At 53.1% G+C, this 57671-nt stretch carries 39 protein-coding genes, 1 other RNA gene and 1 pseudogene (1 of these 41 running past the window's edge); 14 read left to right on the top strand and 27 right to left on the bottom strand.

The genetic code is table 11. The features are described from left to right. The 7 genes from gabT to ACLJRS_RS07890 all read right to left on the bottom strand — a co-directional run. Window positions 1-770 carry the 5' portion of a 4-aminobutyrate--2-oxoglutarate transaminase gene (gene gabT / locus ACLJRS_RS07920; RefSeq protein WP_001095560.1) on the bottom strand. Its footprint begins 514 nt before the window's first position, so 770 of the gene's 1284 nt are visible here — the first part of the coding sequence; it begins with the start codon at window positions 768-770; the stop codon falls past the left edge of the window. Window positions 771-784: 14 nt separating this feature from the next. Beyond that, complete coding sequence (gene gabD, locus ACLJRS_RS07915; RefSeq protein WP_001176523.1) at window positions 785-2233, bottom strand: NADP-dependent succinate-semialdehyde dehydrogenase; 1449 nt, start codon at window positions 2231-2233, stop codon at window positions 785-787. A gap of 21 nt (window positions 2234-2254) precedes the next feature. After that, window positions 2255-3523 (bottom strand): L-2-hydroxyglutarate oxidase, encoded by a 1269-nt coding sequence (gene lhgO / locus ACLJRS_RS07910; protein ID WP_410957775.1) that lies wholly within the window; start codon window positions 3521-3523, stop codon window positions 2255-2257. Between the two features lie 25 nt (window positions 3524-3548). After that, on the bottom strand, window positions 3549-4526 hold the full coding sequence (gene glaH / locus ACLJRS_RS07905; protein WP_000993100.1) for a glutarate dioxygenase GlaH: 978 nt from the start codon (window positions 4524-4526) through the stop codon (window positions 3549-3551). A gap of 303 nt (window positions 4527-4829) precedes the next feature. Then, on the bottom strand, window positions 4830-6344 hold the full coding sequence (locus ACLJRS_RS07900) for a tripartite tricarboxylate transporter permease (protein ID WP_000382035.1): 1515 nt from the start codon (window positions 6342-6344) through the stop codon (window positions 4830-4832). Window positions 6345-6354: 10 nt separating this feature from the next. Next, complete coding sequence (locus ACLJRS_RS07895) at window positions 6355-6789, bottom strand: tripartite tricarboxylate transporter TctB family protein (protein ID WP_001574835.1); 435 nt, start codon at window positions 6787-6789, stop codon at window positions 6355-6357. 11 nt (window positions 6790-6800) lie between these two features. Continuing rightward, complete coding sequence (locus tag ACLJRS_RS07890; RefSeq protein ID WP_000744416.1) at window positions 6801-7778, bottom strand: Bug family tripartite tricarboxylate transporter substrate binding protein; 978 nt, start codon at window positions 7776-7778, stop codon at window positions 6801-6803. A gap of 154 nt (window positions 7779-7932) precedes the next feature. Between ACLJRS_RS07890 and tctD the strand changes: the two genes are divergently transcribed. The 3 genes from tctD (at window position 7933) to ACLJRS_RS07875 (ending at window position 11155) form a co-directional block, all read left to right on the top strand. Then, a complete protein-coding gene (gene tctD, locus ACLJRS_RS07885; RefSeq protein ID WP_001237933.1) occupies window positions 7933-8607 on the top strand; it encodes a transcriptional regulator TctD in 675 nt (224 codons plus the stop codon). Beyond that, a complete protein-coding gene (locus ACLJRS_RS07880; RefSeq protein WP_000872338.1) occupies window positions 8594-10009 on the top strand; it encodes a sensor histidine kinase in 1416 nt (471 codons plus the stop codon). The genes tctD and ACLJRS_RS07880 overlap by 14 nt, the downstream gene beginning before the upstream one ends. Window positions 10010-10141: 132 nt before the next feature. Continuing rightward, window positions 10142-11155 carry a HoxN/HupN/NixA family nickel/cobalt transporter gene (locus tag ACLJRS_RS07875; protein WP_001059351.1) on the top strand — a complete coding sequence of 338 codons (1014 nt, stop codon included), beginning with the start codon at window positions 10142-10144 and terminating at the stop codon, window positions 11153-11155. Between the two features lie 721 nt (window positions 11156-11876). Here the strand turns inward: ACLJRS_RS07875 and ACLJRS_RS07870 are convergent. Next, entirely contained in the window at window positions 11877-12773 is an 897-nt protein-coding gene (locus tag ACLJRS_RS07870) for an antimicrobial resistance protein Mig-14 (protein WP_000701511.1), read from the bottom strand. Between the two features lie 293 nt (window positions 12774-13066). Continuing rightward, entirely contained in the window at window positions 13067-13996 is a 930-nt protein-coding gene (locus ACLJRS_RS07865; protein ID WP_000178737.1) for a VirK family antimicrobial peptide resistance protein, read from the bottom strand. Window positions 13997-14513: 517 nt separating this feature from the next. Here ACLJRS_RS07865 and pipB2 point away from each other — a divergent pair. From pipB2 to ACLJRS_RS07850, 3 genes are all read left to right on the top strand, one after another. Then, window positions 14514-15566: an SPI-2 type III secretion system effector PipB2 gene (pipB2, locus tag ACLJRS_RS07860; protein WP_001670212.1), complete on the top strand. Its 1053-nt coding sequence runs from the start codon at window positions 14514-14516 to the stop codon at window positions 15564-15566. Between the two features lie 174 nt (window positions 15567-15740). Then, window positions 15741-16073, top strand: a complete 333-nt coding sequence (locus ACLJRS_RS07855; RefSeq protein WP_077463764.1) for a hypothetical protein — start codon at window positions 15741-15743, stop codon at window positions 16071-16073. A gap of 531 nt (window positions 16074-16604) precedes the next feature. Continuing rightward, window positions 16605-18779 (top strand): TonB-dependent siderophore receptor, encoded by a 2175-nt coding sequence (locus ACLJRS_RS07850; protein WP_001264107.1) that lies wholly within the window; start codon window positions 16605-16607, stop codon window positions 18777-18779. A gap of 41 nt (window positions 18780-18820) precedes the next feature. Here ACLJRS_RS07850 and ACLJRS_RS07845 read toward each other — a convergent pair whose 3' ends face one another. The 5 genes from ACLJRS_RS07845 to hin all read right to left on the bottom strand — a co-directional run bounded on the left by ACLJRS_RS07845 (window position 18821) and on the right by hin (window position 27528). After that, the gene (locus ACLJRS_RS07845; protein WP_000274363.1) at window positions 18821-19756 is read right to left on the bottom strand and encodes an alpha/beta hydrolase; all 936 of its coding nucleotides are present in this window, start codon (window positions 19754-19756) and stop codon (window positions 18821-18823) included. A 31-nt stretch (window positions 19757-19787) separates the two neighbouring features. Beyond that, complete coding sequence (locus ACLJRS_RS07840; protein ID WP_001239924.1) at window positions 19788-21032, bottom strand: esterase family protein; 1245 nt, start codon at window positions 21030-21032, stop codon at window positions 19788-19790. Between the two features lie 109 nt (window positions 21033-21141). Then, window positions 21142-24798, bottom strand: a complete 3657-nt coding sequence (iroC, locus tag ACLJRS_RS07835) for a salmochelin/enterobactin export ABC transporter IroC (protein WP_001111799.1) — start codon at window positions 24796-24798, stop codon at window positions 21142-21144. Between the two features lie 80 nt (window positions 24799-24878). Further along, entirely contained in the window at window positions 24879-25994 is a 1116-nt protein-coding gene (iroB, locus tag ACLJRS_RS07830) for a salmochelin biosynthesis C-glycosyltransferase IroB (protein ID WP_001221103.1), read from the bottom strand. Between the two features lie 961 nt (window positions 25995-26955). Next, window positions 26956-27528 carry a flagellar phase variation DNA invertase Hin gene (hin, locus tag ACLJRS_RS07825; RefSeq protein WP_000190914.1) on the bottom strand — a complete coding sequence of 191 codons (573 nt, stop codon included), beginning with the start codon at window positions 27526-27528 and terminating at the stop codon, window positions 26956-26958. 91 nt (window positions 27529-27619) lie between these two features. On the opposite strand from hin, the gene ACLJRS_RS07820 reads away from it, so the two are divergent. The 3 genes and pseudogenes from ACLJRS_RS07820 to ACLJRS_RS07810 form a co-directional block, all read left to right on the top strand. Further along, on the top strand, window positions 27620-29140 hold the full coding sequence (locus ACLJRS_RS07820) for a FliC/FljB family flagellin (protein ID WP_000079794.1): 1521 nt from the start codon (window positions 27620-27622) through the stop codon (window positions 29138-29140). Window positions 29141-29207: 67 nt separating this feature from the next. After that, window positions 29208-29747 carry a phase 1 flagellin gene repressor FljA gene (gene fljA, locus ACLJRS_RS07815; RefSeq protein WP_000388995.1) on the top strand — a complete coding sequence of 180 codons (540 nt, stop codon included), beginning with the start codon at window positions 29208-29210 and terminating at the stop codon, window positions 29745-29747. A 27-nt stretch (window positions 29748-29774) separates the two neighbouring features. Further along, a pseudogene (locus ACLJRS_RS07810) lies at window positions 29775-29997 on the top strand (helix-turn-helix domain-containing protein); the annotation flags it as partial. A gap of 600 nt (window positions 29998-30597) precedes the next feature. Here the strand turns inward: ACLJRS_RS07810 and ACLJRS_RS07805 are convergent. From ACLJRS_RS07805 to ACLJRS_RS07775, 7 genes are all read right to left on the bottom strand, one after another. Beyond that, window positions 30598-32931 (bottom strand): primase-helicase zinc-binding domain-containing protein, encoded by a 2334-nt coding sequence (locus tag ACLJRS_RS07805; RefSeq protein WP_023198743.1) that lies wholly within the window; start codon window positions 32929-32931, stop codon window positions 30598-30600. 14 nt (window positions 32932-32945) lie between these two features. Further along, on the bottom strand, window positions 32946-33266 hold the full coding sequence (locus tag ACLJRS_RS07800) for a DUF5375 domain-containing protein (protein ID WP_410957774.1): 321 nt from the start codon (window positions 33264-33266) through the stop codon (window positions 32946-32948). Continuing rightward, window positions 33263-33523, bottom strand: coding sequence for a hypothetical protein (locus tag ACLJRS_RS07795; RefSeq protein WP_001145746.1), 261 nt, complete (start codon window positions 33521-33523; stop codon window positions 33263-33265). The genes ACLJRS_RS07800 and ACLJRS_RS07795 overlap by 4 nt, the downstream gene beginning before the upstream one ends. A gap of 73 nt (window positions 33524-33596) precedes the next feature. After that, window positions 33597-34046, bottom strand: coding sequence for a hypothetical protein (locus tag ACLJRS_RS07790; RefSeq protein ID WP_000459283.1), 450 nt, complete (start codon window positions 34044-34046; stop codon window positions 33597-33599). Then, entirely contained in the window at window positions 34039-34338 is a 300-nt protein-coding gene (locus tag ACLJRS_RS07785; RefSeq protein WP_000556707.1) for a hypothetical protein, read from the bottom strand. The genes ACLJRS_RS07790 and ACLJRS_RS07785 overlap by 8 nt, the downstream gene beginning before the upstream one ends. Beyond that, complete coding sequence (locus ACLJRS_RS07780) at window positions 34328-34930, bottom strand: host cell division inhibitor Icd-like protein (RefSeq protein ID WP_000986181.1); 603 nt, start codon at window positions 34928-34930, stop codon at window positions 34328-34330. Before ACLJRS_RS07780 ends, ACLJRS_RS07785 begins: the two co-directional genes overlap by 11 nt. Continuing rightward, entirely contained in the window at window positions 34927-35193 is a 267-nt protein-coding gene (locus tag ACLJRS_RS07775) for a helix-turn-helix transcriptional regulator (protein ID WP_001750322.1), read from the bottom strand. The genes ACLJRS_RS07780 and ACLJRS_RS07775 overlap by 4 nt, the downstream gene beginning before the upstream one ends. Before the next feature lie 547 nt (window positions 35194-35740). Here ACLJRS_RS07775 and ACLJRS_RS07770 point away from each other — a divergent pair. The 5 genes from ACLJRS_RS07770 (at window position 35741) to ACLJRS_RS07750 (ending at window position 39167) form a co-directional block, all read left to right on the top strand. Beyond that, the gene (locus tag ACLJRS_RS07770; protein ID WP_000149859.1) at window positions 35741-36478 is read left to right on the top strand and encodes a hypothetical protein; all 738 of its coding nucleotides are present in this window, start codon (window positions 35741-35743) and stop codon (window positions 36476-36478) included. Next, window positions 36475-36720 (top strand): ogr/Delta-like zinc finger family protein, encoded by a 246-nt coding sequence (locus ACLJRS_RS07765; RefSeq protein ID WP_000984203.1) that lies wholly within the window; start codon window positions 36475-36477, stop codon window positions 36718-36720. The genes ACLJRS_RS07770 and ACLJRS_RS07765 overlap by 4 nt, the downstream gene beginning before the upstream one ends. A gap of 16 nt (window positions 36721-36736) precedes the next feature. Continuing rightward, window positions 36737-37303, top strand: coding sequence for a phage polarity suppression protein (locus tag ACLJRS_RS07760; RefSeq protein WP_000210076.1), 567 nt, complete (start codon window positions 36737-36739; stop codon window positions 37301-37303). A gap of 347 nt (window positions 37304-37650) precedes the next feature. Then, on the top strand, window positions 37651-38508 hold the full coding sequence (locus ACLJRS_RS07755) for a hypothetical protein (RefSeq protein ID WP_001018882.1): 858 nt from the start codon (window positions 37651-37653) through the stop codon (window positions 38506-38508). Beyond that, window positions 38508-39167 carry a hypothetical protein gene (locus tag ACLJRS_RS07750; RefSeq protein ID WP_023198740.1) on the top strand — a complete coding sequence of 220 codons (660 nt, stop codon included), beginning with the start codon at window positions 38508-38510 and terminating at the stop codon, window positions 39165-39167. The genes ACLJRS_RS07755 and ACLJRS_RS07750 overlap by 1 nt, the downstream gene beginning before the upstream one ends. Window positions 39168-39201: 34 nt before the next feature. On the opposite strand, the gene ACLJRS_RS07745 is transcribed toward ACLJRS_RS07750, so the two are convergent. The 6 genes from ACLJRS_RS07745 to bapA form a co-directional block, all read right to left on the bottom strand. After that, a complete protein-coding gene (locus tag ACLJRS_RS07745; protein WP_000124725.1) occupies window positions 39202-40395 on the bottom strand; it encodes an integrase domain-containing protein in 1194 nt (397 codons plus the stop codon). Between the two features lie 184 nt (window positions 40396-40579). Then, window positions 40580-40942: a transfer-messenger RNA gene (ssrA, locus tag ACLJRS_RS07740) on the bottom strand. 71 nt (window positions 40943-41013) lie between these two features. Continuing rightward, the gene (locus ACLJRS_RS07735) at window positions 41014-42177 is read right to left on the bottom strand and encodes an HlyD family type I secretion periplasmic adaptor subunit (protein WP_000342601.1); all 1164 of its coding nucleotides are present in this window, start codon (window positions 42175-42177) and stop codon (window positions 41014-41016) included. A 7-nt stretch (window positions 42178-42184) separates the two neighbouring features. Then, window positions 42185-44365, bottom strand: a complete 2181-nt coding sequence (locus ACLJRS_RS07730) for a type I secretion system permease/ATPase (RefSeq protein ID WP_000196147.1) — start codon at window positions 44363-44365, stop codon at window positions 42185-42187. Then, window positions 44362-45771, bottom strand: a complete 1410-nt coding sequence (locus ACLJRS_RS07725; RefSeq protein WP_000533874.1) for a TolC family outer membrane protein — start codon at window positions 45769-45771, stop codon at window positions 44362-44364. The genes ACLJRS_RS07730 and ACLJRS_RS07725 overlap by 4 nt, the downstream gene beginning before the upstream one ends. Before the next feature lie 64 nt (window positions 45772-45835). Next, on the bottom strand, window positions 45836-57310 hold the full coding sequence (gene bapA / locus ACLJRS_RS07720; RefSeq protein WP_410957773.1) for a biofilm-associated protein BapA: 11475 nt from the start codon (window positions 57308-57310) through the stop codon (window positions 45836-45838). Window positions 57311-57671 lie beyond the last annotated feature (361 nt).

Raw genomic sequence — 57671 nt, 5'->3', positions numbered from 1 at the left:
ATCTGTTCCATGGCGAACAGCGTACCGGTCCGGCCCGCGCCGCTTTGCACTTCGTCGGCAATCAACATAATGCCGTGTTGGTCGCATAGCGCGCGCAGTCGCTGCATAAACGCGGGAGAGGCGGCGTAAAATCCGCCTTCGCCCTGTACCGGCTCAATAATAATGGCGGCGATATCTTCCGGCGCGGCATCATTTTTAAAGATGCGTTCAATGCTGGCGATCGCGTCGTCGTCGCTGATGTTGTGTAGCGGGCAAGGATAAAGCGCGCGGTAGACATGGCCTGGCATCAATCCCATACCAGCAGAGTACGGGTGTACTTTCCCGGTCAGAGAGAGCGTGTAGTGGGTACGACCGTGGTAAGCGCCGCTAAACGCGATAGCGCCGCTGCGTTTTGTCGCCGCGCGGGCGATTTTCACCGCGTTTTCAACCGCTTCTGAACCGGTCGTGACCAGCAACGTTTTTTTGGCGAAATCGCCCGGTACCTTCTGGTTCATGCGTTCGCACAACGCCAGGTACGGTTCATAGGCCAGCACCTGAAAACAGGTATGCGACAATTTCTTCAACTGCGCTTCGACCGCTGAAACAATGCCCGGATGTAAATGACCGGTGTTCAGGACGGCAATGCCGCCCGCGAAATCGAGATACTCACGGCCTTCGACATCCCAGACCCGACAATTTTCCGCCCGCTCGGCGAAAATTGGGTGAATCTGGCCCACGCCGCGAGGAACGGCGTTATGACGGCGCTGCATTAAAGCGTTATTGGTATTCATTAGCGACTCTCCTGTTAAAGGCCGATGCACATATATTTGATTTCTAAATAATCTTCGATGCCGTATTTGGAACCTTCACGGCCTAATCCGGAGGCCTTAATGCCGCCGAAAGGCGCGACTTCGTTGGAGATAATGCCGGTATTAATACCGACGATGCCGTATTCCAGCGCTTCGCCGACGCGGAAAACGCGGCTTAAATCGCGTGCATAAAAATAGGCTGCCAGGCCGAACTCGGTATCGTTAGCCTGCCTGATGACATCCGCCTCGTCGCTGAAGCGGAACAGAGGCGCGAGCGGCCCGAATGTCTCTTCTTTGGCGACTTTCGCGTTATCAGGAACATCCGCCAGAATGGTCGGTTGAAAGAAGTTGCCGCCCAATTTGTGCGCTTCACCACCCGTAATGACGCGGGCGCCTTTTTCCAGCGCATCGGCGATATGCTCCTGGACTTTCGCCACGGCTTTTTCATCAATCAGCGGTCCGATAGCAACGTCGGCTTGCAGACCGTCGCCGACCGCGAGCTTATTTACCGCCTGGTTGAGTTTTTCCGCAAAACGATCGTAAACGCCGTCCTGAACATACAATCTATTGGCGCAGACACAGGTCTGCCCGGCGTTGCGAAACTTCGAAGCCAGCGCACCCTCAACGGCTTTATCCAGATCGGCATCGTCAAAGACGATAAACGGCGCATTGCCGCCCAACTCCAGCGATACTTTTTTAATGTCTTTGGCGCATTGTTCCATTAGCTGGCGGCCAATCTCCGTCGAGCCGGTAAACGACAGTTTGCGTACCAGCGGGTTGCTGGTCAGCTCGCCGCCGATATCGCCAGCCGAACCGGTAACGACGTTAAATACGCCTGCGGGAATTCCGGCGCGCCGGGCCAGTTCCGCCAGCGCCAGCGCGGAAAACGGCGTCTGGCTGGCGGGTTTGAGTACCATCGTGCAGCCTGCGGCCAGCGCGGGGCCGGCTTTACGGGTGATCATTGCTGAGGGAAAGTTCCACGGGGTAATCGCGGCGGTGACGCCGATGGGCTGTTTAATCACCAGCAGCCGTTTATCGGCCTGATGACCTGGAATCGTGTCGCCATAGATACGCTTCCCCTCTTCGGCGAACCATTCAATAAACGAGGCGGCGTAGCTAATTTCGCCTTTCGCTTCCGCCAGCGGTTTACCCTGTTCCAGCGTCATCAGACGCGCCAAATCGTCCTGATGTTCCATCATCAGATTGAACCAGCGACGCAGGATATTGGCTCGCTCTTTGGCGGTGAGCGCGCGCCAGGCGGGCAGGGCGCGATTGGCGGCGTCGATGGCGTCGCGCGTCTCTTCCGCCCCCATTTTTGGCACATTGCCGAGCGGTTTCCCGTTGGCGGGGTTGCTAACGGGGATGACATCGCCGCCGCGCGCGTCGCGCCAGTCACCATCGATAAAGGCCTGCTGACGGAACAGGGTAGAGTCGTTAAGTTGCATAATTGCTTCCTGTCTGAAGGGTTAACGGGTAAATGCGGCGTGTAGTGCGTCCACGCTGCGTGCCGCACGCAGCGCACGTCCGGGGTTGCTCTGGCTTTCGCGTAGCGCCTGAACTTTGCTGACGATATGCGCGCCGATAGGTATCGCGGATGTCGCCGCCGGGGAGGGGGCGTTACAGGTGTGAATGGAACGCGGCGTCGTGACAAACAGAAAATCATCAATCAGTTTGCCGTCCGGTGAAACCGCCTGCGCCCGCACGCCTGCCGGCCAGGGCTGGAGATCGTTGACGGTCAGGCTGGGGCAATACTTTTGTACTCGCCGCAAATAGCCGCTTTTGCACAGCGAGTTTTTCATCTCGCCCAGTCCGGAAAGCAGATGGTTTTGCAGTACGCGGCGAATGCCGGCGGAGCGGAAAATCTCCAGGGTGTCGGTGAAGGAAACGTCGCGCTTACGGTAGCCTTCGCGTTTAAGCGCCAGCACCGCATTCGGCCCGACCGTAACGCTGCCGTCGATCATGCGGGTAAGATGGACGCCGAGAAACGGCATTGCCGGATCGGGGATCGGGTAGATCAAATGGTTAACGATCCGGTTGTGTCGCGGGGCCAGACGAAAGTACTCGCCGCGGAAAGGGCAGATAATAAAACCGGGCTCCACGCCCAGCATTTTGACCAGCCGATCCGCCATCAGTCCTGCACAGCCGATAAGCGTAGCGGTTTCGATTTCCCGACCTTGCGAGGTGCGAATGATAACGCCAGCGGCATGTTCTGTTAGCGCGCTGACCTCGGCATGGTAGATGAGCTCGCCGCCTTTGGCCTGAAAGCGGTTCGCCATGGCCGTCGCGACATCGCGATAGCTGACAATCCCGCTGGAAGGGACAAAAATTCCGCCCAGGCCAATGATATTGGGTTCGCGTTCACGCAGCTCCGCCGCGCTTAACCACTCGCGCTCTAAGCCGTTGGCCGCCGTCCGCTCCCAGAGCGCGCGCATCCGCGCCATTTCCAGCTCCGAGGTGGCGACCAACATTTTGCCGCAGGTGTCGTAGCAGATGTTGTTTTGATCGCAAAAGGTTTTGGTCGCCTGATTGCCCGCCAGACAAAACCGCGCTTTGAGGCTGCCGGGCGTGTAGTACACCCCGGCATGGATCACGCCGCTGTTATGCCCGGTCTGGTGGCAGGCTGGCGCGGACTCTTTTTCCAGCAATGCGATGCGCGCATCCGGGTAGACATCAATAAGTTGCATGGCGGTCGACATGCCGATAATGCCGCCGCCGATAATCACAAAATCATACATCCGCGTAATTCCTTCGCCGTGGCGCTTATTGGTGAGTTTGATAATGGCTGGCGGCGTAGGCGAAGTAACCTCGCTGGCGCATCAGTTCGCGACGCAAGTCAGGATGCGGCGTAAAACGATCGCGTCCATGTAGCCAGAACAGATTGTTAATCAACAGGAATTTGCCGACCGGTACCGGTACGGAGAGGATGTTTTGACTGGTTTCCAGCGCGTCTGAAAGCTCGCTGAGCCAGACGCCTTCTTCAAAGTCTTTTGGCTGGACGAACTGGTCGATATAACGCATGACCGGGCGGCCTTGTTGGTCGACATCAAACACCGGGTGCCAGACGTCATGGCTAACATTCTTGCTTGGCGGCGCCGCCCAGCGCATGACGCGACGCGCCAGCGGATGGGTAAAAAACGACTCCAGATGTTCCCAGTCATCAAGGTGCAGCAGCAGCGAGTTACCGCCTTCCATATTTTGTTCGTCGATTTTCATCATCAGCACGTAGTCGGTCACCTCCTCAACATAGGTACCGTCATTGTGCAGTTCCATTACGCGGTGGGGCTGGCGCAGATAACTGTCGGAGTTGTCGACGTTTTTGACCACGAAACGCGCGTAATACTGGCCGCTCATCGCATCGTAGTTGGAGCGACCAATAAGATGCGCCACCGCCGTCGCCAGTTTGACCATCTCTTCTGCCTGTGCGACATCATCGATCCCTTCGGCGCTGATCAACAGCGCGCCTTGTGCACGGTTGAGGAGCGTTTTGATCAACAGCGGTTGTAGCTGATTGCCGCACAGATCGTCGAGGATCTTGCCGATTTTGAAACGTAAGAAAGATTTGTATTCCAGCGCCTGCACCGGCCATTGCGCAACCTGATGGAGAAATTGTCTTGTGGTATCCGCCGTAAACGTTAACGCCAGCAGGCGCGGCGACTGCGCCGAAGGGGCAAGGGTGAAACCAGTATGGCGTTGGGCTAAATCATCTGTGTTCGCTTTTACGGCAGTCAGTGCATTCATCAGAATCATTCCTCTCGGTAAGATGGTCAGGGAGACATGGCGATGCTCATTTCGTAGCCATAAATTAAAAATATCGACATTTTCCAGGAACGCGTATGAAACAACCGCTTTTGTTTAATTATTGTGATCAAAAACAACAAATATTTAACAATGCAAAGGGTGAGGTTAACGGCGCCACGAGCCTGACAACGGCAAGAAGGGGTGTAAAATGAGAGCGTTATGGGGAAAGTGATGCTGGCGGGGTTGCCCGGCCTGACACATGAGCGCGTAGGCCGGACAAGTACAACGTATTTCAGCAGTCAATTAACCGGCGTCAACCTGCGGTTTACGGCTGTGTTTACGGAGCAGACGTAACACTGGCGGTACGACAATGACCATGATCGCCATGATCAGCAGGGCTTTGGCAACGCCGCTTTGCCACAAAATCGCCATATTGCCGTTACTGATGGAGAGTGCGCGACGCAGGTTTTGCTCCAGCATTTCCCCCAGTACGAACCCCAGGATCAGCGGTGACATGGGGAAGTGCATTTTACGTAAAATGTACCCTAACACGCCGAGCGCGACCATCAGCACCAGATCGAAGGTGGTGCTGTGTACCGCATACACCCCTACCGCCGATACGGCAGCGATGGCGGGTACCAGGAACCACAGCGGAATGGTGAGCATACGGGTGAACAGACCGATCAACGGGATATTCATGATCAGCAGCATCACGTTCGCAATCAGCAGCGCAGCGATGAGTCCCCAGACGATATCCGGCTGTTCGGTGAACATCGCCGGGCCTGGCGTGATGTTGTACAGCGTCAGCGCCCCCATCATCACTGCCGTAGTACCGGAACCGGGAACGCCCAGCGTCAGCATCGGGATGAAGGAGCCGCAGGCAGAGGCGTTGTTTGCCGCCTCCGGCGCCGCGACGCCGCGAATATCCCCTTTGCCGAAGCTATCGCTGTTGCCGCTGAGTTTTTTCTCGGTCATATAGGTAATGGCGCTGGCAATGGTCGCCCCGGCGCCGGGCAATACGCCGACAAAAAAGCCGATTACCGAAGAACGCAGGGTGGTGCCGATACACTGCGCGCCTTCTTTCAGGTTGAATAACATTCGACCCGTTTTGCGGACCATTGTTTGCCCGCTGCTGGTATGTTCCAGCATTAAAAGTATTTCTGATACCGAGAACAGGCCGATCACCACGACGATAAACTGTACGCCGTCGGAAAGATGAACGCTGTCAAAGGTAAAGCGATAAACCCCGGTGTTGGCGTCCACGCCGACGGTCGCAAGGCCAAGACCGATCAGCGCTGCCAGAAATGATTTAAGCGGATTTTGCGCCATCATGCTGCCAAGACAGGCGATGGCAAAAACCATTAAGGCGAAATATTCCGCCGGCCCAAAGGCCAGCGACCATTGCGCCAGTAAAGGGGCGAATAGAATGATGCCGCCGATAGCGATTAATGAACCGAAAAATGAGCTGACTGCGGAAATCGACAGCGCTACGCCGCCTTTCCCTTGCTGCGCCATCGGGTAACCGTCCAGCGCCGTCATGATCGCCGCCGCATCGCCGGGGACATTGAGCAATATGGAGGAGATCCTGCCGCCATACTCACACCCAATGTACACCGTCGCCAGCAGAATTAGCGCCGACTCCGCAGGCAGATGCAACGCAAAGGCCAGCGGCAGTAAGATTGCCACGCCGTTGATCGGTCCCAGGCCCGGCAGCAGACCGACAATCGTGCCCACGAAGCAGCCAATCAACGCGATAACCAGGTTTTCCGGCGTCATCGCCACCGCAAAGCCCTGAGAAAGATATATCCAGGTATCCATCGTTGCTCCGTTAACTCAGCCAGGCGCCGAGAGGTAAGGTGACATCAAGCAGCCGGTCAAAGGCATACCACAGCAGAATGCCCAATACCGCGCCGGAGATACCCGCCGCCGGAATCGTGGCGCCGAACAGCATCCCGATAACCATGGTGAGAAGCGCGGTGGCGATGGGAAAACCCAGCCATTCGAATCCCCAGGCATACATCAACAGGATGATGATCATGGTAATTAGCTTTTGCAGAACATGGCGGCGCGGCCAGCTCACCGTGTCGGGATGGCGTAATAACAGCGCCAGCGCGCAGAGCGCCATCAGGCCGATAATCCCCAGCGGAAAAGGGCGGGGGCCGACGGGTTCATAGCTGTATTCGCTTTGGATCTGCCAGGCGATGAATAGCCCGGCGATACAGAGCAACAGCCAGATACCCGCAAAGATACGATCGCTCATCATTGCCTCCGCGATTATTTCGCGAGTCCGAAGGCTTTCGCCTGTTCACGGTAATCAGTAACCTGTTTTTTCACGTAGTCATCGAGCTGCTGGCCGGTCATGTCGAACTCAAACAGGCCGCGCAGATCGCGCTGTTTTTTAAACTCGTCGGTTTGCTGGAGCTTCTTGAAGGTATCCACCCACCACTGGTAATCGGCATCGCTGACTTTGGGCCCGACGTAGAAGCCGCGAATAATCGGCCACACCAGGTCGTAGCCCTGTTCTTTAGCGGTAGGGACATTGGCAAGCTGGCCCGGCAGACGATTTTCTGAAAAGACGGCCAGCACGCGGATTTTGTCGCCGCCCAGATAAGGCACCATTTCACTGAGATCGCCGGAGACAACCTGAACATGGTTGCCCATTAATGCCGTCACCGGCTCGCCGCCGCCCTCAAAGGCAACGTAGCGCATCTTGTGCGGGTCGACGTTCGCCTTTTGCGCCAGCAACGCCGACTTCATCCAGTCCTGGCTGCCAATAGAGGCGCCAGCGCCAATGACCACGCTGTTGGGATCTTTTTCCATCGCCGTCATCAGATCTTTCAGCGTCTTCCACGGGGAATCCGCACGCACGGCGATCATGCCGTAATCAGTGCCCACGCTTGCCAGCCAGCGCACATCATCCACGCCGTAGCGACCAAATTTCCCCTGCGACAGGTTGAGCAGCGAACCGCCGGAAAAGGCGACCACTGTCCCGGGTTCGCCAGGGCGTTGGGCGACTATCGCGTTATAAGCCACAGCGCCGACGCCGCCGGGCATATACGTTACCCGCATGGGTTTCTCGATAGCGCCAGTCTCCAGCAAACTCACCTGAATCAGCTTACAGGTGAGGTCGAAACCGCCGCCAGGTTTGGCTGGCGCGATACATTCCGTTCGCGACGGCGCCTCCTGCGCCAGAACAGAGGTACTCATTAATAAAATGCTTGCAGTAAGGGTACGAAGTAATTGTTTTTTCATTTTTTATCCTCACGCCGGACGTCCGGATTTTTCAGGTTCGGAAGAAGATTTTTGTGATTATGTGAGCCGACATGTAGCAGTTCGGTTGCGTGATTGTTAAAACAATAACCTTTCAATTCCCTTTCAATGCGGCAGAAACTTTACAGGATGTGATATGCGTCTCTTATTGGCGGAAGATAACCGTGAGCTGGCTCACTGGCTGGAGAAAGCGCTGGTGCAAAACGGCTTTGCCGTGGACTGCGTATTTGACGGCCTGGCGGCTGACCATCTTCTGCACAGTGAAATGTACGCGCTGGCGGTGCTGGATATCAATATGCCGGGAATGGATGGACTGGAGGTGGTGCAACGGCTGCGTAAACGCGGTCAGACCTTGCCCGTTTTGCTGCTCACGGCGCGAAGCGCGGTGGCGGATCGCGTAAAAGGTCTCAACGTCGGCGCGGATGACTATCTGCCGAAACCCTTTGAACTGGAAGAGCTGGATGCCCGTTTACGGGCCTTGCTGCGACGCAGCGCTGGGCAGGTTCATGAAGTTCAGCAACTGGGGGAATTGATCTTTCATGATGAAGGGTATTTTCTGTTACAGGGGCAGCCGTTAGCGCTGACGCCGCGTGAGCAGGCGCTCTTAACCGTATTGATGTACCGACGAACGCGGCCGGTCTCGCGTCAGCAGCTTTTTGAACAGGTGTTCAGCCTGAACGATGAGGTAAGCCCTGAAAGCATCGAACTTTATATTCATCGACTGCGTAAAAAACTCCAGGGAAGCGATGTACGAATTACGACGCTGCGCGGCCTGGGTTATGTGCTGGAGTGCGGCGATGAAGTGGGTTAAGCCGCAATCGTTGTACCTGCAACTCTTACTGTTCCTGGGGTTGCCGCTGATTCTGCTATGGGGGCTGTCGGCGTTTAACAGTTATGTCAATGCGCTACAGGCCGCCACTCAGGCTTATGATCGTACATTGCTCTCCTCGGCGCGAACGGTATCGGAACGGCTGGTGGTGCGCAATAACCATCTGGAAGTTAACGTGCCCTGGGTGGTGCTGGATAGCTTCGAGCTTAATATGAATGATCGACTCTATTACAAAGTCGTCGACCCTTCCGGAAAGGTCATTTCCGGTTATGACGATCTGCCTGCCATGCCGCCCGCTACGCCCCGTACCCGGCTTTATCCGGCGCTGGCGTGGTTCTATCATACCGAGTATCGCGGCGAGGCGATCCGCGTGGCGCGTTTGCTACAGCCGGTCAACGAAGGCGGCATTATCGGCATGGCGGAGATTTATGTCGCAGAGACGCTGCAGTCCCGTCGTTATCTGGCGGGCCAACTGCTGTTCTCTTCCTGGATCTCACAGGGTCTGCTGGTGCTGCTAACCCTGGTGCTGGTTGGCTGGTTATTACGCCGGATCCTGCGCCCTATGCGTCAACTTTCGTCATTAATGGTACGCCGCGAACCGGGTCTGTTAACGCCGCTGCCGGAACTGCTGCCGTGGTCGGAAACACGCTTGTTAATCGTGGCGTTTAATCGCTACATTGACAGGCTCCGCGGCATCCTTTCCCGGCAGGAACGCTTTAGTGCCGATGCTTCTCACCAGTTAAAAACGCCGCTGGCGGTGTTAAAAACGCAGGCGGCGGTGGCGTTAGCCAGCCAGCACCCTCATCACTGGTACGAAAGTCTGCAGGCGATGAGCGTAACGCTGGATAGTACCATTCAGCTCACGGAAAGATTGTTGCAACTTTCTGCGGTAAAGCATAAAGAGCAGGGCGAGCGGCGCTTTTCACCGGTGAATCTGTACGATATCGTACAGAGCGGCTGCTTTACCCGCCTGGCGCAGGCGCGGAGTAAACATATCGACCTGGGCTACGAAGGCGAACAGGAAGCGATGTGGATCGAGGGGGATGAGGTACTGCTTAGCGAGCTATGCGGAAACTTGCTGGATAATGCGCTGAAATACACGCCTGAGCAAGGCATCGTCACCGCGCGGCTTGAACGGGATGGCGATGCCGTGACGCTGGTTGTCGAAGATAGCGGCCCCGGCATTGATGATGAACACATCCATCTGGCGCTACAGCCGTTCCACCGGCTCGATAACGTAGGAAATGTGGCCGGGGCGGGCATTGGTCTGGCTTTGGTCAATGATATCGCACGCCTGCACCGTACTCATCCCCATTTTTCCCGTAGCGAAGCGTTGGGAGGGTTATACGTTCGGATACGCTTTTTAAGCCTTGTCCCGCAGTAATGCGCACAAATGTGTCAGCGGTAAAGCACGTTTACAAAAAGTCGCATCTTGAGGTGTGACGTTTTAATCAAATGATCATACATTCCCCCTACAAACCGTAGCGTTAATTAAAAATATAGTGGGTGCAGGGGCATGAATAATCATACTAAACGACGGGGAATAGCATTAACCGTTTTTCTTGTCGGTGTTAACATCCTGGCCTGGATTTGGGCGTTCTGTGTTTTTCATCACCATGCCGTCATGCTAAGCGCAGCCATACTGGCGTATAGCTTTGGGCTGCGTCATGCGGTTGATGCCGATCATATCGCAGCCATCGATACCGTCACCCGTAAACTGATGCAGCAGGGTAAAACGCCTTTAGGCGTGGGGGCGTTTTTTTCATTGGGTCATTCGACCATTGTCGTTCTGGCATGTCTGGCGATTGTTGTGACGTCGATGGCATTTCGCGATCGTATTGATGTTTTGCATCAATATGGTTCGTTGATTGGTACGGCTGTTTCCGCTTTTTTTCTGCTGGCGATGGCCCTGCTTAACCTGTTTATTTTGTTCAACGTCTGGCGGCAATTTCGCTCGGTTACCCGCGGCGAGTCAGTGAGGGCGCATGACGAGGCCATACCTGGCGGGCTGATGACGCGTATATTTCAGCGTACGTTTCGTTTGGTCACTTCCAGTTGGCATATGTATTTTGTCGGTTTTCTGTTTGGTCTGGGATTTGATACCGCAACCGAGGTTGGGTTGCTGGGCATTTCCGCTTCAGCAGCTAACCAGGGGCTATCTCTCTGGTCAATGATGATTTTTCCTGTGCTGTTTACCGCCGGGATGGCGCTGGTAGATTCCCTGGATAACTTTGTCATGGTCGGCGCTTACGGTTGGGCTTTCTCGCATCCATTACGTAAGCTTTATTATAATATGACCATTACCGCCGCATCCGTCATTGTCGCGCTGGCGATTGGCGGACTTGAGGCGCTGGGGTTGATTGATGATGCGTTACAGTTAAGCGGAACATTTTGGCAGACCGTCAGCACGCTTAACGATCATATGGGGAATGTGGGCTTCTGGGTAGTGGGTGCTTTTGTGCTATTCTGGCTGCTCTCGTTGTTGAATTATCGCTGGCGCGGCTATGATAAAATCACCCTCAATACCTGATTGATTTCTTTAAAAATAGCATTTCGGCAGTGGTGTCATATCATTGCCGAAGCATTTTATCTCCTGAGAGTATATTCTTCCCGGTAAGTGCGTTATTTTTCATGCTTGCCTTTCGTTATCAATTTAAGCAATCCGATATAACATACAATACCAAAAATAATAATAACAGTTGTATACCCAAGAATCAGCCAGTCTGCATGTGTCATAATATAATCCAGTTATCAGGTATCACGTGTTAAGGCGATCTTTAAGCCTGTTGTCAGCAAGAACCACTGTACCCGTTCAGTGCTGTTGGCAATAACGTATTGTTTATGCACAAGAGCGTTGTTACAAATAACGTATACATTGAGCATAGACCCCACCCGCATTTTTGTAATGCCATAAAGCAAGGCTACTCCTTTAATCTACTGACGGTATGCCAGGCCAGAAGAGATAAAAGGGTAGTTGTCATCATCATCTGTTCCTGACGCCAGGTTAATGACACACACATATGAAAATGTATAACCGCTGCACGCTTTTTAGCACGTTATCTGTAACATACCGTGTTAATCAATTCCATAAAACCGAGTATAGTGTAAGTGAATTTCGAGTAATTGTCATTATGATTATATGGTGGTTAACTTATTTTTTAAATTCTGATTAAATTTTCGTTTTTTATCAGTTCATCAGGATTTATGAAAAATCTGGACGTAAAAAACATATTTACGTCCAGGCTTTCTTTTTAGCAAATCGATTTTCCGGTAAAATAGGGGGTCGACCACATGCGCTTATATTCCCATTCAGGCTTTAGTATGCCGATGGAAAAAAGCAATTTTTTTTGTCTTTCCTGGCAGTAATGTCTGGCACGGCTAATATTTAGCCACATTAGTATGCTGCCGGGACTGAGTGGCCTGCACTCATTTTTAATTGCACCATTAGATACGTCAAAGTAGACGTTCATCTGGCTTTCAGATTTCAGTACGATATCAAATGCACAGGGTATCCCTTCAATATAAAGAATATGCCCAAACAGAAGGTGATGCAGTTGACTAAAAAAGTTGGTAAGGTTATCAGCGGGATAGCAGGATGAAGTATTGCCGAAACGAGACCGAAATAACTCGATAAAAATATGAGTCAGTTCATCAGAAGAACAATCAGCAACGCTTTTTACACTTCCGCCTTTTTTAAGAAACCGCTGATATTCATTACGGCGTGTTTTTTCAAACTTAGAAGAGAACGTTTCTTTGACCAGACAATTTTGTTTCTTTCTGGCGAGTTTCCATATGGCATTGCGTATTTGTGGCTGATGCAACGCCGAAAGTCGGTTAGTACGATCGGGCAAGAAGCAGCGTAAATCTGGCGCCATCGGAATAAGTATCTCATCTGACGATAGCGGGAAGGTTCTGCGCGTCAGGATGCCAATATTCTGATCATTACAGATAAAGTAGGCGCCTTTAATCTTATCATCTTCTTTATAGTGGAAGAATTTAAAATGCCAGTTATGGCGCTTCATAAAATAATCAACAATATCTGGGTGCATATTGATACTACCGCCGTATTGCGTAAACACCTCCCGGTATAGGGTAAAGGAAGACGGCTGCCAGCGGGTTAATATACGCTTAACTTCTTGTATTTTCACCAAAACTCCTGACTTAGCTTACTGAAAATGCTATTTTGTATTATTTTTTTGCTTAACCAAATAAAAATGTGACAAATGTTTAGCTTGTATTTAATGGTTAACATGCTAATCGATGACGTTATGGTGAAGGGAATAAGATTAAGATGTTGATCATAACATGAGTGAAAGCGACGGTTTAATACCGCGCTTTTCACTCGCAAGCCATTCTGTATTTAACCATCCAGTAGCGATACAGATTTCAAAGAGATCCGCTGAACGGTAGCAGGATCTGCACATCCGCGTATGAAATAGTTCTACCGGGAGAGGCTGTTAACCTCTTGTATTATTGTATCCAGAATATGATAGCGTTTCCGATACTCTGCGCGTTTTTTGCTGGGGATACTTTCAGGCGCTTTACGCATCACCTGTGATGGCAGATGATATAAGGCACCTTTCTTAACGCCGTTTAGCGACTCCCAGAATTCACTATAGCTGGCCACAAAAGTTTTTTTCTTCTGGAATAAGTACCGGAGTTGACGATAAACATGGTTGTTTTCACTGACCGCATAAATCTCGTCGACATTACAGGCCTGCATCAATGTCGCAAATGCTTCATACAGCATCCGTTTAGGAAAGAGACCGTAACAATCTTTGGTGGCGTTACGTATGACTTGTGGGCCGATATGTTTACTGGGCCCTTGTAACCCGGCAACCAGCGCTATTTGCTTCCCTTCATGGCGGATAAAGGAAAATGATAAACGTGCCAACGGCGTATCATTGAAGCACAGCGTTAATGTCAGTTCACCTTCTCTGTCATAGCCACAGGGACCGCAGTAGATATCTACCAGAGCACCGTTTTTTCCTTCCAGGTGAGCGAGTAAGATTTGTTCCTCGGACAGGAGGATCTTTTTAATTTTACTTTCCGGAAAGGACTGAACGAACTGGTAGTGTTCCAGAATAGCTCTTGCCCGGCAACGTATGCTAAGTCCGGTATACAAATAGGGCCGCTGGATTTTTGCCGGCAACAGTGGACGATGAATGATCAGCGTTCTGGGCTGAGACAGATGGCATAATTCATTGAAGTATTTAATTGTCGTTATGGGGTTAATAAGGCAACGTAATACAAATTTATAGCGAAACTTACGCTCTCCCCAGCGTTTATGGCGATAAGGCGTCTGCGCCATGACTTCTTTTAACATTAATAATGGATTATATCTTTCCATATCACTTTGCTGCATCGTCATACTCGGCTCAACTACTCGATGGACTTATAACCGAGACGGTAGCCTGATTGAGTTAAACGTAAAGGCAACGAAGAAGGCCTGTACAGACGATGTTGTTAAACAGTTTATCAATGGCGGTAATAAAACGCCTGAACACGCTTTTTAATAGGTTTTCTGCTAATGAGTGGGATGAGTCCTGAACGTAGTATTAAAACGAATGCCGTGTTTATTATTTTAAATAATGTTATATACTCTAAATAATTTGAGTTGCAGGAAGGCGACAAGCGAGCGAATCCCCAGGAGCTTACTAAAGTAAGTGACTGGGGTGAGGGAACGCAGTCGCAGCACATGCAACTTGAAGTATGACGAGTATAAGCCAATATATTTATTTGGCTGCTATTGTGTAAGCCAGACAGCAACGCGTCGTGATACGTTATTATGTAACCAGACGTAAAGGGGGTATTCACCTTATCTCTAAATGCAAATCTATATGATAAATTTTATCATGCACTGTGTTGCTGTCTCTGGGAGAAAATATATGGAGCGTTCACTCGATAGTCTGGCTGGTATGGCTAAATCTGCTTTTGGCGCGGGGACTTCTGCTGCTATGCGGCAAGCTACCTCGCCCAAAACCATTCTGGAATATATCATTAACTTTTTTACCTGTGGTGGGATACGTCGGAGAAATGAAACACAATATCAGGAATTGATAGAGACTATGGCTGAGACATTGAAAAGTACAATGCCTGACAGAGGTGCTCCGTTGCCAGAAAACATCATCCTGGATGATATGGATGGGTGTCGTGTCGAATTTAATCTTCCTGGTGAGAATAACGAAGCTGGACAAGTTATTGTACGAGTCAGTAAAGGCGACCATTCTGAGACAAGAGAAATTCCGCTTGCCTCTTTTGAAAAAATATGCCGAGCTTTACTATTCAGATGCGAATTTTCTCTCCCTCAGGATTCTGTAATATTAACTGCCCAGGGAGGCATGAATCTTAAAGGCGCTGTCCTTACCGGAGCAAATCTGACGTCAGAAAATTTATGTGACGCAGACTTAAGCGGCGCAAATTTAGAGGGGGCAGTGCTGTTTATGGCGGATTGTGAAGGTGCAAATTTTAAGGGCGCAAATCTATCGGGAACATCACTAGGCGACAGTAATTTCAAGAACGCCTGTCTGGAAGATAGCATTATGTGTGGCGCTACCCTCGATCACGCTAATCTTACTGGCGCCAATTTACAACACGCGAGTCTGTTAGGCTGTAGCATGATAGAATGTAATTGCTCCGGTGCAAATATGGATCACGCTAATGTTTCAGGCGCAACCCTTATACGTGCCGATATGAGCGGTGCGACATTACAGGGTGCTACTATAATGGCTGCTGATATGGAAGGCGCTATCTTAACCCGGGCAAACCTGCAAAAGGCGAGTTTCATTTCTACGAACCTGGGCGAGGCTGATTTGTCCGAAGCTAATTTAAAAAATACCAGTTTTAAAGATTGTACACTAACCGATTTGCGTACTGAAGACGCCACAATGTCTACGAGTACACAAACACTCTTTAACGTATTTTATAGTGAAAATATTTAGCCCTATTTGACGTAAATCTGAAATAAAAGCAATGTAAGAATAACAATCTGCTACTGAATAGTAGCTGGGAGTAAATTATTTACAGTATCTTTTATTATTACAGGAGTATGCGACGGTAAAAATATCTGAATAACTATTTCTATTTTCTCAAGTAGAACTTCCAACTAAAGTGAATTGTTTGAAAAGGAAAACGTTATGCCTGGATGTATAAGTGCCTGTTCGTGCGTTGCCAGCCCGACGCCTCCCGATCCTAAGGGCCCCCCCGCGCCTAAATGGATAGAGTTAAAAGGTTATTGTGTTACATGTACTAGTCAGGAGGATATTCGTCCACCTAAAGGGGGTGAATCAAAGCAAAAAATGACACCCAGCGAGTTAGTGCTGTTACGAGGTCTTTTAAAAGATCTGGGGGTAACACAACATCCCTGGCAAGACCCGACAGTAAAATCCACTAACTGTGGGTTGCCATTTTTCCCGGTAGATCCTGGGGAACGAGAAACCGATGTTTGATGGTTTTCAGTCTGCAAAGCGCCTGATAAATATTACCAGGCGCTTTGTATTTTGGCGCCAACATCACTTTCATCGTCATATATCGAATGACTACAATCGTATCCGATCCCACCATTACCCAGACGGAAAGTCGCTGGCAAACTGTAAGAATGGTTCGCCGTCGGCAGGGAAGCGGCGGTGAACCCTGAACCGTGCTATACCATCTTACCTGGGTGTTTCTTGTGATTAACGATCTGAAAAATAGTTTTATTTTATCTATTTCTGTTTTGTAAAACCTCCGTTCAGTAGGCGCATTATGCCCCCCTTCCCGGATTTACTGGCAAAGCGGAGCCCGGACAGAGAGTCATATTGCAAAATCCCGTTTCCGTTTTTTTATTACCAGATTTTTGTGGTCGAAAGATTGCCTTTTCCTTAATTGAATGATAATTATTATCATTAGCATATGATAATAATTACTATATAGACGTAACCTGGCAAGGATGTGAGCTTGAGGGCAACAGCGCTACTTTAGACATTATTTAGGGAATGGGTATGAGAGTTAAGAAGTTCATCTGGTTAATAACCGTGGTTTCTACAGGGGTTAATAGTCCATTATCAGCAGCAGAATCTACTGACGACAACGGCGAAACGATGGTGGTTGAATCCACCGCCGAGCAAGTATTAAAGCAACAGCCGGGCGTTTCGATTATTACTCGTGACGATATTCAAAAGAATCCTCCCGTTAACGATCTTGCCGATATTATTCGTAAGATGCCTGGGGTTAATCTTACCGGCAATAGCGCCTCGGGGACGCGCGGAAATAACCGACAAATTGATATTCGTGGTATGGGGCCGGAAAATACCTTAGTGCTGATTGACGGCGTGCCGGTGACGTCGCGAAATTCGGTTCGCTATAGCTGGCGCGGAGAACGCGACACCCGTGGCGATACGAACTGGGTACCGCCGGAGATGGTAGAACGTATTGAAGTGATCCGTGGGCCCGCCGCCGCGCGCTATGGCTCCGGTGCCGCTGGCGGGGTGGTGAATATCATCACCAAACGTCCGACTAACGACTGGCACGGCTCGCTGTCGCTCTATACCAACCAGCCGGAAAGCAGCAAAGAAGGTGACACCAGGCGGGGTAACTTTAGCCTTAGCGGCCCGTTGGCTGGTGATACGTTGACGATGCGCCTGTACGGTAATCTCAACAGAACCGATGCCGACAGCTGGGATATTAACTCCTCCGCCGGTACCAAAAATGCCGCCGGACGGGAGGGGGTCACCAATAAAGATATTAATAGCGTCTTCTCATGGAAAATGACCCCGCAGCAAATCCTTGATTTTGAAGCGGGATACAGTCGGCAGGGGAATATCTATGCCGGCGATACGCAAAACAGTACTTCGAACGCGGTTACTAAAAGTCTCGCGCAGTCCGGGCGGGAGACCAATCGCCTGTACCGGCAGAATTACGGTCTAACTCATAACGGCATCTGGGACTGGGGGCAAAGCCGCCTGGGGTTCTACTATGAAAAAACCGATAACACCCGCATGAATGAGGGGCTCTCCGGCGGCGGCGAGGGGCGTATTACCAACGACCAGACGTTTACCACTAACCGCCTGACCTCGTATCGCACCAGCGGCGAGGTGAATGTCCCGGTGATATGGCTATTTGAGCAAACGCTCACCGTCGGCGCGGAATGGAACCGCGATGAGCTGAACGATCCTTCCTCTACCAGTCTGACGGTTAAGGATAGCAATATCGCCGGGATTCCCGGTTCGGCGGCTAACCGTAGCAGCAAAAATAAATCGGAAATCAGTGCGCTGTACGTTGAAGATAATATCGAACCCATGGCCGGTACCAATATTATTCCGGGTCTGCGTTTTGACTATTTGAGCGAATCCGGGAGTAATTTTAGTCCCAGTCTTAACCTTTCCCAGGAGTTAGGTGAATACGTCAAGGTGAAAGCCGGTATTGCCCGGGCCTTTAAGGCACCGAACTTGTATCAAACCAGTGAGGGGTATTTACTCTATTCGAAAGGCAACGGTTGTCCAAAAGATATTACGTCAGGCGGCTGTTACCTGGTCGGTAATAAGAACCTCGATCCTGAAATTAGCATCAATAAAGAGATTGGGCTGGAATTTACCGTAGACGATTATCACGCAAGCGTCACGTATTTCCGTAACGATTATCAGAATAAGATTGTCGCAGGTGATCAGATTATTGGCAGAAGCGCATCTGGCGCTTATGTATTGCAGTGGCAGAACGGCGGTAAAGCGCTGATTGAAGGTATTGAAGCCAGCATGGCTGTTCCGCTGATGCCGGACCGTCTGAACTGGAATACCAATGCGACTTATATGATCACTTCTGAGCAAAAAGATACCGGTAATCCTTTATCGATAATCCCGAAATATACGGTGAATACCTTCCTCGACTGGACTGTCACCAGCGCGCTCTCCGCTAACGTCAACTGGACGTTATACGGCAAGCAAAAACCGCGAACACATGCGGAGTCGCGTAGTGAAGAGACCAAAGGATTGTCCGGGAAAGCGCTGGGGGCTTACTCACTGGTTGGTGCCAACGTTAACTACGATATCAACAAGAACCTGCGTCTTAATGTCGGTATCAGCAATATCTTCGATAAACAGATCTATCGCTCCGCCGAAGGGGCAAATACCTATAACGAACCGGGTCGGGCTTATTATGCCGGTGTGACGGCCTCGTTTTGATGGATTATGCCCGCCGCTGGCGGGCATATTCTGGCGGCGGGTTAATGGCAGCGTGGTTTTTGGCTTGCCGGTTCGCGACTGATATCCAGCAATGCACTGCGAAAAGAGGCGTTAAACATGGGCCCGTGGCCCAGGCCCGGGTAATGCTGCAGGGCCGCGTTAACGCCGTTGTTCTCAAGCGTTCTCACGGTCTCCTGAACTTTTTGCAGGAGCTCGGCCATCTGGCGTTGCCTGCTATCCCCATTCGACGCTGAACCTTCCATTATGATGAGTTTTTTATGGCAGAACAGCGACGGCTTCACTGTCGTAAGGCGATTCAACAGGACAAAGTTATCCCTGCTGAGTGACGGGCTGGCGCTGTAATAGATATGAAAGAAGGATGACGACAGCCAGGAGTCTAAAACGAACAGGCCGCCATAAGAATGTCCCCATACCCCGCGCCGTTCGGAGTTGATGGTTATTCCTTGTTCCACCTGCGGCGCGATATGTCTCTCCAGTAGCTGGCGGAACGCTGGCCCGCCGCCGGTTTTACGATGAAAACGCGGGTTATTTTCACTGTCATCGCGATCGATTCCCGGCGCCGGCGTATAGTCATAAGCTCTGCCGTTAAGATCAAACGGCAGGTTAGTCTGATAGCCAATCGCCACAATCACCGGCGGCGAGTGGTCTGCCAGCTGTTTGAGCAGCGTCTCCGGCAGTCTGTCCATCACTGCGTTGCCGTCCAGCATATATAAGACAGGATAACCCGACGGCGGGGCGGCTTTATTGGGAATAGCGGTCCATACCCGGTAATGTCTTGCGCCATCGGCAGATTGAAAGTCATTGACCCTAAAATGGTAATATCCCGAACCTTTATCAGCAATATTCGGTCCTAATGGCTGCATATCCGGCTGCGCATAACTCAGCGCGCTAAAACAAAAACTCACTAAAAATAGCGCCATGCGATAGCACTTGTTGTGGTACTGGCGACCATACATCGGATGTGATTCCTTTTTGGCAGGTGAAGTTTTATCGGGGCAGTAGACGTAATCCGTCAATCAGCGCGCCGCGCCACCAGGCATAATCGTGACCGCCGGTGTACACGCTGCAATGGCTTTCAACGCCGGCGGCGCGCAATTTTTCATGCAACTGTTTGACCTGCGGGACCGTCGAACCTTCCAGCGATCCCACGCACAGATGCGTACGTACGGCTGGCGAGGGCGCGGATAACACATGTTCGCTGACCCATGAGCGCTCTTCTGCGCTGAAATGGTTCGGGCGGTTGCGGTTGTCCGGCGTCCACCACATTGAGGGGGAGTGGCTCAGTACCAGGCCAAAGCTCTCTGGCGCGTGGCGGGCCGCCATCAGCGCGGTCACGCCGCCGAGGCTTTGCCCAGCCAGCACCGTTTGTGTACGGTCCGCCCACTGTCGTTCCGGGTATTTGGCGCGAAGGGTTGGCAGCAGGCGTTCGGCAATGTCGAGCACCAGCTCGCGGCGACCACCGAGGATTGCGACGCGTTCACCCGCGTTGATGTTATCAACGCCGAGTACGGCCACCGGCGCGATGCGTCCGCTGCGGATGGCGGCGTCAATGGCGGCGCTTACCCCAAGATGGTCGAACCAGATCTCGCCATCCGTGAGTACCAGTAAGCCCAGCGGTTGTACGACAGGAGCGTCAGGAAGATACAGCCGCACACGGCGACGTTGTCCGGCAAGCCGATGTTCTGAGGTGAAAAGCTGCCCGGCGTAAGCGCGACAGCCTGACCACTCCTCCTGTGCCGGGGCATGATCCAACGCCAGAACAGACTCCTGCGTATTACCCCGAACATTTATTCCCGGCGTGCTGTTCAGCGGGTCCGCCCTCCCGACAAGGGAGGCGAAACGGCTTCCAAGCTGCAACACCGTCTCGTCCGGGGTTTTCGGTGGTATTTCGACCATCGTATAGGAACCGCAGTAGGACGCCGGTAAGCGAAGCGTCAGATGCCAGATATCCGTTGTGGGCAGTTGCGTCATCATACCTTTCGCCACGTTATCTTTATCGGTGACACGGTTCAGGCGAACATAAACCCCCCGCAGAGGAGAGGCGGCACGCCACAGGAAGGTGACTTCCCGTTCATCGTCTGCGCCGTTAATGGCTGTCACCAGCGGCAGCGCGAGCGAGTTTACTTCTCGCCAGAAGTGAGAAGCGTCAACCTGTCTTCCGGCGGCGAGTTGGCGGCGAAGGCGCGTAGCGGTCTGTATAGCGACAGGAGCGACGGGCGGGCTCAGTCTCATTCTTTGTATTCCATCTCGTTTATATTTCGGTCAGTATCAATAGCTAAAGCGGCTGTTACAGGAACAGCCGCTTGCGGGCTTTCTTTTGCGTAAATCGTGGCGATAAAAACTATCCTACGACCTCTCCTTGCGTATCGCGTGTCTGGCCGACGCTGGCCCGCCACAGACGAGCATACAGGCCATGAGCCGCTATCAACTGCTCATGGCTGCCATATTCAGCGATACATCCTTTATCGATTACGACAATAACATCGCAGCGGCGGGCGGTGGTCAGCCGGTGCGCGACGATAAGCGCGATGCGTTTCTCGGTATGCGTCACTCCGGTAAGCGAGGTTATTAAGCGCTCCTCGGCGCTGCGGTCGATACGCGCTGTCGCCTCGTCGAGCAGCAGAATGTGCGCCTGCGCCAGTTGGGCGCGGGCGAGGGCAATCAACTGACGCTGGCCCGCGGACAGATCCGTGCCGCCGTTATTGACCGGAGTACGAAACCCCAGCGGCAGATGTTGCACAGTTTCAAAGAGTCCCGCCTGTCGCGCCGCGATCTCCACCTCCGTGTCGCTGCTGTCTGGCCGCGAATAGCGGATATTTTCGGCAATATCGCCGCTAAATAATGCGACATCCTGAGTGACCAGCCCCGTCTGGCGACGATAATCACTAAGCGACGCGGCATCAATTAGGCGCTCACCGACACGGATTTGCCCGCTGCCGGGAGAGTAGAGCCCGGCCAGCAGCTTGATCAGCGTCGATTTGCCGGCGCCGCTACGTCCGACCACCGCGACTACCGTTCCTGGCGGAATGGTGAGCGAGAGATTATCAAGCACAGGTTGCGTTTTTTCGGGATAGCGGAATGTCAATGCCTCCAGACGTAGCGCGCCGCCAGTGCCAGGCGTTATGGAGGACGGTTCAATATTCTCCGTTTCCTCAGTCGCCAATAGCGCATTGATATGTTTGCCGCTGGCGGTCGCCTGCTGCCAGGAATCAACAATGCCTGACAACTGCTGTACCGGGCCATAAAATTGTCCCAGTAGCAGGAAGAACGCCGCCAGTATCCCGGGCGTCATTTCGCCTCCGGCGACCCGGGTCGCCCCGATTAAAAGCACGGCGGCATAGGCGGCCTCGGTGCAGAGGGTCAGGAACGGAAAATAGACAGCAAGGTATTTTTGCGCCCGCACGCGGGTGGCGCGGAAGTTGTCTGATAACGCCCGTAGCCTGGCGGCTTCCTGCTTCTGTTGGCCGTGTGACTGCACTACCCGCATACCGGAGACCTTTTCCTGAAGCGTACTGTTCACCTTACCAATTTCCAGCCGTGCCTGGGCGTAAGCAGGCGAGCTCAAACGGCGGTAAATCCACGTCGCCAGCACCACTACAGGCACGGCGCTTAATGCCGTTAATGCAAGAATGGGGTCAAGCCAGAACATTGCCGCGGCGATAGCGACCATCGTCACGATGCTGGTGGCCGCGCTGGCAAGACCGTTTTGCAGAAATCGGGCGAGTGAATCAACGTCGACGGTCATGCGAGTAAGACGCGAGTCGATGTGCTTCTCGTGCCAGGGAAGACTCAGGCGTAGCAGGTGGCTGAAGCTGCGTAAGCGTACCGTATGCTGTACCGACTCTGCCGCGCGGGCGGCGAAGATCGTTTGCAGCGCATAGCAGCACCAACCAATCGCCACCAGACACAGCGCGAGCAGAGCGCATATGCCAATAGTCGACATATCCCCTGCGGCAACGCCTGAGTCAATACCGCGCTGCAAAAGCACCAGCACGCCAACGCCTGCGGCGGAATCAAGCGCGATAAGCAGGGCGGCGATGACGAACATCCAGGCTACTGGCGTCAGCAGCGATGAGACTTGACGCCCGTGGCCTGCCAGCGCCATCTGTACGGCGCGTTCCGGAACGCGCGTCATTCGGTCGACAAAACCTTTTCCAGCGGGTGTCTGGCGCTCATGCGCGTCGTCGGATTTTACCGCCTGCGTTGTTGGCCATAGCTCACGTTGTTCCGCCGGGGCGAGGGCGAGAAAATCCCCCTCGCCGCTCATCAGCGAGCGAAACGTCGGACACCTTGCATCCAGCTCCGCCTGGGTACCGATATCCACGACGCGGCCTTTATCCAGTACGACGATCCGATCGGCTAACTGCAGTGTTGAACGGCGGCGTGCAATCACCAGCAGCATATGCTCATTATCGGCATAACGACCAAGAGCCGTATTAATTTCCGCTTCAGTACCGGCATCGACCGCCGAGGTGGTGTCATCGAGAATCAGCAGTTCCGGCGCGGTAATCAGTGCCCGGGCTAGCGCAATACGCTGGCGTTGGCCGCCGGAGAGGTTGCTTCCGCGTTCGGTCAGTCGGGTGTTGAACCCCTGCGGTAGCGCATTGATGAACCCGCTGGCGCCTGCGGCATCGGCGGCGCGTCGAATGTCGTCCTGAGTCGCTTGCGGGTGCCCATAGGCGATGTTTTCCGCCACCGTACCGGCAAACAGAAACGCGTCTTCAAAAACTACGCCAACGCGACGACGAAGCGCCGTCAGTTTCAGGTCGCGAATATTCTGTTGGCCCGCAGTGGTGTTGAGCCACACCCCGCCGGAGGTAGGATCGTAAAAGCGCGCCAGCAACATCAGCAATGTTGATTTTCCGGAGCCGGAGGCGCCAACCACTGCCACGGTTTCACCGGCGTGAATGGAAAACGAGATCTCATTGAGGATACGGTTACCGTTGTCGTAGTGGAAACTCATCTTCTCCACGTCCAGCCCGATAATCTGACCTTCAACCGACTCAGTACCGTCTTCCATGCGAGAACGCGTGTCGATAAGCGCGAAGACGCGCTCCACCGACGCCTGTGTGCGCTGTGCGATAACCAAAAACGATGCCAGTACGCGGGTAGGGCCGGTCAGCATAGCGAGAAAACTCGCGAACGCAACGAAGGTTCCCAGATCGATGCGCCCGTTCATCACCGACCAGCCGCCATAGCACAGCAGGACGATCTGCCCTATCACCGGTAGCGCCAGCATGGTTGCGCCCGGCATCGCCTGCGAGATAGCGGCACCGATGCGTACCCGCACCATCTGCCGCGACTGACCATCGAGCCAACGCGTTTCACGTAACTCCGCCACGCAGGACTTCACCACTGAGATCTGTTCCAATACTTCGCGCATATGTTCCGTCATGTGCGCCAGCCGGTCTGAGGCAAGCCCCGTTTGCGCGAAAACACGGCGACGGGCGCGCAGGGCGATAATAGCAAGAGCGGCCAGTACGCAAATCACGATAAGCGTCATGGATGGCGACATCCATAGCATCACCGCGATACCGGCCACATAGTAAGTGAGCACCGCCAGCGGCACCGGACACATCTGTAGCAAGGTGTGTACCTGTTGAAGATCGCTGTTGGTACGCGAAATGACCTGCCCGGTACGCAAGGCGTCCTGGCCTGCGCCGTCCAGTTTCTGAATACTGTCGAACGCACGGCTACGTAACGTATGCTGAACCCACAGCGAGAGTTCCCCGGCATAGCCGCGGCGCACGTAATTCCCGATAAAATCAAAAAGGGCAATTAATATCAGGCCGCAGGCAAGTAACGGCAGGTGGGTTGTATCGCCTGCTATCGCGTCATTGACGGCCTGACGCGTTATTAGCGGCGTCAGCGCAGCCAGTAAAATGGTCGATACTGATGCTACGATGACAATGATGCTCAGTGTTTTACGTTCCCAACACACGCGGGCAAGGCGAACTATCCAGGCACGAGCGGGCATGGGGGAATGAGTCGCGGGCATTAAGCCTCCTTATCGGTGAAAGATGAGATATGGCGACACACGCTGGGTTCAGCCGCCATATTGTCATTGCGCTGCCGCGGTTAGCCGTGTTGCAGCATGGCGATCAGTTTTTTTGCCACCTCGGTCGGGCAAGGCTGGGCCGCCATTTCCGCCGCGACCTCCTGCGACGCCTCGCGAAGCGCGCGATTACCGAGGAAGGTATTGATTATGCTGCTCGTAAGCCCGCTCTTACCGGGAATAATGCCGCATCCGCGCTCGACCACGGCGCGGGCATTGACGGGTCTGTCGGCACCCTGGCCAAAGACTATCTGCGGAATGCCGGCATGCAGCGCCGTCAGGGTGTTGCCTGCGCCGCCATGGTGGATAAAACCGTCGGCGCCGTTAAGGAAAACGCCCATCGGAAGCCAGTCGACCAGACGGACATTCGGCGGCAGTGAACGTAAATCCGAGCGGGCGTTTGCCGGAAGATGCAGGATGATTTCGGCATCTACTTCGCCGGCAGAATCCATTACCCAGGAAATCAGATCCAGGCCATCCACCATCGGTTTGACGGTGCCGAGGCTGACCAGAAGACGCTTGCGATCAGGTGTACGTTCCCACCATTCTTCCCAGACGGCGCCGCCGTTATACGGGACGTATTGCATGGAGATAACCGGCTCTCCGTCATTTTGCAGTATGCTCATGCTGGGCGGTGTGACGTCTATCCACGCCAGATCTCTTGGTGGCGCGCTGACCCCATGGCGGCGGTAGGCGTTAGAAAGTGATTTCGTCACGCCTTTGATGTGCCAGGGCGTATGACCGAAGCCGACGGTTTGCATCACTATCGGAATGTCATACTTAGCGGCAATCAGTGGTCCAACGACCCCAAGGGGAGGGTAGACGATGAGATCTGGCCGCCACTGCCCGGCGAACGCGACCAGCGGGTCAGTCATCTCTTCGCTGAAGAATGAGAAGTTCCCCATTTTTGTTCCAATGTTATTTTCTTTTCGCAATGCCTCCTGACGGCGATAACCCGCTTCCGAATCGAAACCAGGCGCAGCATCAAATACCACCAACCCAGCTTCGGCTGCTTTCTGTGCAAATTTTCCACCGCTTGCAATCAGCACTTCATGGCCATTAACACGAAACGCTTGCGCCAGGGACAGCACAGGGTATAGCAGTCCATACAGTGGTGGACCGACAAACAGAATACGCATGAGAAATCCTCTCTCTCCACGTCATAAATCGAACAAGTCGTTAATGAGAATGATAATAATTACCAATATCATTTGTAAAATGCAATAACTAATACGACACTTGATCATGTGATGATTTTTTGCGTAAAAATCGGGAAAGATGAGAGCGTTAAGCGGTGAAGTTTGGTTTCAGACTTATTTACGCGCGTATGGTCGCAAAGGCAAAGCGCCAGGATTGGGGAACTGGATTCGAATACCAGACGCCCGTGGATTATTAATGATAACTTCGTAAATAACCTTTCAGACAATGAGGTAAACGCACCGACAGCAAGGTAACGGGAAACGTAGGGAGTAGTATTGATAACGCGTTGCGGGGCAATTTAATGGTGTCCGGCGGCAGATCGTGTTCTGTGTAGACTTTCCGGCGTTAAATCCCGTATCACCTGCGAGCCTGGACTATCTCTGTGGTATCAACTCTGTAGTAATTTTGTCCCCTTCGTCTTCATTAACCAATGAAACCAGCTTTAACGTCACCGTTCGAATGTTGCGAACGAACAGCTCCTTATGCGGATATCGTCACCGCTCTGCGATTTTTATAGCGCATCAGCCACACGATTTATTGGTTCTTGAAAACCAAGGTTTTTGATAACCAATGTTATGCCAGGCTTACCTGTGTCATCCAGGTTATCGACACTTGAGGCATAAACTTTACTATTTTTTCTGTCCGTAATTGCTTACATCTAACATTTTGATTAAAAAGCCTTTCCAGGTGAATACTGTGTCTGGTAGTGTTTTGAGCGATGTCGTCTATAGCTGGATGTAACATAGGCCTTATCGTGAGCGCGTTACACTATATATGTTAATACGTTGAATTTTTTCTCTTTTTAATTAGATGCTGTCTTTTTTGTATACCCTTTCGGTTTATTTATGCCATACGCCTGTATTACAAAAATGTTATATCCATCCTGTTGTGATTTTTATTTTAATTCATTCGTTTTTTTATACTGCTTGCCGGAAAGTATCTGTATAAGGTGGATACGCCAATACCAAAAATAATAGCTAATTGCTGCCGAGGATGGCCTTTCTCTAATAGCCGACTAATCTGTTCCTGTTCATGTTTGTTGATCGCCCGAGGGCGCCCTCCCAGTCGTCCTTGCGCTCTGGCGGCAGCCAGTCCGGCAAGGGTTCGCTCGACGATTAATTCTCGCTCCATCTCGGCCAGTGCTGACATTACATGAAAAAAGAATCGCCCCATCGCGCTACTGGTATCAATACTATCGGTTAAAGAATGGAAGTGAGCTCCACGTTCATGTAATTCTGATATTAACGCCACCAGATTTTTCACGCTACGGCCCAGTCTGTCTAATTTCCAGACGACAAGAGTATCGCCTTTATTTACATACTTTAACGCCCGTTTCAGGCCGGGGCGGTTTGCAATCTTGCCACTGATACGGTCTTCAAAAATGCGGTCACAATTTGCACTAGTAAGCGCATTACGCTGTAAATCGATATTTTGGTCAATTGTTGACACCCGAATATACCCAATAGTAGCCATGATTTTCTCCTTTACATCAGATAAGGAAGAATTTTAGTCGCTTTTCTCATGGAGGATTGCTTTATCAAAAACCTTCCAAAAGGAAAATTTTATGGCACAAGTAATCAACACTAACAGTCTGTCGCTGCTGACCCAGAATAACCTGAACAAATCCCAGTCCGCACTGGGCACCGCTATCGAGCGTCTGTCTTCTGGTCTGCGTATCAACAGCGCGAAAGACGATGCGGCAGGTCAGGCGATTGCTAACCGTTTTACCGCGAACATCAAAGGTCTGACTCAGGCTTCCCGTAACGCTAACGACGGTATCTCCATTGCGCAGACCACTGAAGGCGCGCTGAACGAAATCAACAACAACCTGCAGCGTGTGCGTGAACTGGCGGTTCAGTCTGCTAACAGCACTAACTCCCAGTCTGACCTCGACTCTATCCAGGCTGAAATTACCCAGCGTCTGAACGAAATCGACCGTGTATCCGGCCAGACTCAGTTCAACGGCGTGAAAGTCCTGGCGCAGGACAACACCCTGACCATCCAGGTTGGTGCCAACGACGGTGAAACTATCGATATCGATCTGAAGCAGATCAACTCTCAGACCCTGGGTCTGGACTCACTGAACGTGCAGAAAGCGTATGATGTGAAAGATACAGCAGTAACAACGAAAGCTTATGCCAATAATGGTACTACACTGGATGTATCGGGTCTTGATGATGCAGCTATTAAAGCGGCTACGGGTGGTACGAATGGTACGGCTTCTGTAACCGGTGGTGCGGTTAAATTTGACGCAGATAATAACAAGTACTTTGTTACTATTGGTGGCTTTACTGGTGCTGATGCCGCCAAAAATGGCGATTATGAAGTTAACGTTGCTACTGACGGTACAGTAACCCTTGCGGCTGGCGCAACTAAAACCACAATGCCTGCTGGTGCGACAACTAAAACAGAAGTACAGGAGTTAAAAGATACACCGGCAGTTGTTTCAGCAGATGCTAAAAATGCCTTAATTGCTGGCGGCGTTGACGCTACCGATGCTAATGGCGCTGAGTTGGTCAAAATGTCTTATACCGATAAAAATGGTAAGACAATTGAAGGCGGTTATGCGCTTAAAGCTGGCGATAAGTATTACGCCGCAGATTACGATGAAGCGACAGGAGCAATTAAAGCTAAAACCACAAGTTATACTGCTGCTGACGGCACTACCAAAACAGCGGCTAACCAACTGGGTGGCGTAGACGGTAAAACCGAAGTCGTTACTATCGACGGTAAAACCTACAATGCCAGCAAAGCCGCTGGTCATGATTTCAAAGCACAACCAGAGCTGGCGGAAGCAGCCGCTAAAACCACCGAAAACCCGCTGCAGAAAATTGATGCCGCGCTGGCGCAGGTGGATGCGCTGCGCTCTGATCTGGGTGCGGTACAAAACCGTTTCAACTCTGCTATCACCAACCTGGGCAATACCGTAAACAACCTGTCTGAAGCGCGTAGCCGTATCGAAGATTCCGACTACGCGACCGAAGTTTCCAACATGTCTCGCGCGCAGATTCTGCAGCAGGCCGGTACTTCCGTTCTGGCGCAGGCTAACCAGGTCCCGCAGAACGTGCTGTCTCTGTTACGTTAATTTATTTCGTTTTATTCAGCCCCGTGAATTCGGGGCTTTTTCATTTAGCATAGATGAATATATATTTATGGAATGTATGGCTGTAAATGATATTTCCTACGGGCGAGAGGCTGAAATATGGCCGCGGGATTATTCTATGCTTGCTCGTCGAGTTCAATTTCTACGTTTTAATGATATCCCTGTTCGATTGGTGAGTAATAATGCCCGGATAATCATAGGCTACATTGCGAAGTTTAATCCGAGGGAAAATTTGATTCTGGCTTCGGATAAACCTAAAGGAAATAAGCGCATTGAAGTTAAATTAGAGTCTCTGGCAATTCTTGAAGAATTATCAGGTAATGACGCTTTTAATCTTTCGCTGATGCCGACTGACGAATTTAATCTTCAGCAATATACTCCATCGAGAAGAGATTATTTCTCGATTTGCAATAAGTGCTATAAACAGGGAGTCGGTATCAAAATCTATATGAAGTATGGACAGGTTTTGACTGGCAAAACGACAGGCGTAAATGCGTGTCAGGTTGGTGTGAGGACATCCAATGGCAATCATATGCAAGTTATGTTTGACTGGGTGAGCAGGATCACGTCTTCGGACTACGCTGAATAACGCCTACGGTAATAAAAAATTCCGTGAGAAAATATTGCTCCTGGAGGAACAGAGACCATTCGACAGCGCATAGATAGTTTCGCCGCTGCTCGTGCCACTACGGCCAGGACGCTTAAAGCAGCTGACAGAAAAGAATTGATCATTAAAGCTTCGCAAAGAAGGTCTGCTGAATCTTCGCAAATCTATGGATACCGTAGCCCAACATCCTGGCGTCTCACGGGCAACTGCTTATCTTTATGCTCGACAGTCTGACTGCGAGCTTTGCCCCAGCCAGGCAGGACTCTCAGTGAGTGTTCTATTTTCTTTGACTCTCGTATTCCAATTCTTTCAGGAGTTATTGGTGAGACTTTTGGCGTTTTGCCCTGTCACCCATCGCGCAGCCGCTTTACCCACCGCGTCATTTGACTCCAGTGTCCGTAAGGTTCTCTGCAATCCTCACCAGGCGGCAATGGACGTAAAAAAGCCCGCAGAGCTTGTGCTATACGGGCTTAGTAGACTTTACTGAACTTCAGTACATCAATATTTGGTGGGCTGGCGGAGTCTGAATAATTCACGTAACTATCTGTTATTATGTGACTTTATCCAATTCAACTTTCATTGGTATACCTAAGCGTATACCAATGGAGATTTGTTGCAGCGCTTCCTGTGGTTAAGTGAACCTGTTTTTGGATAGATCACATCAAGAAAAAAACTTTTTTTTAGAAAAACTGTTCACACTGTTCACTGTGTATTTTTGTTTATTGAAATCATTACGTTACACGGTGAATGGTTGGTGAACAGTGAACACTTTACTGTTCACTTTTGCCGTTTTGCAGGTAAAAAAAGACCGGCAATTGCCGGTCAGGTCAGGTTATTTCGCTATGGGGTCATCGCATTTTGGCAGCCAGTCGGCGTTGCTTTCTTCTCTTAGCGCGAGATTGGTCTGTATGCCCTGATTTTTCCGGCGCTTCTCATAACTTAGCCCGTATTCTTTCAGCATGGCTGGCAGTCCTTTACCGAACATGGTAAGGCTCAGGGTATTCCTGTAGCCGTGGGCTTCCATATACGCCAGATAGGCATGATACAGATACAGGCGCGGCTGACGCGGAATGATGTTGGCATTGCCAATATACATCCCCTCAGGCTCCGGCAGTGCTTCAAGGTAACCACAAAAATCAAATGTCGGGTCGGCGTCGCGTTTAATACTGAGCGCCTCGTCGGAGTTCTGCTGTGACTGGAGCAGTGTGCGGGCGATCATCGGATCGCTGAACTTCTGCATTAGCTGGCGTACAATCACGGCCAGCTCGCGGGCGATTTTGTTCTTGAGCTGCGGGTCGCGCTCTTCCGGGGCAATCTGTTCCGGGAAATGCAGGATCACCCGGCGACGGGAAACACCGCCGCTACGGTCGGTAAATCGCATCGGGTTATTGTTCACGGCCAGAATCACCGCCGGAATATGGGTGGAGTACGCATCCTTGTATTTCGGGTCGACCGATACCGCATCACCGCCTGTGATGGCCTTAAGTCCTGCACCGTCACCGCTCCATTTTTCCTGGTCAGGCAGCCGTATCAGCGAGAAGCCAATCAGCGCCGCGCGCTCACGTGGTGATTCCAGCGTTTCGATGGTAGCCGACGTGGCGTTATCTTCCCCGGCAAGCATGGTCGCAATTTCGGCCAGAATACTTTTTCCGCTCCCGCCGGGGCCGGTGACTTCGAGAAAGAGCTGCCAGTCGTAACGGTTCGCCAGAACCATAAACAGCGCGGCCAGAATCACATCGCGTTTTTCCGGTTTGCTACCGGCAGCGCGGTCAAGCCAGCGCCAGAAATAAGGGGCGTGGGTTTCCAGCGTTTCGCCCTCCACCGGTGGGGTGAAATCAACATCACATAGCGTGCGCAGCCAGTGCGATTTATGATGCGGGCTGAAAGTGCCGGTGGCGGTATCGAGTACCCCGTTACGAAAACCAATCAGACGGCGCGCCGGTGCGTCCTGCTGCGGAATAATCAGTTTCAGGGTCTCCACCACTGAGGCGATTTTCCCCGACGAGAACGGGGCGCGTAAGCGCTGGAATAAATCAGCCACATTCCGTGAAAAAGTGGCGGCAGGGATATTTTTCCAGATGCCGTTTTCATAGCGGGACAGGAGCTGGCCGTTCGCATCCACCGCCAGCGCTTCGCCGTAATGCTCATGCACCCGCAAGGCCTTGTCGCTGGCGCTCATGGCGGTAAATTCCGCTTCGCTCATGGTATCAAACGGACTTTGCGCCGGTGGCCGGATAGCGTCATAAATGGCTTTCCGCGTGGCCTCTTCACCTTTCTGCATAAACGCATCATTCCAGTCACCGAACACCGGCGGCAGGGCAACAATGCCCTCACAGGCATCTGCGGCCGCAGCGGCTTTGCTCTGGCCGTCGCCGTTCAGGTCACGGTCGGCGGCCAGCACAATCTGACAGGCCGGGGACTTCTGACGGGTAAGGCTCGCCAGAGAAAGGAGGTTCACGGAGGACAGCGCCACCATGACGGTTTCCCCGGTCAGGTGATGCACGGTGAGCGCGGTCGCATAACCTTCCGCAATCCACAGGCGTTTTCCGGCCTGTTTTTTCCCTTCGATGATATGACATGCCCCTTTGACCTGACCGCCTTTCAAGGTGCGTTTGAGACCATCAGCATTGATAAACTGAAGGTTAACCAGTGCGCCGGTATCGTCAGACAGCGGGACAACCACATCCCCGGCGCGGAACGTCACGCCGCCGGTTTTATGCATGACGGTGAGCGTCAGACATTCCAGAGCGGGGAAACCCTTGCGGGTGAGGTAGGCGTTGCCGGTGGTCGGTCGGGTTTTCTCCATGAGCCTGACAGCCAGCGCGGTCGCCGCTTTGCGGTCGGCCTCCGTTTCAGCCTCTGCGGCCGCAATCACTTCCGGGGCAACCGGCGACAGATTGCCGGTCACGGCGTTCACCTTCCCGGCAGCTTCTGACGGGGTCACGCCAAACACTTTCTCTACCAGCTTAAGCCCGTCACCTGCGCCACACTGATTGCAGAACCACGTCCCGCGCCCCTCTTTATCGTCAAAGCGGAAACGGTCAGAGCCGCCACACACCGGGCAGGACTGATGGCGGTTTTTAATCACCTTCACACCCAGCGCAGGGAGAATGTTCGGCCAGTGGCCACAGGCCTGTTTTACGGTTTCCGTTACGTTCATTTTCATCGTTATTTTCTCCCTCAGTGCAGTACCGGTGCGGTGATATGACGGGCGCAAAGTTCATTCATCACGGCGAGCCCGAGAAAGGACAGCGACGGCGCGGCCTTGAGTGGTCCGGCTTCCATTAAATCTTCCAGCAGTGCACAGGCAATCTGGCGGCCTTTTTCCTCGCCGTGCTGGCGCAGATAGAAGCCCTCCAGCTCGGCAGCAATGGCGCTTTCCAGTGTGTCGAGGGTGAGTTGCGGGTAGCAGTGCTGACGTTCGCACAGGGTCAGCCAGGCACAGGCCACGGCGCGACGATACAGCGCGGCGCGTAATACGGGTGGTAATGGTTTTTTCATACATTGCCCTCCCCGGTCAGCCAGTGCTGATTGCAGCGCTCGACCACGCCGTCGAGCTGGGCGGTCATAAGGTAAATCACGGAGGTGAGCTGTAACTGCTGCACCGGGTCACGGCGAACGGTGGCGCAGTCCTGCACCTGCATCAGATCGCCGACGAGCAGGCCGACGTTGCGCATATGTTCCAGACATTCGAGGTCTGCCCGGCTGATGGCGGGCTGGTGTTTATTCTGCGGCCGTTCCGTACTGTAAACAGGCATAATTTCTTCTCCTGCAGGTGTGCGTATCCCTGCGCGAATACGCACATTTAATTTTGGGAATGTCGTTTTTTAATTACAGATAATGGCGGTAACTGTTATCCGGTTTTATTTCTGGATCCGCTCGCGGAATATCCCGCCATTTACGCGCCGCTGGTACTGTTCGCTTGGGAGTCGTTATATCTTTCTGGTAAATATCGATATTTTTCGCCCGCCACTTCTGTAATTCAGGGTCGAAAGTGACTTCTTTCAGTACGGCATAACGATTTTCGCGGCAGCGTTTAAACAGATCTGGTTTCACACAGGTAAATTCCTGCAAAAAACGACCGAGCGGTATTTCCGTAAAATGGTCATCATTTTCTGTACGGACAAGAATGCTGTACGTCCGGCGGTACGGATTCCAGGCCAGCGCCGGGCAACGGTACGGCATATCCCATGGAATGCCAGCGGCCAGAACGCCGACCACGACCACATCAGGGAAGCCTGTGCAGCGATAAATCTCACCGGGCTGAGGAAAATCAAACATGGTCTTCTTCCTCCCGCAGGCCTTGCTGAGTGAGAAAGTCACGGCACAGGCCTTTGCCTTTCAGTTCCTCCAGAACAAAACTGATGTCATCGTGCAGATAGCTGAAAATATGTGGCATACAAAGCTGATGCAGGCCGGTTAATTCACGTTGCCCCAAATCAAGCCCGACAAACTGCGTTATAGTGCTGGCGCGGTTGAGTTTATGGTATGCCTCAATGCTGAGGTGCTCGCGAAGAGTGTTAAGGTCATCACGACGCGCTGAGACGGTCTGAATGCTGTTTTCAGTGTGCATGTGACACCTCCGCAAGCGGCAGACGGGCGGAAAGAGAAAGGACATAGTCGCGGACAAGGGAACTGCGTGCGGTGCGCTCGTCACCGGCAACGGTGCGGAGCATGCAGATATGTGGTTTACGCTCAGTGCGGCGAACGGCCGCAAACACAAAAATAAATTCATGGTGAGACGGGGTGAGGGTTGTAGCCATAAGGCAACCTCCGATGGATAGCTGATAATTGCTATCGCCGGAGTTCTCACGCTCAGTGGCGATAGCCCAGACGGGGGTGAGAATACCGGCTCCATCGAATACCGGCCAGCCCGAGGGCTGCCCCGCCTGAGCTACCATTGACATGATGACATAATGTACGAATACGGGCAGGCGACGGAAAGTCACACCTGCACGAATGTCCGCACACCACACCATTATCTGGTGCTCTGTGGCGTTGATTGCGACACAAAAAAAGACGCATGGCGCGTCTGGTATCGCCGATGGATTGCTCGGGTTCTCACGCCCGGTTGCCGATTTTGCGGCAACAGCAAAACTGTACCAGGAAACATACAAAAGATGCAAGCCAGAAAAAGGGGCTTTTTGCTGAACAGGTCGCATCATGCGTCATATCCCCGCTTGCGTTGTGCAATACGGTCGGCCATCCATGCGGTGACTTCGGATTGCAGCCAAGCAACATTTTTACCACCGAGGGTTATCTGCTGCGGAAAGGCATTTTTCTTAATGAGATCGTAAAGCGTGGAGCGGGACAGACCGCACAGATGCATCACTTCAGGCAGGCGTAAAAATCGCTCCTGAGTGGCATCAGATACCGGCATCAGGGGAGCCGCTGGAGCAGAAGACGGAGAAGAAAAAGCAGTTTGCATTAAGCCACCTCGTAACAATCCATACAGCGCCGGTCGTGTCCGTCCGGCTTCGGGTAGCTCTTTATTTTGTGAATATTTTTCTCCAGTGCAACAGGTGCATGTTGTGTCGTGGAGCGGTTTTGTCTGTTATTTGAGCAGTGAAATGAAAAGGCGAAAAATAATCGGCACACGACGCGCTGAGACGCTCATAAAATCCGGCTGATTGGATTCTTCTATTAATTACAGAAAATAAAAATAAAAAAACAATGAATCATTCGGAGGGAGATTGCCGGTAGCGGTGAACAGTAGTGAACAGTCGGTGAACAGTTACACCCTCAACTGTTCACCCTTTATCTGACTGTATTACTTATCTTTTTCTTTTCAGTGAACAGTAGTGAATAGTTATAAGTAAAAAAACAAACAGTGAGTAAGGTTTTCCTGAGACCTTTCTCTGGCCAGCCGGGTTTTAAGGTCTGTTTGTGCCATTTTTGCCACAACGGCAATGAATCGTGTTGTTGTGTCCGGCGCGGCAGAATCTCCTCAGATTGAAACGAAGAGGAGACCCGACATGACTCATACCGCTGTTATTCCCGACTACCTTAAACCCGCGATGGAACGGCTTGAGACGGCCAGAGAGGAACATCTCATTAATGCCCGACGCATGGATGAAACCACGGCGGCCATCAGCCAGGTGAAAGCACAAAAAAAGGAGCTGGAGCAGGAAAACGGCAATGATTCCGGCGCATGGCGCGCCGCCTTTCGTGCCGGTGGTGCTGTCATTACCGACGAGCTGAAACAACGCCATCTGGCGCGCGTGGCACGGCGGGAACTGGCGCAGGAATGTGACAGCATGAACGAGGTACTGTCTTTTGAGCTGGACAGCCTTAAAGGAGCGTGTGACCGGACGGCCAAAGCGTATCGTCAGGCACATCACAGCGTCCTCAGCCAGTACGCAGAGCATGAGCTAAATGCTGCCCTGCGTGAAACCTGTAGCGCGCTGGTCAGGGCAATGAAACTCAACATACTGGTACTGAATAACCCGCTTGCCAATACCGCCGGCCATCAGGGCTATATCCAGCCAGAGCAGGCCGTTATGCAGCAGGTGAAAGCGTGGCTTGAACAGGCCGTGAATGGCTGCAATATCCGTCTGACCGATGAACCGGTGCTGTTTAAAACAGGGCTCTCATCCTCCACGCTGCCACATATGGAGCATGATGTTGCGGTTACGCCCGGCCAGCGTCAGGTATGGTTTGAGAAAATGAAAAAACGTGAGTCTGACCTTAAGGCACGGGGGTTACTGTCATGATGCGCTGCCCTTTCTGCCGCACAGCGGCACACGTTCGCACCAGCCGCTATATGTCTGACAGCGTCAAAGAGAGTTACCTGCAGTGCCAGAATGTACACTGCTCGGCGACATTTAAAACGCATGAGTCGATTTTTGAAGTGATACGCTCGCCGGGCGTCGATGAGAAAACCGCGCCGGTGCCGACAGCCCCCGTTGCACCCCGTCGGGTAAAAGGCTGCTACAGCTCGCCGTTCCGCCATTAATAAGGAGAAACAACCCGTGACCACTCTGACGTTACAGCAGGCCTGTGACGCCTGTCAGACGAACAAAACCGCGTGGCTGAACCGTAAAAGCGAACTGGCCGCCGCAATGCAGGAATATCAGGAATTATTGCTGGATGACAATGCATCAGGCTCCCGCAGATTACAGACGCTGCGTGACCTGATTGACGTAAAAAAATGGGAAGTTAATCAGGCCGCCGGTCGCTACATCTTCTCGCATGAGGAGGTGCAGCGCATCAGCATCCGTAACCGGCTGCATGATTTTATGCAGCAGAACGGAGCGGAGCTGGCCGCCGCACTGGCACCGGAGCTGATGGGGATTAAAAACCAGCCCGCGATGATAAAAAACCGCGCGCTTGACCGTTCGATGGCATATCTCCGTGAAGCCCTTTCCGTCTGGCTGACCGCAGGAAATGAAATTAATTATTCTGCACAGGATAAAGATATTTTAACGGCCATAGGATACAGGCCTGATGCGCCTTCGCGGGATGATAATCGTGAAAAATTCACCCCTGCACAGAACATGATTTACGCCCGTCGACGCGCCGGACTGGCCGCGCAGTAGACTGTCAAAAAATCCCTGTAAATCCCGCTATTTTTAACCAAATAAGCCATGCATCCATAAGGTGCATGGTTTTGCATGCGTTTTCTCGCTCCGGCATGCCAGACCAGCGCCAGTCGTGGCGCGGCCTGAGACCATCTTTGCACCTGCATTAAAAGCGGCCCATTAAGCGGGCAGGCGTGGCGGGGAGAGCATTGCGCGCGACATTACATAAAAAATTTGTAGTAAAGTTTTCTCCAATCGCATTCAGTTTGATCATTGGTAGTTAGTTTTAAGAGGTAGATCTAGGCTTCGTATGAACATAAAATGTTATTCTTGATGAATTGTTTTTTCACATGGAGCAAAGTGAAGTGGCGATTGTTGAATTGCATTTTGATGGCGATATTGCACCTGATCACCAAGTATCTCTAAGAACTCTTTCTAAAAGTTTAGGTCACTTGCAAAGTGCCTTAGACCGGGCTTATCTTGACATAAGGCATGGTAATCTTTGGAAATATGCCAAGATGCACCATGACTACTATAAAGATGTTGAAATGTTGGTACAGCCTCCTAGAGAAGGCGGATACATTATTGACTTCTTCTCAAAGAAAGAAATTACAAAAAAAGTTGTCGAAAGGGTTTCAAATGCAATAAATAATGCTGTAGTAGAAGCACAGCAAGCAGGTCTTGAAAATGCTGACACTATCAGTAAAAGTTTGGAAACTAAACGTGCGCAAATCGCTGCTCAAAAAGTTCTTCCACGTGATTATCAAAAACTTTTAGAAAATCCTGATCCGGCAGTTAATCGGCGGTATGGTGATCGGGCTATTGTAAGAGACATAGATCAAATGCTGGCAATTATTAGATCGAATCACTCTGGTGATAGCTCGTTAGAAATATCGTTGACAGCAGATCGCACAGAGGTATTTGAATTCAATAGAGCTAAAGCTAATGATTTCCATAGAGTTATAACAAGAAAGAAATTGGGAGACCCCGTAATTTATCGAGTGAAAGTCACCGAGATGGACTTACAATATCTTTCTGCTAAAATGAAGAATAATTTTAATAACTCGGTAAGCACGCTGAGATTTGCCTCAAAGGAAGATTTTCAAGAAGTTTTCCCTTATTTTCAAGGTGAAAAAGAAATGGTGTTTTTGGGTGCGCCTTATATAGAATATGGTGCTTTTGATCCAGCTTGCGGAGATGTATATTTTATACAGGTGTATTAATGGATGAGTTAGCAAAAAAAGTCCAAGAAAAATATATAGAGGATCTTACTAGTAAGTATCCTCTACATCGTTTTTTGATATTGTTCATGGTAATTTTCTTTATGCTAACTTATCAAAATGGTAATGTTGATATTTACAATATTCTGAACCAAACATCGCTTAAGGAAGTCTTTGATTTTCAGGGCGGCGTGTTGTCAGGGCTTTCAATGTTGCAACTAATGCAAGCTCTCATCATTTCTTTGATTTTGAATAGTTCGCATAAAAAAATAAATTTTTCTATTTTCAATCGATTGATTTTAATCGGTAATTCTAATGGGTATATTGCAAAAATTCATGAAAAATATAAGAGTTTAAAAAGAAATGATGCCTATGATTTCTTTCTCATCAAGGAGATAGATAACAAAATAACAGATAAAAAGGCTTGTCTTCGTGTTAAGGTAATTAACTCCGAGATTATTTTTTCTCTTTTGTTTTGTATACTTTGGAGTTTTCATATATCTGCAGTGAATATAGTCTCGATATTTTCTTTATTATTATTGTGGTTTTATGTTCAATGGGATATTTATAAGTTTTACACCTCTGATTTCTTTCCGTTGTATGTTGCAAAACAATATTTGCTAGATGAGCCTATAGTCGCTACAGAAGGCTTTCATGATTGAAAGCCTTAAATAATAATATATTCGCTAAATATTGTCATTTAGAACTCGTAATTATTGCACCCCACCAAGATAAGAGTTCCTTACGTTGCTCAATGTACAAAGCACGATTATATGCTCGGCGGACTTCGTCTTTGTCAACATGAGAAAGTGCAGTTTCGATAACGTCTGAGTTAAAACCAGCCTCATTCATTGCTGTGCTTGCAATAGATCTCAAGCCATGAGCAACTAATTTTTGCCCATATCCAATCCGCTTTAAGGCTGCATTAGCTGTCTGGCTATTCATTGGCTGCTTTGGATTATTCCTACTCGGAAAAACATATTCTCGATGTGCGCTAATAGGCTTCATAACCTCTAGAATATCTAATGCCTGAGGAGATAGAGGAACAACGTGCTCACGCTTGGCCTTCATTCGTTCGGCTGGAATCGTCCAGAGCTTTGTATCGAGATCGATCTCTGTCCACCTGGCACCGGAGGCCTCAGAAGGGCGCACAAGAGTCAGGAGTTGCCATTCAATAAGACAGCGAGTCGAAACAGACAGATTTGACATGATTAAAGAACGCATCAGTTTCGGCAATTCTTCTGGCCGCAGTGTCGGCATGTTTTGCTTTTTAGGCTTCTCAAATGCCATACCAATACCAGATGCAGGGTTGGCATCAATCAGACCAGTGTTTACGGCATAAATCATTATCTCGTTAATACGCTGCACCAGTCGACGTACAGTCTCAAGCGCCCCACGAGCTTTGATTGGTTCAAGCGCTTCAACCAATGTACGGGCTTTGATTTGCTGAACAGGGATCTCACCGATGGCAGGGAATACATCTTTCTGCAGTGAACGCCAAATGTCTTTTGCGTAATCAGGAGTAACGCTTTTGCTTTTGAGCTGGAACCAGTTAGCGGCGACTGTCGAAAAAATACTGTCCAGAGCGATTTTTTGCTCTTCCTCTACGGCTTCAGCTTGAATTTGTGGGTCAATTCCGTTGGCTAATAAGGCAAGATAATCCGCTCTTAATCCTCGGGCATCAGCAAGTGAAAGGGCGGGGAAGGCACCGAGTCCCATCATTGTCCGCTGCTTTGTTGCCGGACGTTGATAACGGAAACGCCAGAGCTTTTTCCCACTGGTTTTCACTATCAGGAAAAGCCCATCACCATCATGTAGCGTTAGATCCTTCTCTAACGCCTTAGTACGCAGAACTTCGGTGTTGGTCAGGGGGCGTGTTGTCCGTGCCACTGTGGCCGCTCCTTCATGAATTGGTATACGCGTTTAGGTATACATCCTATCGTATACCTAAACGTATACCAATAATCATCGGATTTAGCCGGATGCCCTCGGACAACGACAGACACAAAAAAGCCCGCAGGGCTTGTGCCGTGCGGGCTTTCTGTACTTCACCGGACGTATCCGGATCATCATTTGGTGGAGCTGGCGGGAGTTGAACCCGCGTCCGAAATTCCTACATCCTCGGTACTACATGCTTAGTCAGTCTTTACATTCGCCTGGCACCTGCGGACGGACACGCCACTACCAGACTAGCCTGATTCGTTTTAACGCTTCAACCCCAGGCAGGGCATCCGCGCGATCTCTTTTGGGTTTGACCTCTCTTGATCCCCGTCCTAAGAGCGGAGGCTAGGGAGAGAGGGCTCTAAGCAGGTTATTAAGCTGCTAAAGCGTAGGTTTCGTCGTTTGCGACTATTTTTTTGCGGCTTTTTACGAGGCCAACCGCCCCTCGGCATGCACCTTGGGTTTCGCAAATCCCGTCGAATCCAGAATCAGCCCCAATGTGTAAGGTAAGTATAACAGACTTGTGACACGCGTGACCAGCCCCCGTATCTTCTTATCTTCAACGATTTACCGCTCGCGCAGCGCTTCTTTCGCGCGATTAAACGGTTTGATTAAATAGTCGACAATGGTTTTTTCACCGGTTTTGATATCCACCGTGGCGATCATGCCTGGAACAATCGAAAAACGGCGTCCTGATTTATTTTGTAGATAGTCCTGGTGGGTGCGGATAAACACGCGATAGTAGAAAATTTCCGGTTTCACTTTATCCTGAATGGTATCCGGTGAAATGGTCTCCACCACGCCGTCAAGCCCGCCGTAAATGGCGTAATCGTAAGCAGTAATTTTAACCAATGCGCGTTGGCCGGGATGAATAAAGGCGATATCACGCGGCGAAAGGCGGGTTTCAATCAGCAGACGATCGTCTACCGGCACTATCTCCATCATCTCGCCGTTAGGCGGGATCACGCCGCCAATCGTCGTGACCTGGATATTTTTAACAATGCCGCGTACCGGTGAACGCACGGTAAGGCGGGTGACGGAATCCTCGCGTCCTTTTAAAATGGCGGAGAGCATATCGACCTCAGCGTTCGCTTTCGATAACGCTTCGCGTGCCTGCACATAATATTGTGAGCGCAGATCGGTAATTTTTAAGCCTAAATCGCTTTTTTGTCGTTGCAGGCGTAGCACTTCAACATGACTGGCCGCGCCGCTTTTCTCCAGCCGCTGGGTAATGGTCAGCTCTTTATTAACCGACGCCAGCGCATCCCGTAGCTCGGCTTCGGTATCGGCCAGCTGCGCGCGGCGGCTTTTATAGAGACGCGTCTCTGCGGCAATCAGATCCGGCCAGCCGTTCAGCTCAGCGGGAAAGGCGAGAGGTAAGTCGCTGACTTCCGCGGTTAACCGTGCGCTGGAGGCGAGTGAAGCGCGATATTTTGCCGCACTTTCACCCACATTGGACGCCAGACGCGTCGGATCAAGCCGGGCGACAATCTGGTTAGCCTGAACTCTGTCGCCTTCCCGCACCGTCAACTGCGCCAGAATGCCGCCATCCAGCGACTGCAGAACCTGTTCGCGTGAACTGGGGATCACTTTCCCGTTGCCGGTGGAAACCTCATCCAGTCGGCCAAACCACGCCCAGATGCCGAGAATGAGAAATAACAGTGAGCAGATCAGAACAATACGACCCGCGCCGGAAAACGCCCGTTCACGCTGAATATCGGGATCGTCCATCGCGGCATCATGCTGATTGATTTTCATTTTTCCACTCCCGACGATGACTTTGCATCCGATCCGCGTTAAGCGCCTGCGCTTTTGGCGCATCCATCACCAGTTGTCCTTCTTTCAGGACAACGACACGCTCAACCAGCTCCAGTATTGGTACCCGGTGCGTCGCGACGACCAGGGTTCGATTGCCAAGCCACTGATGTAACCGCTGAATAAACTCTCGTTCCGTATGCTCGTCCAGCGAGGCGCTGGGTTCGTCAAGTAGCACAATATTGGGGGAGCGCAGCAGCATTCTCGCCAGCAACAGGGACTGACGCTGCCCGCCGGACAGGCCGTTACCACCCTCCATAATGGGATGATCCAACCCTTTTGCCAGCCGCCTGACGAAGACGGCGCCGCCGCTGACTTCGAGCGCGTCAAAAATCTGTTCATCGTTGGCGTGCGGCGCGCCGAGCGTCAGGTTCTCTCGTAGGGTGCCGAAGAAAAGCCGCGCGTTCTGGCTAAGAAAGCCGATGTTGCGGCGTAAATCCGCCATATCGATGTGCGACAAGCTGAGATTATCAAGCCGGGCATCTCCCTGAATCATCTCCAGGCCGCCCGCCATCGCCTGTAAAAGTGTGGATTTACCCGCACCGTTACGCCCCAGTATCGCAATCCGCTCGCCAGGCATGATCTCCAGACGCACGAGGCGCAACGGTATGCGTTGATCGTCGTTATGGTAACGAAACTGAGCGTTTTCAAAGAAGTAATGCCCGTGGAGGATGTCGCGGTGTATCAGGCTATCGTCATGCTGTGTCTCGGTGGGCAGTTGCATAATGTTGTCGAGACCCATCTTCGCCGCTTTCACCTGCTGCCAGCGCGCCAGCACGCCGCACAGGTTAGCCATTGGCGCGATCATCCGCGAGCCGAGCATCGACGCGGCGACCACGGCGCCGGTAGTCATACTGCCTTCAATGACCATCGGCGCGCCGAACATAATCACTGCGGCATACACCAGACTTTGTACCGACATCCCCCAACTGATAAGCCCTTGCGTGAGTTTGCGGGTGCGTAGACCCGACTCGCCGGTAATACGGATATAGCTATTCCATTGCTGAAGAAAGCGGTTCTCCGCCTGCATCAGTTTAATATCTTCCAGCCCCTGAACGCTTTCGACCAAGACTGCATTGCGTAGCGTCGCTTCGTGGGCGGCCTGGTTGGCGAGGACAGCCAGTTTTTTTTGCAGTGCGACGCCCGGCAGGATCATCAGCAGAGCCGCCACGGGCGCTATCCATGCCAGCGGTGGGGCAATAATCGCCAGGACTATCATAAACAGGAAAAAGAAAGGCAGATCGACAATGGTCGCCAGCGTTGAAGAGGTAATCATCTCGCGGATCTGCTCCAGTTCGCGTAACTGCGAGATAAAACTGCCTGTGGAACGGGGAATAGCGCTGTTGCGCAGCCTTAACGCATGACCGAATACCCGATCGGAAATGCGCATATCGGCGCGTTTACCGAGCACGTCCATAATGTGCGTACGCGCTTCACGCAGCAGAAAACCGAACAGCACCGCTACCAGCACGCCGAAGGAGAGCACGTACAGGGTAGGATATGACTGAGCGGGGATCACCCGATCGTAAACCTGCATAGAGAACACAATCCCGGCCAGCGACAGCACGTTAATCAGAAAGGCGGCGACCATTACCGGTAAATAAGGGCGAATATCCTGCAGAACCAGCTCGCGCATCCAGTCGGGTTTAAAGCGGGAGATATAGCGGTCGACGCGGCTATCCTTGAGCGCCGATAGCGGGCGTAGCGCGGCAACATAGAGGATCTCCGGCAATAACTCGCTGAGCGTCAGGCGGTTACGCTGACCCTCTTCTTCAATCACAAAAACGTCTACCGCATCTTCGCCATTAACATGTTCGATAACCAATAACAGCCCGTCCCGGAGCTCGACAACCAACGGCAATCGCCACTGACTAAATGCCGTTTTGTCTATGTCCGGCGCATGAAAGGATAAACCCGCCTGCCGCGCGAGCTGCGTTAAGGCGGTCGTTCTGCTTTTACCCCTAAACCACGGGGCGTTGGCCTGAATTGAACCGGGAGAACAGGCAACGCGATAATGACCGGCGACATAGCTGATGGCCTGCGCCCATTGGCTTAGCGCGCGCTCACTGAGTACCTCTTCTACATCGGGGGCGGCGCGGGTCATGGCTGGATCTCCACGGATTGAATGCTGCGATGATTTAACGCGAACGCCTGACGAAGCGCGCCGGTGTTATACAGACAGTTCAGTTGCAACTGATGCAACTGGCTTTCCGTTTGCAGTTCGGCAAAACGCGCCTGGTAAACTTCCTGCTCCGCATTAAGCACGTCGAGCAGCGGGCGGGAACCGAGGTCAAGGTATTGCTGCTGATACAGTTCGCGCGTGCGTTCGCTAAGCTGCTGTTGCCGACGAAGGATTTGTAACGCGCTGGCAAGACTCATTGCCTGGCTGCGCGCCTCCATCAGTTTCTGGCGGACATCAAGCCGGGTGCGCTGAATGGTCGACTGAGCCGCGTCTACCGCATGGCTGGCGGCGTTGCGTCGGGCAGTCAGCCCTCCGCCCTGATAAAGCGGCATCTCAACTTTTACCCAGGTGGAATACTGGGTTTTATCCAGCACTTCATGACTGGGATATTTATCATTAAGATAATGTTGTACAGAAGGTTCGAGCGAAATCGTCGGCGTCATTTGCGCGCTGGCATAGTCCAGATTCGCCCGCGCAACGTTGGCCTGCGCCCAGGCGGCCAGTACCGCGGGCACCAGTCGATCGTCGGGAGTCGCCGTCTCACAGCTGCGAGCAAGTTTCGCCGGGAAGTCATTATTGATGCCGTTAAGCGAATTCCAGCCCAGCCAGCTCATCAGTGAGGCTTTCGCACTGTCGAGATTGGCCTGATACTGCGCCAGTTGCGAGCGGGCGGATTCGATTCTGGCTTCGGTTTGCACTACGTCAGATAGCGACGTGGCGCCTTCATCGCTGCGCTGCCGGATAAGTTTACCGATGCCGTCCAGCGCGGTGAGCTGTTCTTCCGCTGCTTCTACCATTTGCTGCCAGCTCTGCGTTTGTACAATGGCGTTGGCGGTTTCATGCGCGACGGTATCAATACTGAGCAACACGTTGGCCTGTTGCTGTGCTGCGCCTGCGGTTTCGGCGCGAACCTGGCTTGCCACTTTGCCGAAGTCATAAAGCATTTGCGATACCGACAGCACCAGCGAGGGGCTATACCCGTGATCGGTGTAGGTATTGCTGTACCCATTGTTCACGCCAGCACTGACTTGCGGATAATATTTCGATTTGGCGACCTCTATTTGTTCATTCTGTGCGAGCAGTTTGCCGACGGCTTCGCGAATAGAAGGATGCCAGTTAACGGCGCGATTGACCGCGTCATTGAGCGTCAGGTTGCCCGGCGCGGCGGCGCTGAGCGGCAACTCAGCGGCGGAGCCATCCAGCGAAGGAAGCATCTGGTCCGTTGCTAATCCTTCGGATGTGATAATTGGCAGCGATTCTGCGCCCCGGGGCTGGTGATGAAACAAAGCAAATGCCAGTACGATGGCGACAGGTGCGACTCTTCCCATAGTTTATCCCTTTTAAATATCACCGCTTGTTGCCCCGAACGTCGTGGCGTTCGGGGCTTTTTTATCAACCGCCGGTTATCAGGTGGTTGTTCTGCAACAGATCATTTAGCGTGAGCTGCACATTCTCCAGAGTGACAAGGTCAGTTGATTTAAACGCGCTGCCGGCGCCGTCGCGATCGACGGATATCACCGTATTGGCGTCGCTGGTATGAACCTGAACAAAGTTACCCAGCGTCGCCGCCTGGTGATCCCAGCCGGTCAGCAGTTCGTGGATATCGATCTTGTCGCCCTGCGCGGTGGAGAAGTTTTGCCAGCGATCGGCGCCGTTGCCGCCGGTCGCGTCCGCGCCGTTTAACAGGTGGTAAATCAGCGTATCGCCATAGGCGGAGCCGATGAGAACATCGTTTTGGTTGGTACTGACGATTTGCGGCGCCATATCAATGGTCAATGTGGCGCTATCCGTATGACCCATCTTGTCATCCAGTTGATAGGTAAAGACCTCTTTACTGGTGATGGACGACATCGCGACGCCATTATTCAGGGTGTAGGTGTAAGCGCCATCAAGGTTAATTTGCAATGTGCCGTAATGTCCCTGAATCGTGGCGCTGGTGGTATTCGCCGCGGCGTCCAGCGTGGCGGCGCTGCCGTTATACCCGCTAATGCTCAGGCGGGTATTCACCGTATTAAGCTGATCCATCGCCCCCGCCGCGTCGCTGCCGTCAAAAATATTGCCGAGAACGGTATGCGTTCCGGACGTTTCAAAATTATCCAGATCGACGGTGGTGCCGATGACGCGTGGCGTGATCGTCGCCGCCCCGGCCAGGGTATTGGTGCCGGTAAAGTTAAGCGTGTACGTTCCGGCATCCAGCTCCAGGCCGCTCAGGTTGACGGTCACCGTCGCGCTGCCCAGCGTGATATTCGCCACCGGAACGGTTCCGTTGCGTATGACGGTCCCGTTCTCCTGAATGGCCCAGCTAATATTCAGATTGCCCAGCGTAATGAGCGTGGAGACATCAAAGACCAGTGACGCGCCTTTAAGTACGGTGCCCGTTGCAACGTCAAAGGTGCCGCTCCCGCTGCCCGATTTGCCGAGTAGCCCCCAACTGGCGCTGCCGACGCTGGAGTCCAGCCAGGCAGCGGTATCCTGAAGCGTGGCGACGCTGAGGGTATCGCTGACATCATTAATCGCATCCAGCGCCCTGGCGGTTGGCGTGATATTGAGCGAGGCCGTATCGGTATCGCCGTTTGGCGCTTTGACCGTATAGATAAAGCTGTCCGGCGTTTTAATGCTGTCGGCGCCGACGCCGTTCTTCAGCGTGTAGGTATAGTTGCCTCTTGCGTCAATGATGAGCGAGCCATACAGCCCGTTTACCTCCGTTGTGCCGGTCGCCGCAATCGCCACGCCGTTTACTTCAGTGAGGAGGGCGTCCGTAGGGACGACATCATTGGTCAGTACGTTGCCGGTGGTGTTGGCGGTGATACTGTCAACGGCATAGGTGTGGTCCTGGGAAATCGCCAACGTATAGCCAGTGAGGACGCTAATGCCGCTGGCGGTATTCAGCACGAACAGGTATTCGCCGCCAGGCAACGTCAGGGTCAGCGGCTGGGACTGTCCGGCTAACAGCAGGGTGTTAATCCAGCCCTTTTCCACCCGGAACTGCTCATATTGCTGAATGGCATCGTTGAAGCGATAAACGTACAGATCGAACGTGGAAACCAGTGAGACGCCGCCGACGGTTCCCTGTAACGTCATGGTTCGCGTAGCGCCTTCTTCAACGTTAAAGATGATCGGATTAGTCATATCATCAAGCAGATTCGCGTTCAGTACATTACCAAGTCCGACGCTTAATACCGTGACGCCGCTTTGTGTCGAGGGACCGTTGTTGACGTAGCTAACGTGAGTATCAAAGACCAGCGAGGCGTTATTGTCTGTCGCTATCACGCTGCCCGGTACAGGCGCGGGACCCAAATTAATAACCAGTTGCGCGGCGCTGCTACCGACGCCATTCTGGGTGATGGTGTAGGTGAAGCTCTCTTTATGTCCGTATCCCGCCGTGGGCTTAGTCAGCGTGTAGGTGTAACTGCCATCCTGATTAATGTGCAGCGTGCCGTATTGCCCCAGGATATCCACGCCGCCCGCGCCGACCGGCGTACTGACGCCGTTGGCGTTGGTGATGGCGGTGACCGTGGTGCCCGTCGGCGCGGTATCATCAGCCATGACGTTGCCGGTACTGATGGTTGGCCCGCTAATAATACCTGCGCTGGTCTGGTGTACATCGACATCCAGGCTGGTATATGACCCGGTGGCGAGCAGACTGGTGTTATAAGTGAGTACCCGGTACTGGCCTTCGCCCAGTCCGTTCAGGTTCAGGGTAACGCCGCTCCCGGTCAGGGTAAGCAAATTCGCGAAGTCGCCAACGGCGGTGTTGACGATCGTCGTCCAGGCGCCGAGGCTGGTGTCATAGCGCTGTAACACTATCTCCTGAGTGCTGAGCAGCGAAAGCACGATTCCCGTTGCGGCGGCATCGATGGTGACGTCGCCCGTACCACCTTCAGCAATGGTGAACTCAACCTGAGCGGTATCGTTACCCAAAACCGAGGCGACATTGCCAAGCGCGCCAACCAGCAGCAGGCCGTAATCCGAATAGTTTTGCGTGCTGGTGACGGCGGTAGAGGTCAGATCAAGGCTGGTGATGTTATCCCTTGCCGCCAGCGGCAGAACCGGCGCGGTAATGCCTAACGTGCCAGAGGCGTTACCCGCAGCGTCAGTCGCCGTCACGTTAATGAGTTGACCTTCAATTTGTTTTGTCGGCAAGGTGAGAGACCATGCGCCGTTGCTGCCGGCGGTGGTGGTGAGCGTCACGCCGCCCGCCAGCGTGACGGTTACGGTGCTGTTTGCCTCTGCCTGTCCGGAAAGTGAACCGCCATCGGCGCTGAGCGTACCTGACGGCGTACCGGGCGCCAGCGTATCGACAATCACCGTCGCGGCGGTGGAGACGCTGCCTGTACCGTTGGCGTTAGTCGCGGTGGCGGTGAAGGCGTGGCTGCCTTCGGTCAAATTGCCTGTCGGGGTAAAGCTCCAGTTTCCGCTGGCGTTCGCCGTGGTGGTGCCGAGCAGCGCCCCGTTGTTATAAATGCTCACCGTGGCGCCCGCCTGAGCGGTACCATTCAATGTGGGTTGTGCGTCATTAGTGACCTGGCCGTTGGCGATAGCGCCGGTATAAATACCCACATCATCCACTACGTTGGTGATGATCGGCGCTTCCGGCACGCGCGTATCGGGCGCGGTAAATCCGGCGGCAATGCCAGTGTTGCCTGCTTTATCCTGGGCAAATGCCAGTAGCGGCTGACCATTGGTCTGCGCGGGCGTGAGTGTGGCGGTGAAGCTGCCTGTACCGTCGGCGGTGGCGGTTCCCAGTACCACACCAGTCTCAGAGGTAATCGTCACTGTACTGCCTGCTTCCGCGGTGCCCGTCACCCGATTACCGGTAGCATTGATGACCAGGTTACCGGGCGCGCCGGGCGCAATGGTATCCACGATAATCGTTGTCGATGGCGAAGCGGCGCTAACGTTGCCAGCCGCATCGGCGGCGCTAACGCTATAGGCGTGACTTCCCTGGCCGAGCGCGGCGGTTGGCGTCCAGCTCCAGTTGCCGCTGGCATTGGCGTTCACGGTCGCGACCAGCGCGCCATTATCGAAGATGCTTACCGCGCTGTTGGCTTCCGCGGTACCGTTGAGCGTCGGCTGTGTGTCGTTGGTCGATTGTCCATTGCCAATGGCGCCGGTGTTGTTCGGGACATCATCAACGATGCTGGTTATAAGCGGAACCGTTGGCGCAAGGGTATCGACCACGATAGTAAAACCGCTGGTGGCCGGGCTAACGTTGCCTGCCGGGTCGGTGGCGGTCACTGTTAATATGCGCGTGCCGTCGTTTAACCCTGTCGTCGGCGTGAAGCTCCACGCGCCGCCCGCGTTAGCCGAGGTGACGCCAAGCAGAGTGTTGCCATCATAGATACTGACCACGCTGCCCGCTTCGGCAGTGCCGTTCAGCGTGGGGCGGTTATCATTGGTTATCTGACCATTAGCGAGATTTCCTGTGACCCCACCCGCGACGTCATCCACCACGGACGTCAGGATTGGCGTTTGCGGCGCGGTGGTATCGATCGTCAGGGTGAAAGCCGTACTGTTCGGGCTGCTGTTTCCTGCGGCATCGGTGGCGACGGCGGTGATGACGTGCGTTCCGCTTGCCAGCGTTGAGGTGGAGACGCTCCACGCGCCGTCAGGCTGAGCCGTTGTCGTGCCAATGACCGTACCATTTTCATAGAGCGTGATCGTGGCGCCGGCTTCTGCGGTGCCGCTGAAGGTTGGCGTAGGATCGTTGGTATTTTGGCCGTTCGCGATCGTGCCGAGGCCTGGCGCCTGATCGTCACTGACTGATGTGATTACCGGCGTCAGCGGCGGCGTAGTATCGACGACGAAATTAACGCTGTCCGAAACGGGGCTGGCGTTGCCTGCGGCATCAACGGCAATGACGGTAATTACATGGTTGCCCGTCGCCAGCGAGGCATCGGGCGTGTAGCGCCAGCTATTGCTATTGTCGGCGGGAATTTCAGCCAGCAGCGTGCCGTTATCGTAGAGACGAATAGTTGTGTTGGCTTCACGGGTGCCGCTAATGACAGGGCGCGCCTCGTCTGTGATCTGCCCTGAACTCAGATTGCCGGTAATGGGGCCCGTACCGTCGTAGACCGTATCAATAACAGGCGCGGCGGGAGCCGTGGTATCAATAGTAAACGAGCGTATTTCGGACGCGGCGCTGGTATTGCCTGCCGCATCGGTTGCTGTCGCCGTCAGGTTCCAGACGCCCGCGCCCAGCGAGGTAGACGGTGTAAAGCTCCAGCTACCGTTGGCCTGAACTTGCGCCGTGCCGACCAGCGCGCTGCCATTATAAATCGAGATGGTTGTACCCGCCTCACCGGTACCCGAGAGTGTTGGTCGGGTTTCGTTCGTCGAGCCGCCGTTGGGGACGATGCCCGTCACCGGCGCCGTATTGTCTGCCACGCTGGCGATAACCGGCGCGGCGGGCGGTGTGGCGTCAATCGTCAGCACAAATCCGCTGGACACCGCGCTGCTATTACCCGCCGGATCGGTGGCGCTAAGGGTGAACGTGTGGCTACCGTTTGCAAGCGGCGTCTGCGGCGTGAAACTCCACGTGCCGTCGCTATTCACCGTCGTGGTACCGATGGACGCGGAATTACCGTCAAGATAGACATTAATCGTCGCACCTGCCTCTCCGCGCCCGTTCAGGGTGGGCGTCGCATCGTTCGTTAGCTGCCCGCTAACCAGGTTGCCGGTAATACCGGGCTGGTCATCCACGACGGAGGTGAGAACCGGGATCGCCGGAGGCGTAATATCGACCACGATCGTCCACGGCGCGGAGACCGCGCTGGTATTGCCCGCCGGATCGGTAGCGCTAACCGTCAGATTATGGCTTCCCTCTGACAAATTGCGGGGCACCGGGAAGGTCCAGCTACCGTTTTCGCCTACCTGAGCCGTGCCAAGCGGCGTACCGTTATCAAAAATGGTGATTGTCGCGCCAGGTTCGCCAGTTCCGTTCAGTATTGGCTGTCGATCGTCGGTGGATTGCCCCGGTAACACCGGGACGGTCGGTTGATTGTTATCGTCAATCACGGAGGTGATAACCGGCACATCTGGCGCCAGCGCGTCAATGTTCAGCGTAAAGCCGTCCGAAGGCTGGCCGCTATTGCCAGCGGGATCGGTCGCCACGGCGGTAAAGATGTGTGCGATGCTCTCCAGCGGCGCGTTCGGGGTGAAGCGCCAGTTGCCGCTTTGATCTACCGTGGCGGAACCGATTTCTACGCCGTTATCCAGAATGCGGATCGTGGCGCCTGCTTCTCCCGTTCCGTTGAGCGTCGGGCGTGAATCATTGGTGAGCGCGCCGTTATCCAGCGTACCGGTCATGCCGGGGACATCATCCGTTGCGCTGGTAATAACCGGTTGCGCCGGCGCGCTAAGATCGACAGTGATCCCGACCGGTGCGGACAGGCCGCCCGGGCCATTCGCATTGGTTGCCTGGACGGTGAAGTAATGTGTGCTTTCGCTTAATGGCGTCGCGATCTCAAAGATCCAGTTCCCGCTGGCGTCAACGGTGGCAAAGCCTGCCGAATCGCCATCAATGAAGACTTCAACGGTAGAGCCGATATCCGTGGTGCCGCGCAGCGTCGGCGTGGTGTCGTCCGTGGCGCCGCCCGCCGCAATATTCCCCTGTACGCTCCCGACATCATCTTCAATCGCCGTGATGGCCGGGACGGCGGGCAGACCGCTGTCGGAAGCAGGAAAATTCGTAGCCGGGCCGTTATTCCCCGCGCGATCGATAGCAATTGCCGTCAGCGTACCGCCATCGGTTTGCGCCGGACTGAGCGTAACGACGAATTCACCGGTGCCATTAGCGACAGCGCTGCCGACCAGGGTGCCATCGGCATGGTGAATTTCAACGGTAGCGTAAGGATCGGCAAGTCCGGCCACGCGCGTGCCATCGTCATCCACCGTCTGGACTGTTGGCGCGGGCGGGGCGGTGATATCCACGGTAATGGTGATCGGTTGGGTTTGCGCCGTGGTATTTCCAGCGTCGTCAGTCGCGCTGAAGGTTAGCGCATGGCTGACTTCTGATAATTCGGGCGTATTGAATGTCCAGACCCCGTCGGTGACGAGCGCCGTCCCTATTGCCACGCCATTGTCGTAAATCGTGACGGTGCTGCCGTTTTCGCCGCTGCCGTTAATAGTCAGCGTCCGATCGTTAGTAAAGGCGCCATCGGTTAATGGCCCGGTCACTGGTGCAACATCGTCGAGGATCTCATTGACGACGGGCGGCTGCAACGGAACGGTGTCGACGGTGAAGGTAAAGCTGTTCGATACGCCGCTGCTGTTTCCGGCTGCATCGGCGGCAATGGCGGTCAGGGTGTAGACGCCATCCGGCAACGCGCTGGTCACCGGCAGCGTCCAGGTACCGGTCTCATCGACGGTGACTACGCCCACGACACTACTGCCGTTATAGAGCGTGATCACGCTGCCGATGTCGCCAGTGCCGTGAATGACCGGTGTATTGTCGTCAGTGGTTGCGCCGCTGACAATAGTATCCTGGACTTCGCCGACGTTATCTTCGGCAAAAGTGATAACCGGATTGGCGGGCGCAGTGGTGTCTAGCGTAAAAGTGACTGAGGCGGAAGGTGGACTGATATTGCCCGCTATATCGGTTTCCGTGACGGTAATGGTATAGGTTTCTGGCGTCAGTGCCGCAGGCGTAAAGCTCCAGCTTCCGTTATCGCCTACCGTTGTGCGACCAATTTCACTGCCATTATTGTAGAGAATAATCGTGCTGCCGATCTCTCCCGTGCCGCTGAAGGTCGGTGTGGTATCGTTCGTTGCGCCATTATTGCCGATGTTGCCGATAACCGGCGCGACGTTATCGCTGATTAGCGGCGCGTCAGGCTGCGCTGGAGGCTGGGTATCAAGGGTAACGGAGAAAACGCCGGAGGTGGGGCTACTATTGCCTGCGGCATCCGTGGCGGTGGCCGTCAGGATGTTTAATCCTTCGCTCAGATTACGGGTTAGCGGATAGGTCCAGCTACCCTGTGGATTGACCTGGACGGTAGCCAGTTCTACGCCGTTATTGTACAGGGTGATGATGGCGCCGGGTTCGCCGGTGCCGCTGAGGGTCGGCATACGCTGATTGGTAATACTGCCGTTTGCCAGTAGCACCTCGCCTTCTCCGCCGGTGATGGCGGCTGACACGATCTGCGGCGCATCCGGCGCCTGGGTATCGACGCGCAGGGTAAAGCTGAGGGATTCGGGACTTTCGTTCCCCGCCGGATCGTTGGCGCGAGCGGTCAGAAGGTGGTCGCCGTCGCCCAGCGCGGCAGGCGGCGTAAACTGCCAGCGCCCGTCCGTGCCGACCAGCGCCTGACCTATGGCATTGCCGTTATCGTAAAGGATGATTGTGTCGCCTGCGGTGCCGCTACCGCTCAACCGGGGCTGGGATTCCTGGGTAATCTGATTGGTATCAATCGTATTTCCGTCGCCGTCAGCTACGCCGATAACGCCGGGGGCGGCAGGGGCCTGGGTATCAATGGTAATCGTAAAATCGGTCGAAAAAGGCGTGGTGTTGCCGTTACTGTCGCTGGCCGTCACAGTAAAGGTGTAGGTGTCGTCCGCCAGTGGCGAGGTCGTGGTGTAGGCGTAGCTCCAGACGCCGGAATTACCGACGATAATATCTGCTATCCGGGCGCCATTCTGATACAGGTGTACTGTGGAACCCGGTTCACCTGTACCGTTAATCGTTGGCGTGCTGTCGTTAGTGAGCCCCAGATGCGCGACGCTACCGAGAATACCCGGCGCATCATCTGTAATGAAGGTGATTACCGGTTGCTGCGGCGATTGCGTATCGACCACCAGGTCGAATGACGCGGCCGGACTGGCATTGCCTTTAGCGTCGGTTGCGATTACGGTCAGTCGATGCGCGCCTTCACCTAAATTTTGCGACGGCGTAAACGTCCAGGTGCCGTTGGGCTGTAGCGTGGCGAGTCCCAGCGAAACACCGTTATCAAAAATTTCGACACGCGCGCCAGCCTCCGCCGTACCGCTAAGGGTGGGGCGGTTGTCATTGGTGGTTTGTCCGTTAACCAGCGGCCCGGTGAAGCTTTCAACATCGTCCAGCACCTGAGTGATAATGGGCTTATCCGGGGCGGTGATATCGGGCGCTTGCGCTGTAGTTGGCGGGCTGACATTGTTGGCGCTGTCGGTGGCGGTGACGGTAACCTGTTCGCCGTTGGTCTGTGCGGGGACGAGGGGAAGGGTAAAATGACCTTCGCCATCTGCTTTGCCGCTGCCAAGCGGCTTGCCGTCCGGCGTGGCGATCGTGATGGCGCTACCCGGTTCGGCGGTGCCGCTGATACTGGTGCCATCCTCACTAATTACCACGTTTTTTGGCATTTCCGGCGCGGTACTGTCCGGCGCGATAACCGTCGCGGCGGCGCTTTCGTTTTTCGCGACATCGGTGGCGGTAGCGATAAGCGCCTGGCCGTTAGTCTGCGCCGTATTCAGCGGAACGATAAATTGTCCGTTGCCATTAGCGACGGCGCTGCCAAGTACGGTGTTGCTACTGTCGCGGATAGTGACCGTTGCCCCGGCTTCCGCCTGACCGCTTACGGACAGACCGTCGGTCGCCACGGTAAGACCGTCCGGTGCCGCAGGCGCAGTTTTATCCGGCGCGTTCAGCGTTTCTACCGGGCCGCTATTCGCGGCTTTATCGGTAACGCTAATGCTTAATGTTTCGCCGTTAATTTTCGCCGGGCTAATACCTATTGAGAAGGTACCGTCGTCGCCTGCCGTTCCACTCCCGAGCGTATTTCCCAGGCTGTCTTTGATAACCACAGTACTGCCAGCTTCCGTAGTGCCGGTGAGTCTGTCGCCGACGTCGCTAACCGCCAGGCCTTCCAGCACCGGCGGCTGCGTGTCGATATCAATGGTAAAGGAGACGGACTGCCCGCTGGTGCCGCGATCGTTGGTCGCGGTAGCGGTAAAGACATGGTCGCCATCGGCAAGCGCCAGCGAGGGGGTAAAGCTCCATTTGCCGTCAGCGTCGGCGACAATGGGCGGAAAGGTCGCTACAGGAAAGCCATTATCGTTAATCGATATCGTACTGCCTGGTTCAGCAGTACCGCTGAGGGTTGGGCGGTTATCATCTGTGGCATCGCCATTTTTCAGCAGCCCAGTAACGACGCCAGCGTCATCCGTCACGGTAAGGATAGTCGGCTTGGCAGGATACTGTGAGTCAGAAGCGGTAAACTCCGTGGCGGGGCCGATGTTACCGACGGCGTCCTGAATACGCGCTTCCAGACGCTCGCCGTGGGTCTGAGCCGGATTCAGCGTGATGCTGAAGTGGTTATTTTCTCCGGTAATCGTGGAGCCCAGGTAATTTCCCGCCGGGTCATAGATCGACACAGTACTGCCAGCTTCAGCGGTGCCGCTAACGGTTGTGCCGTCTTTCGCAACATTATCAATGATAGCGGCGTCCGGTGGCGTGGTGTCCACAATGATAGTAGGCGTTGTCGTCACGCGGCTCGTGTTTCCGGCTTTGTCGCTTTGTTCGACGGTAAAGGTATGTTCGCCATCTCTTAACGGCGTAGTCGGCGTAAAGGTCCAGCGTCCATTTTCGTCTACGGTAGCGCTGCCGATAACGGTTGAACCCTCTTTAATCGTGATGGTATTGCCTGTCTCTCCCTGCCCGGAAAATAGCGGTTTTGCCTCGTCAGTCCGGTCATTATTCTGTAGCGGCCCGGTGAGCAAACCGGTGTTATCGGCAATCAGTTCAACGCGTGGGGCATCGGGGCTGAGTGTGTCGATAGTCAGCGTAAAGCGGGCTGATTCGCTACTTTCGCCTTTAACGTTAGTCGCAATGGCGGTGAAATGATTTTCCCCATCCGCTAGCGCGCTGGTAATGGCAAAACGCCAGTTTCCGCTGGTATCAACCGTTGTGGAGCCTATTTCCTGACCATTGGCGTAAATATGGATGACTGTGCCTGCGCTGCCGGTGCCCTCCAGAGTGGGGGTACTGTCGTTCGTAAACTGATTATTGCTCAGCGTGCCGGTGAGGGGAGCGGCATCATCGATAGCGGCGGTGATAACCGGTGTATCGGGGAGAGGAATGTTGGGCGCATCAATGGTTGCGGATGGGCCGGTATTGCCGGCATCGTCAGTCGCGGTCACGGTAAGTTGTTCGCCGCTAATCTGTGGCGCTGTCAGATCAATACTAAATTTACCGTCGCTATCCGCTTTGCCCTCGCCAACGACGTTGCCTGAGGGATCTTTGATGGTAATGGTACTGCCCGCTTCGGCTTGCCCGCTTACCGTTTTTCCGTCCGCTGAAATCAATAATTCGCCGGGAGCGAGAGGCGGGGTAGTATCTACAGGATTACTGCTACCTGGAGTATTGCCGTTGGGGGTACTGCCGCCGGGATTGCTGTTATCAGGGGGATTACCGTCAGGATTGGTGTTATCGGGGGGCGGATTATCGCCATCCGAATGATGGTGGGAATCGCCGCCGCCGGAAGACGCGATAGCGGCAATGCCGCCAGCCGCCACCGCGCCAGCCAGTACCCACGGCCAAACGGCGCCGCCTGCTTCATGGGAAGCGCCAGAAGTGACCAGCAGCTCATTAATATCAGCGATTTGTTCAAAATGTAGCCCGGCTTGCGGATTTTCTACCCACCATAACGTGCCATCGTTTTCCGCCAGTACTAACTGGCTTGCGCCCAGATCGTTGGTAACGTAAAAGTTTTTAATCGTGATCGTTTCGCCGGAATGGAGCCTCACCACCAGATCCTGATTAATGCGCGTAAGTTGACTAATTTCCTCCCGGGCCACTGATAATTTAACAATTGACGGGGCGTTAAGAGTGACCGCTGAGGATTCCACAGTGGTGGAGACGCCAGTCAATTTCGAAACCACGGCGAGTAGACGCATAAATCAGCTCCTGATGGATTTGCTCTGTGTATTAATTAACGGGCACAACGTTCAGGGCAAAATGCGTAGACGAGCCTTCCCGTTCATCGTGAGAGATGAATTTCCGTAGCCATATTCTTTTTTATGAGCGTAGGTGAAGGTCTGGTTTTCTCGCCGAATAACCCTTTGTTTTTTGTGCCTGACTAGTGCTTTCGTATTAGATGATATAGTCAGAAAAAAATCTTTCTGCAAATTAAGATCTATTGATAAAGATGTTAGTGCGTCTGAAATATAACGGAGTTTGTGTTAAGGAGAGGTGGGGTGGGCTAACAACGTATGATGATTTTTTATTTATCTTTATGTTTTGTAATGAATTTTAATT

The organism is Salmonella sp. SAL00670 (assembly GCF_046552235.1).
Taxonomy (GTDB): Bacteria; Pseudomonadota; Gammaproteobacteria; order Enterobacterales; family Enterobacteriaceae; genus Salmonella; species Salmonella enterica.
This window is presented reverse-complemented; position numbering and strand designations above follow the sequence as displayed.

Bases quoted from the DNA above. Each gene is read 5' to 3' on its own strand.
- gabD (WP_001176523.1), bottom strand. From the start codon at position 2,233: ATGCAACTTAACGACTCTACCCTGTTCCGTCAGCAGGCCTTTATCGAT.
- lhgO (WP_410957775.1), bottom strand. From the start codon at position 3,523: ATGTATGATTTTGTGATTATCGGCGGCGGCATTATCGGCATGTCGACC.
- glaH (WP_000993100.1), bottom strand. From the start codon at position 4,526: ATGAATGCACTGACTGCCGTAAAAGCGAACACAGATGATTTAGCCCAA.
- ACLJRS_RS07900 (WP_000382035.1), bottom strand. From the start codon at position 6,344: ATGGATACCTGGATATATCTTTCTCAGGGCTTTGCGGTGGCGATGACG.
- ACLJRS_RS07895 (WP_001574835.1), bottom strand. From the start codon at position 6,789: ATGATGAGCGATCGTATCTTTGCGGGTATCTGGCTGTTGCTCTGTATC.
- ACLJRS_RS07890 (WP_000744416.1), bottom strand. From the start codon at position 7,778: ATGAAAAAACAATTACTTCGTACCCTTACTGCAAGCATTTTATTAATG.
- tctD (WP_001237933.1), top strand. From the start codon at position 7,933: ATGCGTCTCTTATTGGCGGAAGATAACCGTGAGCTGGCTCACTGGCTG.
- ACLJRS_RS07880 (WP_000872338.1), top strand. From the start codon at position 8,594: ATGAAGTGGGTTAAGCCGCAATCGTTGTACCTGCAACTCTTACTGTTC.
- ACLJRS_RS07875 (WP_001059351.1), top strand. From the start codon at position 10,142: ATGAATAATCATACTAAACGACGGGGAATAGCATTAACCGTTTTTCTT.
- ACLJRS_RS07865 (WP_000178737.1), bottom strand. From the start codon at position 13,996: ATGACGATGCAGCAAAGTGATATGGAAAGATATAATCCATTATTAATG.
- pipB2 (WP_001670212.1), top strand. From the start codon at position 14,514: ATGGAGCGTTCACTCGATAGTCTGGCTGGTATGGCTAAATCTGCTTTT.
- ACLJRS_RS07850 (WP_001264107.1), top strand. From the start codon at position 16,605: ATGAGAGTTAAGAAGTTCATCTGGTTAATAACCGTGGTTTCTACAGGG.
- ACLJRS_RS07845 (WP_000274363.1), bottom strand. From the start codon at position 19,756: ATGTATGGTCGCCAGTACCACAACAAGTGCTATCGCATGGCGCTATTT.
- ACLJRS_RS07840 (WP_001239924.1), bottom strand. From the start codon at position 21,032: ATGAGACTGAGCCCGCCCGTCGCTCCTGTCGCTATACAGACCGCTACG.
- iroC (WP_001111799.1), bottom strand. From the start codon at position 24,798: ATGCCCGCGACTCATTCCCCCATGCCCGCTCGTGCCTGGATAGTTCGC.
- iroB (WP_001221103.1), bottom strand. From the start codon at position 25,994: ATGCGTATTCTGTTTGTCGGTCCACCACTGTATGGACTGCTATACCCT.
- hin (WP_000190914.1), bottom strand. From the start codon at position 27,528: ATGGCTACTATTGGGTATATTCGGGTGTCAACAATTGACCAAAATATC.
- ACLJRS_RS07820 (WP_000079794.1), top strand. From the start codon at position 27,620: ATGGCACAAGTAATCAACACTAACAGTCTGTCGCTGCTGACCCAGAAT.
- fljA (WP_000388995.1), top strand. From the start codon at position 29,208: ATGGAATGTATGGCTGTAAATGATATTTCCTACGGGCGAGAGGCTGAA.
- ACLJRS_RS07805 (WP_023198743.1), bottom strand. From the start codon at position 32,931: ATGAAAATGAACGTAACGGAAACCGTAAAACAGGCCTGTGGCCACTGG.
- ACLJRS_RS07800 (WP_410957774.1), bottom strand. From the start codon at position 33,266: ATGAAAAAACCATTACCACCCGTATTACGCGCCGCGCTGTATCGTCGC.
- ACLJRS_RS07795 (WP_001145746.1), bottom strand. From the start codon at position 33,523: ATGCCTGTTTACAGTACGGAACGGCCGCAGAATAAACACCAGCCCGCC.
- ACLJRS_RS07790 (WP_000459283.1), bottom strand. From the start codon at position 34,046: ATGTTTGATTTTCCTCAGCCCGGTGAGATTTATCGCTGCACAGGCTTC.
- ACLJRS_RS07785 (WP_000556707.1), bottom strand. From the start codon at position 34,338: ATGCACACTGAAAACAGCATTCAGACCGTCTCAGCGCGTCGTGATGAC.
- ACLJRS_RS07780 (WP_000986181.1), bottom strand. From the start codon at position 34,930: ATGATGCGACCTGTTCAGCAAAAAGCCCCTTTTTCTGGCTTGCATCTT.
- ACLJRS_RS07775 (WP_001750322.1), bottom strand. From the start codon at position 35,193: ATGCAAACTGCTTTTTCTTCTCCGTCTTCTGCTCCAGCGGCTCCCCTG.
- ACLJRS_RS07770 (WP_000149859.1), top strand. From the start codon at position 35,741: ATGACTCATACCGCTGTTATTCCCGACTACCTTAAACCCGCGATGGAA.
- ACLJRS_RS07765 (WP_000984203.1), top strand. From the start codon at position 36,475: ATGATGCGCTGCCCTTTCTGCCGCACAGCGGCACACGTTCGCACCAGC.
- ACLJRS_RS07750 (WP_023198740.1), top strand. From the start codon at position 38,508: ATGGATGAGTTAGCAAAAAAAGTCCAAGAAAAATATATAGAGGATCTT.
- ACLJRS_RS07735 (WP_000342601.1), bottom strand. From the start codon at position 42,177: ATGGACGATCCCGATATTCAGCGTGAACGGGCGTTTTCCGGCGCGGGT.
- ACLJRS_RS07730 (WP_000196147.1), bottom strand. From the start codon at position 44,365: ATGACCCGCGCCGCCCCCGATGTAGAAGAGGTACTCAGTGAGCGCGCG.
- ACLJRS_RS07725 (WP_000533874.1), bottom strand. From the start codon at position 45,771: ATGGGAAGAGTCGCACCTGTCGCCATCGTACTGGCATTTGCTTTGTTT.
- bapA (WP_410957773.1), bottom strand. From the start codon at position 57,310: ATGCGTCTACTCGCCGTGGTTTCGAAATTGACTGGCGTCTCCACCACT.